This is a genomic window from Pseudoxanthomonas suwonensis J47 (genome assembly GCF_000513955.1).
Classification (GTDB): domain Bacteria; phylum Pseudomonadota; class Gammaproteobacteria; order Xanthomonadales; family Xanthomonadaceae; genus Pseudoxanthomonas; species Pseudoxanthomonas suwonensis_C.
Genome location: NZ_AZUZ01000010.1, coordinates 56,036 through 112,907, shown reverse-complemented (window position 1 = coordinate 112,907; position 56,872 = coordinate 56,036). Strand labels below are relative to the sequence as shown.

Below are 56,872 nucleotides of genomic sequence, written 5' to 3'. Positions count from 1 at the left end.
GGCCACGCCGGTGGTGGGTGCGACCAGCAGGTCCAGGCGGTCGGCCTTCAGCGCCGCGTCGATGCCTTCGGCACCGGCGAGGCGGCGGGCGCGGGTGCGCGCGGAGATGTAGGCCGGCGCCGCCAGCCCGGGCCGCGTGGCGGCCTGCTCGAACAGTTCCTGGCCGAACAGCGGCATCACCTCGCTGGCGTGCTCGCGGTTGTATTCGATCAGCTGCTCGAGCGTGCGCAGCGGCGCCTCGCGTTGCCGGAGGTAGCGCTCCAGCGCCGGGCGGAACTCGCTGAGCAGGACCTCGCGCTCGTCGTCCCGCCACTGGCCCTCGGTCGGGATCCGCGTCGGCACCACGGTCGCGCCGGCCTCGCGCAGCGAAGCCACGGCCTTCATGGTCGCGGCATGCACTTCCGGGGAAATGGCCAGGTGGTCCTGCAGCAGGCCGATGCGCACGCCGCGCAGGTCGCCGTGCAGGCGCGCGGCATAGTCGAAGGTGGCCAGCACGCGGTTGTCCGCGGTGGCCGGGTCGTTCGGGTCGCGGCCGGCGATGGCCGCCAGCAGCAGGGCCGCGTCCTCGACGCTACGCGCCATCGGCCCGGCGGTGTCCTGGCTGGGCGCGATCGGGACGATGCCGTCGCGGCTGACCAGGCCGACGGTGGGCTTGAGCCCGACCAGGCCGTTCACCGCCGCCGGACAGAGGATGCTGCCGTCGGTCTCGGTGCCGATGCCGGCCACCGCCAGGTTGGCCGCCACCGCCACCGCGGTGCCGGAGCTGGAGCCGCAGGGCGAGCGGTCCAGCGCGTAGGGATTGCGGGTCTGGCCGCCGGCCGAGCTCCAGCCGGAGGTCGAGCGGGTGGAGCGGAAGTTGGCCCACTCGCTGAGGTTGGCCTTGCCGAGGATCACCGCGCCGGCCTCGCGCAGCCGCTTCACCAGGAAGGCGTCGGCCGGCGGGCGGAAGCCGGCCAGCGCCTGCGAGCCGGCGGTGGTCGCCATCGGCGTGGCGTCGATGTTGTCCTTCAGCAGCAGCGGGATGCCGTGCAGCGGCCCACGCACGCGCCCGGCGGCGCGCTCGGCGTCGAGCCGGGCCGCCTCGTTGCGGGCCAGCGGATTGAGTTCGATGACGGAGTTGAGCTTCGGACCGTTGCGGTCCAGGGCGATGATCCGCGCCAGGTAGGCCTGCACCAGCGCGTGGCTGCTGGTCTCGCCGCGCTCCATCGCTGCCTGCAGGTCGGCGATGCCGGCTTCGGCGTAGGGGAAGTCCGCGGGATCGGCGGAAGAGGAGGTGGTCGCGGCCACTGGGGCCGGTGGTGGAGGCGATGGTTCGTCGCGGCGGCAGCCCGCAGTGCCCATGCACGCGAGTGCCACCGAGAGCAACGCGACTACGCGCATCTGGCATTCCCCGCGGCAGACCCTTGCAGGCTAACCCCGGGGACGGGGCTTGGCAAACCCGCCGCCGCGTTGCGCGGCGGCGGGCAGGGTGCCGGTCAGGCGGCGCGCGAGGCGCGCTTGCGGTCGCTCTCGGTCAGCAGCTTCTTGCGCAGGCGGATTTCCTTCGGGGTGACTTCGACCAGCTCGTCGTCCTCGATGAAATCCAGCGCCTGCTCCAGCGAGAACTTCAGCGCCGGGGTCAGCTTGATCGCGTCGTCCTTGCCCGAAGCGCGCATGTTGGTCAGCGGCTTGGTCTTGATCGCGTTGACCGTCAGGTCGTTGTCCTTGGAGTGGATGCCGACCAGCTGGCCTTCGTACACCTGGTCGCCTTCGGCGGCGAACAGGCGGCCGCGCTCTTCCAGCGGGCCCAGCGCGTAGGCCGGGGTCGGGCCGGCGGCATTGGCGATCATCACGCCGTTCGGGCGCTTGGCGATGGCGCCCTGTTCCTTCGGGCCGTAGTGGTCGAATACGTGGAACAGCAGGCCCGAGCCCTGGGTCAGGGTCTTGAACTCGTTCTGGAAGCCGATCAGGCCACGCGCCGGGATTTCATAGTCCAGGCGCACGCGGCCCTTGCCGTCCGGCTCCATGTTCTTCAGCTGGGCCTTGCGGATGCCCAGCTTCTCCATCACGCCGCCCTGGTGCTGCTCCTCGATGTCCACCACCAGCTGCTCGATCGGCTCCATCAGCTGGCCGTCGATCTCCTTGATGATGACCTCGGGGCGCGAGACGGCCAGCTCGTAGCCTTCGCGGCGCATGTTCTCGATCAGCACCGACAGGTGCAGCTCGCCGCGGCCGGAGACCAGGAACTTGTCGGCGTCGGGCAACTGCTCCACGCGCAGGGCGACGTTGTGCACGCACTCGCGCTCCAGGCGCTCCTTCAGCTGGCGGCTGGTGAGGAACTTGCCGCCGGACAGGTCCTTGTTGCCGGCGAACGGCGAGTTGTTGACCTGGAAGGTCATCGAGATGGTCGGCTCGTCGACGGTCAGCGGCGGCAGCGCCTCGGGGGCTTCCAGCGCGCAGACGGTATCGGAGATGGTCAGCTCCTGGATGCCGGAGATGGCGACGATGTCGCCGGCCTGGGCCTCCTCGACCTCGATGCGCTCCAGGCCCATGAAGCCCAGCACCTGCAGGACCTTGCCCTGGCGCTTGTTGCCATTGCGGTCGATGACGAAGACCGGCTGGTTCTTCTTGACCTTGCCGCGCTGGATGCGGCCGATGCCGATCACGCCGACGAAGTTGTTGTAGTCCAGCTGGCTGATGCGCATCTGGAACGGGCCTTCGGCCTCCACCTGCGGCGCCGGCACGTACTTCATGATCGCTTCGTACAGCGGGGTCATGTCGCCGGAGCGGACGTCGTCGGTCAGGCCCGCGTAGCCGTTCAGGCCCGAGGCGTAGACGATCGGGAAGTCCAGCTGCTCGTTGGTCGCGCCGAGCTTGTCGAACAGGTCGAACACCTGGTCGATGACCCAGTCGGGGCGGGCGCCGGGACGGTCGATCTTGTTGACCACCACGATCGGCTTGAAGCCCATCGCGAAGGCCTTCTGGGTGACGAAGCGCGTCTGCGGCATCGGCCCGTCCATCGCATCGACCAGCAGCAGCACCGAATCGACCATCGACAGGACGCGCTCGACCTCGCCGCCGAAGTCGGCGTGCCCGGGCGTGTCGACGATGTTGATGCGGTTGCCGTTCCAGTTGATGGCGGTGTTCTTGGCCAGGATGGTGATGCCGCGTTCCTTTTCCTGGTCGTTGCTGTCCATCACGCGCTCGGCCAGCACGGTGCGTTCGGACAGGGTGCCGGACTGCTTCAGGAGCTGGTCGACGAGGGTGGTCTTGCCATGGTCGACGTGGGCGACGATGGCGATGTTGCGCAGGTTATCGATGGACATGGATTCTGGGATCGGGAAAACGCACCCGGGTACCCCCTTCGAAGGGGCAGGGCGCGAGGGAGGGTCGAAAAGGAAGCGCGTTATTATAACCGGTCTACCGGCCCATCCGGGCACCTGGAGCTGAATACATGAGCCTGACCGCCATCCTTGACACCGCCAAGGGCGTGATCAAGATCGACCTGCTGGCCGACAAGGCCCCCCTGACCGTGGCCAATTTCGTGAACCTGGCCCGCCGCGGCTTCTATGACGGCCTGAATTTCCACCGGGTGATCGCCGATTTCATGATCCAGGGCGGCTGCCCGGAGGGTTCCGGCCGTGGCGGCCCGGGCTACCGTTTCGAGGACGAGACCGCTAACGGGGTCGCCCACGAGCGCGGCGTCCTGTCCATGGCCAATGCCGGCCCGAACACCAACGGCAGCCAGTTCTTCATCACCCACGTGGCCACCCCCTGGCTGGACGGGCGCCATACGGTGTTCGGCAAGGTCCTGGAAGGCCAGGACGTGGTCGACGCCATCGCCCAGGGCGACAAGATCAACTCCGTGAAGATCGAGGGCGACGCCGAGGCGGTGCTGGCGGCCAAGGCCGACCGCGTCGCCGAGTGGAACCGCTACCTGAGCGCCTGAATCGGGCCTTCCGGGCCGGCCCGGCCCGGTCCCGTCCGGGCCGGCCGCCGCGGGACCGCATGGTAAAATCGCGGTCCCTCCTGGCCTGCCGGATCCCGTCCTCCGCATGCGCATCCTCGGCTTACTGCTGATCCTGGGGCTGGCCGGCGGCCTCTACTCCTGGTGGTCACAGCGCCCGGCCGAGCTGCACCCGGACGACCCCCGGCTGGCTACCGGCGAGGCCGGCATCGTCATGCTCGCCGCCGACTGGTGCGGCTACTGCCAGCGGCAGCAGCGCGACTTCGAGCGCGCCGGCGTGCGCTACCGCGTCCTGGACGTGGATACCCCCGACGGCGACCGCGCCATGCGCGCGCTGGGCGCCCGCGGCATCCCGGTGACCGTCATCGGCCAGGCCGTGGTCCGCGGCTACGACACGGCCGCATTGGACCAAAGGCTGAGCCCGCTGGGCTACGACGTCTATTAACCTGCGCGGCGCCGCAGGCTCCGGCCCGCCCCGCCAAGCTCCCTTTCTGCAACAGCCACGAAGGACCCCACAGATGAAGACCCCCGTTCGAGTTGCCGTCACCGGTGCCGCCGGCCAGATCGGCTACGCCCTGCTGTTCCGCATCGCCTCCGGCGAAATGCTGGGCAAGGACCAGCCGGTGATCCTGCAGCTGCTTGAGCTGCCGATGGAGAAGGCGCAGGCCGCGCTGAAGGGCGTGATGATGGAGCTGGAGGACTGCGCGTTCCCGCTGCTGGCCGGCATGATCGGCACCGACGATCCGGAAGTGGCGTTCAAGGACGCCGACGTGGCCCTGCTGGTCGGCGCGCGTCCGCGCGGCCCGGGCATGGAGCGCAAGGACCTGCTGCTGGAGAACGCCAAGATCTTCACCGCCCAGGGCGCTGCGCTGAACAAGGTCGCCTCGCGCGACGTGAAGGTGCTGGTCGTCGGCAACCCGGCCAACACCAACGCCTACATCGCCATGAAGTCGGCCCCGGACCTGAAGCCGGAGAACTTCACCGCGATGCTGCGCCTGGACCACAACCGCGCGCTGAGCCAGCTGGCCAACAAGGCCAACGTCGCCGTCGGCGACATCGAGAAGCTGGTCGTGTGGGGCAACCACAGCCCGACCATGTACCCGGACTACCGCTTCGCCACGGTCAAGGGCGAGTCGCTGAAGGACAAGATCAACGACGCCGACTGGAACGCCAACGAGTTCATCCCGAAGGTCGCCAAGCGCGGCGCCGCGATCATCGAGGCCCGCGGCCTGTCCTCGGCCGCCTCGGCCGCCAACGCCGCCATCGACCACATCCGCGACTGGGTGCTGGGCAGCAACGGCAAGTGGGTCACCATGGGCATCCCGTCCGACGGCTCCTACGGCATCCCGGAGGGCGTGATCTTCGGCTTCCCGGTGATCACCGAGAACGGCAAGTACACCCTGGTCAAGGACCTGCCGATCGACGAGTTCAGCCAGAAGGCCATCGACAAGACCCTGGCCGAGCTGGAAGAGGAGCGCGCCGGCGTGGCGCACCTGCTCTGATCCAGGCAGCAGCGTGGGACAGGAAGGGGCGGCTTCGGCCGCCCCTTCCTTTTTGCGCCGCCGCCACACGTGACCGATGGCACATGCAGCCGCCCGCGGCGGAAAACGCGGCGCATGCGCGTGTTACGGTGCGGGCACTTTTGTGTCCAAGGGGAAACGTATGCGCGTGTCGATGCGATGGATGGGAGTGCCGGTGCTGGCGGGCAGCATGTTCATGCTGCCGGCGCTGGCCGCCGAAAGCGGCTACCTGACGCCGCCGGAACCGCTGCTGGGCGTGATGCGCGCGCCGCTGAACCCGTCGCCGGCGATCGATCCCACCGGCAGCACCGCGCTGCTGCTGCGGCAGTCGCCGTATCCGCCGATCGACCGCGTCGCCGAGCCGTACCTGAAGCTGGCCGGCGTGCGCGTCGAGCCGCGCAACCACAGCCGCCACGACCGCTCCAACGGCTACGGCATCCGCACCTGCCTGGAAGGCTTCGATCTGCTCGACCTGGCCAGCGGCCGCGAGACGCCGGTGCAGCTGCCGGAAGGCGCCTGCCCGGGCGTGCCGTCGTGGTCGCCGGACGGCCGGAGCTTCGCCTTCGACAACACCACCGACCGCGGCGTGGAGCTGTGGGTCGGCGACGCCACCGACGGCCGCGTGCGCCGCGTCGAAGGTGTGCTGCTCAACACCATCCTCGGCAACGCAGTGCAGTGGCTCGGCAACCGCCAGGAACTGCTGGTCAAGCTGGTGCCCGCCGAGCTCGGTCCGGCGCCGCAGAAGGCGGCGGTGCCGCCGGGCCCGGAGATCAAGGAAGCGATCGAGGGCAAGGGCGAGAGCAGCACCTACGAGGCGCGCGACCTGCTGACCGGTCCCGAGGACGAGGCGCTGTTCGACCACTACGCCACCGCGCAGCTGGCCACGGTCGACGTGGTGTCCGGCGCGGTCAGGAAGATCGGCGCGCCGGCGGTGTACGCCAGCGTCGACGCCGCGCCCGACGGCCGCCACGTGCGCCTGCAGCAGCTCAAGCGCCCGTATTCCTACGTCACCACCTACGCCCGCTTCGCGCATGACGTGCAGGTGCTGGACCTGGCCAGCGGCAGCGTCCGCACCATCGCCAGCCTGCCGGTCGCCGATCGCGTCCCGGTGCGCGGCGTGCCGACCGGCCCGCGCAGCTTCAGCTGGCGCGCCAACCAGCCGGCCACCCTGGTCTGGGCCGAGGCGCTGGACAACGGCGACTGGAAGGTCGAGATGCCGGCGCGCGACCGGCTGCTGACCCTGGCCGCGCCGTTCTCTGGCAAGCCGAAGGAGTTCGCCCGGGTGAAGCAGCGCTACGCCGGCCTGTCGTGGTTCGAGGACGGCGGCCGCGCGCTGCTGGCCGAGTACGATGCCAACCGCAACTGGGTCACCACCACGCTGCTCGATGCCGACAGGCCCGGCGCGCCGGGTCGCGTGCTGTGGGACCTGTCCACCGACGAGCTGTACGCCGATCCGGGCTCGCCGCTGTACCGCGTGCTGGCCAACGGCGCGGCCGTGCTGCGCGAGGAGAACGGCGCGCTGTTCCTGCGCGGGCAGGGCGCTTCGCCGCAGGGCGACCGCCCGTTCCTGGACCGCTACGACGTGGCGACCGGCGCGACCACGCGCCTGTTCCGCAGCAGTGCCGATGCGCTCGAGCACTTCGTCGGCTTCGCCGGTGGCGACACCGGCAGGCTGCTGACTTGGCACCAGTCGCCGCTGGATCCGCCGAACCTGTACCTGCGCACCCTCGGTGAGCGCCTCGAGGGCGCGGCCGAAGGCGAGGCCGTGCATGCCTCCGGACGTGCGGCCATCACCCGCTTCCCCGATCCGGCGCCGCTGGCGCGCGGGGTGAAGAAGCGCCTGGTGAGCTACAAGCGCAAGGACGGCGTGGACCTGTCGTTCACCCTGTACACGCCGCCGGGCTACGTCGAAGGCACGCGCCTGCCGGCGATCCTGTACGCGTACCCGAACGACTACGCTGATCCGTCCAAGGCGGGCCAGGTGAGCGGTTCGGAGCAGACCTTCACCCGCCTGGCCAACTACCGCCTGCTGCTGCTGGCCGGCTACGCGATCATCGACAACGCCTCGTTCCCGATCGTCGGCGACCCCAGGACCGCGTACGACACCTACCTGGAACAGCTGGTCGCCAACGCCGAGGCGGCGGTGGACAAGGCGGTGGAGCTGGGCGTGGTCGACCGCGACCGCATCGGCGTCACCGGCCACAGCCACGGCGCGCTGATGACCGCCAACCTGCTGGCGCACACCGACCTGTTCCGCGCCGGCGTCGCCTCCAGCGGCGGCTACAACAAGACGCTGACCCCGTTCGGCTTCCAGAACGAGCGCCGTTCGTTCTGGGCGGCGCCGCAGGTGTACGACCAGGCCTCGGCGTTCTTCCATGCCGGGAAGATCGGCGAGCCGCTGCTGATCGTGCACGGCGCCGACGATGCCAATCCGGGCACCGAACCGACCCAGTCGCCGCGACTGTTCCAGGCCATCCGCGGCAACGGCGGCACCACCCGCCTGGTGATGCTGCCGTTCGAACCGCACTGGTACACGGCGCAGGAGTCGAACGAGCACTTCGTCGCCGAAATGCTGGCCTGGTTCGATCGCTACGTGAAGCCGGCGAAGCCCGCGAAGAAGACCGCCGCGCGCTGAGGCGCAGCCCGGGATAACCCCTCTCCCGATGGAGAGGGGAGCGCCCCTGTAGAGTCGGGCTTGCCCGACTCCCACGCCGGATGTCCCGGCGCGCGNGAANAGCAGCGGGTCAAGCCCCGCTCTACAGAAGCCAGCCCAGCGGCAGCGCGCCCCTGTAGAGTCGGGCCCGCCCGACTCCCACGCCAGATGTCCCGACGCGCCCGAAGAGCAGCGGGTCAGGCCCCGCTCTACAGGGAGGCGCGGCGCCCGCCGGTGGTTGGTGCGCGCCCCTCGGCCCGTTTCCGCGCTGCACAACGCCCCCCGTTCACCGGATTGATCGCCACGATCAACCTGTCCGACCGGCACCCGCGCGAACCCCCCCCTTTTCCCGCGGTTTTCATACCAAGGTCTTAACGCATCCCGCCGGGGTACGGGTCTAGCCTGCGGACAGATCCCCCGAGGCAGGCCAGATGCAATACGAAGATTTCTACCGGCGTTCGATCGAATCTCCGGAAGAGTTCTGGGCCGAGCAGGCGCAGGCCATCCACTGGCACGTGCCGCCGCAGAAGATCCTCGACTATTCCAACCCGCCGTTCCGCAAGTGGTTCGTCGGCGGACAGACCAACCTCTGCTACAACGCGGTCGACCGCCACCTCGAGGAGCGCGGCGACCAGCTCGCCCTGGTCGGCTGGTCCACCGAGACCGACAGCGTCCGCGAACTGACCTTCCGCGAGCTGCACCGCGAAGTGAACACCTTCGCCGCCGCGCTGTGCTCGCTGGGCGTGGGCAAGGGCGACCGCGTGGTGATCTACATGCCGCACACCGTCGATGCGGCCATCGCCATGCTGGCCTGCGCGCGCATCGGCGCGGTGCACTCGGTGGTGTTCGGTGGCTTCGCCGCGCACAACCTGGCGCTGCGCATCGACGACGCGCAGCCGAAGGTGCTGGTCTGCGCCGACGCCGGCAGCCGCGGCGGCAAGGTCATCCCGTTCAAGCCGCTGGTCGACGAGGCGCTGGCGCGTGCGCAGCATCCGCCGGTGCACGTGCTGGTGGTCAGCCGCGACCTGGCCGAAGTGAGCCTGCAGCCTGGCCGCGACCTGGTCTACGCACCGCTGCGCGAGATCCACGCCGATGCCGAAGTGCCGGTGGAATGGCTGGAATCCAACGAGCCCAGCTACATCCTCTACACCTCCGGAACCACCGGCAAGCCGAAGGGCGTGCAGCGCGACGTCGGCGGCTACGCGGTCGCGCTGGCGCTGTCGATGTGGTCGATCTACGACGTGCGCGCCGGCCAGGTGATGTTCTCCACCTCCGACATCGGCTGGGTGGTGGGGCATTCGTACAACGTGTACGGCCCGCTGATCGCCGGCGCCACCTCGATCCTCTACGAAGGCCTGCCGACCTGCCCGGACCCGGGCATCTGGTGGAAGATCTGCGAACGCTACGGCGTGCGCACGATGTTCTCCTCGCCCACCGCGGTGCGCGTGCTGAAGAAGCAGGACCCGGAGTGGCTGCGGCGCCATGACCTGTCGAAGCTGCAGTACCTGTTCCTGGCCGGCGAGCCGCTGGACGAACCGACCGCCGACTGGATCACCAGCGCGCTGGGCAAGCCGGTGATCGACAACTACTGGCAGACCGAGACCGGCTGGCCGGTGCTGACGTTGATGCCGGGCGTGGAGCTCAAGCAGGTGAAGCTGGGCTCGCCGGGCCTGCCGTCGCCGGGCTACAGGCTGCGCGTGATCGACGAGACCACCGGCGAAGACGTCGGGCCCGGACAGAAGGGCGTGCTGGCGATCCAGCCGCCGCTGCCGCCGGGTTGCCTGACCACGGTGTGGGGCAACGACGACCGCTTCATCGCCAGCTACTTCAGCCACTTCAGGGAACAGCTGTACAGCTCGCTGGACTGGGCGATCCGCGACGAGGACGGCTACACCTTCATCCTCGGCCGCACCGACGACGTGATCAACGTCGCCGGCCACCGCCTGGGCACGCGCGAGATCGAGGAATCGGTGTCCAGCCATCCGGCCGTGGCCGAGGCGGCGGTGATCGGCGTGCACGACGAGCTCAAGGGCCAGGTGCCGGTGGTGTTCGCCACGCTGCGCCAGGCCGATGGCGATGCGGCCGAGACCGCCTGCCAGATGATGCGCACGGTGACCGAACAGCTGGGCGCGGTGGCGCGTCCCTCGCGCGTCTACGTGGTCTGTGCGCTGCCGAAGACCCGCTCGGGCAAGCTGCTGCGCCGCTCGCTGCAGGCGCTGGCCGAGCATCGCGATCCGGGCGACCTGTCCACGCTGGACGATCCGAACGCGCTGGAAGAAGTGAAGCGGGCACTGGAGCGGGGCGCGGACGCCGGGAACTGAGGCGAGGGATCGCGCCGGGTCCGCGCCCCGGTCCAGCTCGCCGGACTGCAGCACCCTGCCCGTTGCCGCGGGCAGGGCACTAACCTGAACGGTGGCGGCCGCCATTCGCGGCCGCCACCGCCATGTCGCGTAACATGGCCGCAGGCCATCGGCCTTCCCTGCGTCCCGCTCGGCCCCCGCGGCCCTTCGATTCGCTCCCATCCACCGCACGACCCGGCACGCCCACGCGTCCGGTGCACGACGGGAGCTCCCATGCCCGGTTACCTCACCCGCAACGAACACGTCTCCATCGGCGGACGCGACTGGCGCCTGCGCGTCCTGCAGGACCGCCAGCAGTTCTCCGATCCCGACGGCCATGCCGGGCGGATGGGCATTTCCTCGGCGCAGTGGAGCCTGTTCGGGCAGCTGTGGCCCGCGGGACGGCTGCTGGCGCAGGCGATGCAGCGCTTCGACATCGAGGGCAAGCGGGTACTGGAACTGGGCTGCGGCATCGGCCTGGCCAGCCTGGTGCTGCAGCAGCGCGGCGCCGACGTGGTCGCCTCGGACATGCATCCGCTGGCCGAGCCGTTCCTCGCGTACAACGCCGCGCTCAACGCGCTGCCGGCGCTGCACTACCGCCAGCTGCGCTGGGACGTGCCGTTGCCGACGCTGGGCCACTTCGACCTGATCATCGCCAGCGACGTGCTGTACGAGGCCGAGCATGCCGCGCTGCTGGCCGGCGTCATCGACCGCCACGCCTGGCCGGAGGCCGAAGTCCTGCTGACCGACCCCGGACGCGGCAACAGCGCCCGCTTCAGCCGGATGATGGCCGAACGCGGCTTCACCCTGGCCGAGGCGCGCTGCCCGATGGACGATGGCGAGGCGCCGCCGTACCGCGGGCGGCTGCTGCACTACACGCGTACGGTCGCCGGCGAGGCGTAAGCCCCCGGCCGCCGGTCCGTTTGACGGCCACGCGGGGCCCCTCCCAGAATCGCCCTGCGCCCCTCGAGGGCTCCGCCGTTGTCCTTCGACGGAGTGCCGGCCATGGAATCGACCCAGCTCCAGCTGGACCAGCTGGTCAGCATCCGGAATTCGCGCTGGTCTGCGCGGCCGTGTGCGTGATTGCCGCTGCCTTCATCTATCCCTTCGCGAACACCGTCGCGGTGATGCGCGGGAACCGGCAGTTGAACCGCAGCGACCGCATGCAGGCGAGCTGGTCGAACTGCTGGCCTCGGCAGGGCGCCGCAGCGAAGTTCCACCTCACCACTGAAGCGAGGTTCCCATGGGTTTGAAGGTATTCCTGCTTGCCGCCCAGCTGGCTGCCGCCACGCCGATGGCCTTCGACGACGCGCTGGCCCTGGCCGAGGCCAACGAGAGCGAACTCCCTGCGGCCGTGACCGAACAGCTGCTCAAGGTGCAGGGCGATGCGCTCAAGAGCGCCATGACCGCGTGCCGCGGCACGGACCGGGACTTCTCCACGTTCACGGTGGTGTTCGAACTGCGCAGTGACGGCTCCGTGGTGCAGAGCTGGCGCCAGGGCGAGACGCCGCTGGCGCAGTGCGTGCACCGCGAGCTGGAGGCCTCCGGGCTGCCAGGCGAATGGACGGAGCCGTTCTACACCTTCATCAAGGTGTCGATCGAAGAGCCGTGACATTGCTGCGCAATGGCCGGTCTCCTGGTCGCCAGCCTGCCTTATCCTGTTTCCGGTCGTTGGATGCATGGGGAAGCGAATGAGGCCGGCAACTCTCAAGCAACCCGTCCTGTGCCTGGCCCTGGGGGCTGTCCTGGCAGTAGCGGTCACCTGGCTGCTGGCGGCCACGATGGCGATTGCTGCGCCGGCCGGGTTCTTCGCGTGGTTCAAGTCGCACGGTGCACTGGACCTCGGCCTGGCCATCTGGACCCTGCTGGTGGCCTATCTGCCCGCGATGGGCATCCCGGCGTTCATGGTGCTGTCGGCAGTGTTCCGGTTCGGCAGGGCGACCGTGGCCTCTGCAGTGTCCTTCGTCGCCGGCGTACTTCTGGTGATGTACCTGGCATACCCGCTTGCGGAGGGCTGGTCCTTCTCGCTTGCATTCCAGCGACCGTGGTGGGGTTACGGGTTGGAGCTTTTGCTGTTCGCGGGTGCGGCGGCGGCACTGCTCCTGGCGCGTGGACGGGCCGGCGGCTCGCCCAGTCCTGGCCCGGTGCCTGGCCTGGCCTGATTCCCGGAATCGGCCGTTCTTCCTGCTGTACGTGGTGCATACGCCGCGCGGCGCGGCATCCCGGTCGGCCCAGGCGACGATTGGTACTCGCCACGGCACTGAGAGCCGGCTCCTCCCTGGGGATGGCGCGTGGCGTACCATCGGCTGCATGGCGTCCATCGATCCCCGTGTCTTCGCGGAGAAAGGCTGCATCGGCCTGGAGGGTTTCCACCCGAAGGCGAGGATGGCATCGATCAGGCAGTCGCTGCTCGACGGGCTCAAGCGCGCGCATGTGGGGAAGGGCATTCCGCCGGCGATCCGCTCTTTGCCGATGTTCCAGCAGATCGCGCGGCTGTCGGCGCTGGTACAGGTGCCGGGGTTGCATGCCTCGCTGGTTACGCCGGAGTTGAAGGAGGCCATCACCGCACTGGGTGGGCAAGCGCCGGTGTCGATCCAGGAGACGCAACTGTTGCTTTCGCCCCGGGCTCAGGGCAATTGGAGCCTGCAGGGTCTTAACTGGCACGTGGACGTCACGGCCGCCGCCCGTGGGCCGATCCCCGGCATCCAGGCGTTCTTCCTCATCGACGACGTCGCGCCGCGTGGTGGCGCGACCCTCGCGCTGGCCGGTTCGCACCGGCCGGGGGTGGACATTCCCGCGTTGCGGCGTCTGCTCAAGGCGTCGACGCACCTGGAGCGCGACTTGCAGTCGCTGGGCATCGAGCTCATCGAGATGTGCGGCCGCGCGGGTGACGTGTTCCTGATGGACATGCGCGTCCTGCACACGCCGTCGATCAACGCCACCCGCGAGCTGCGGATGATGGCGACCGCCCGCTGCTTCCTCCAGACCTAGACGGCGCCGGTCCTGCCGCCAGCGGCGGAATCCGGCGCGCCGCCTGCGGAAGCGGCCCCCGACCCGGCCGCGTTCCACGGCGGCGCGTCGCCGCCTACTGCGGCGGCGGGACCGACACGCCCTCGTCGGTCTGCACCACCGGCTTCAGCGTGCCGTCGTCGTTGTACTGCAGGTACTCGACGGTGACGGCGCGGCGGCCGATGGAGCCGTTCTGGTCGCCGACGGTCAGGGACGCGTTGTGCAGGAAGATGTACCACTGCCCCTTGAACTCGGCGATGCCCGGGTGGATGGTGAAGCTGTACTTGCCCGAGCCGGTGAGTTCGCCGCGATACGTCCACGGCCCGCGGATCGACGGCGCGGTGGCGTAGGAGATCTTCTCGTCGCGGTGGCTGGCGCGGTCCAGCGAGGCGTAGGTGAGGTAGTAGGTGTCGCCGCGCTTGTGCAGCCACGGGCCTTCCTCGAAGTGCGGCGGCGTGATCTCGGTGATCTCCCCGTCGATCTCGATCATATTGGGCTTGAGCCTGGCGATGTAGCAGTGGCGGTTGCCCCAGGCGATCCAGGTGGTGCCGTCGTCGTCGGTGAACGCGGTCGGGTCGATGTCTTCCCAGCTGTGCTCGCCCTTGGGCGTCATCTGGTTGGTCACCAGCGCCGAGCCCTTCGCGTCGACGAACGGACCGGTGGGCGAGTCGGACACGGCCACACCGATCGCCTTGCCCGGGTGCGTGTCGTCGTGCTCCACGGCGGTGTAGAACCAGAACCTGCCGTCCTTCTCGATCGCCTGCGACGCCCAGGCGTCGGCCTTGGCCCACTTGAAGTCGGTGGCCTTCATGATCGGGCCGTGCTCGACCCAGTGCTTCATGTCCTTCGTCGAGTAGACCAGCCATTCGCGCATGTTGAACATCTCGTCGCGCTGGGCTTCGTCGTGGCCGACGTAGAGGTAGAGCGTGTCGCCGACCACCAGGGGGGCGGGGTCGGCGGTGAACTTGTCGCGGAACAGCGGGTTGGAACCGGGGACGGGGTTCTCCACCGGCCTGGCCGCCATCGCCGGCACCGCCAGCAGCGGCAGCAGCGCCGCGAACAGCAGGCTGGCGGCGCGCGCTGCCTTCGGGCGGCGGGCCACGTGTCGCGCGCGGAGCATCAGTTGCCCTCCTGCGCGGTCGCGTTCCGCGGTTCCAGCCAGCCGTGCATCTTCATCCACGCGGCGAAGTTGTGGAACCACTGGGTGCTGGTGGTCGGCTTCGGATACATGCCGAAGCCATGGCCGCCCTGCTCGTAGAAGTGGAACTCGACCGGGTGGCCGGCGGCGCGCCAGCTTTCGATCAGGCCGAAACCGCTGTTGGCGAACAGGCCGTCGTCGGCAGCGAGGGCGACGAACAGCGGCGGCGCATCGGCGGGGACATCGAACGGCGCCAGCGGGCCGTAGATGTCGCCGATGAAGGCGGGCTTCGCGTCCTCGCCGGCGATGGCGGTGGCGATGGTGAGCATGGCGCCGGCGGAGAAGCCGACCATGCCGATGCGGTCCGGGTCGATGTTCCATTCGTCGGCGCGGCTGCGCACCAGCGCGAACGCGGCCCGCGCATCGGCGATCTGCGGGCCGAGGTTGGCGATCGACGACATCGGGTCGACGCGGTGCTTCGGCGGCGGGCCGGACAGCATCTCGCGGATCGACTTGCCGAAGCCTTCCAGGTCCGCCGGGGTCTGGTTGAGCCGGTACTTGAGCACGAACGCGGCCACGCCGCGGTCGGCCAGCGCCTGCGCGACCTGCCAGCCTTCGTTCTCCATCGACAGCGAACGGAAGCCGCCACCCGGGGCGACGATCACCGCGGTGCCGGTGGCCTTGGCCGGATCGGGCAGGAACGGGGTGAGCGTGGCGACGGTGACGTTGCGCGCGAACTTGCTGCCGTACTGGCTGTGCCAGGCCTCCGGGTTCTTAGCGTCCGGCAGCGGGCCGGTGCCCAGTTCGATTGCGTCCGGCTGCGCCGGGATCGGGATCGGGGTCATCTTGTCGTCCAGCGCCGCGGCCGGCAGCGCGCAGGCGAGCAGGGCGGCGAAGGCGAGGCGGGGCAGGGCGGGCAGAACGCGGGACTTCGGCATCATCGGCGGTGCTCCGTCGGTTCGGAATGGGTCGCAGGTCGCGAGCCAGCCGAGTGTAGGCAACGTGCGATCGCACACTGATTCGAAGTGTGCCGCGATCGATATGCGTTCCTGTATGGCACGGCATCCGGCGCAAAGCCGTGGCCTGGACCCATCCGCTGGCCGGAGGAGTGGAGGGCCGCCGCAGGAAGCGGGGCGGGCTTCATATCCTCGACCGGGGCCGTGTACTACAGGGAAGGGCGTATGTTTCACGCCATTTTCACGCCCGGTTGGGGCTAATCGCCCGTTCATCACACACAAACGTGGCCAGGGGGATCCACGCTTGCCGGGGGTCGTTCCGGCTGCGCCCAATACAGGACTCCCTGCATGGCCGCCCTCGACCCGCGCACGCGCTCGCTCATCGAATCCCGCCAGAACGACATCATCGACGCCTGGGCGGCGAGCTTCGCCCAGACGACCGCCGACGGCCGCACCTCGCAACGCGAGCTCGAGGAGCAGGTCCGCCGGTTCTGGCAGCTGCTCCTGGGCGCGATCGCCACCGCCGACGTGGCCAGCCTGCAGGGCCCGGCCTGGGAGGAGACCCGCCACTTCCTCGAGGACCTCACCCGCGAGCGCGTGCTCAAGGGCTTCAGCGCCGCGGAGACCGCGGACTTCGTGTTCTCGCTGAAGAAGCCGCTGTTCGACGCGATCGAGCAGGGCCACGCCGGCGAGCCGCAGCTGATGGCGGCCCAGCTCCGCGTGGCGAGCGAACTGGTCGACCAGCTGGGCATGCACACGGTCAAGGTGTTCCAGAAGAACCGCGAGGACGTGATCAAGCGCCAGCAGGAGGAGATGCTCGAGCTGTCCACCCCGGTGGTGAAGCTGTGGGAAGGCGTGCTGGCGCTGCCGATGATCGGCACCCTGGATTCGCAGCGCACCCAGGTGGTGATGGAGTCGCTGCTGCAGCGGATCGTCGAGACCGGCTCGGAGATCGCGATCATCGACATCACCGGCGTACCGACCGTGGACACCCTGGTCGCCCAGCACCTGCTCAAGACCGTCACCGCCATCCGCCTGATGGGCGCCGATGCCATCATCAGCGGCGTGCGTCCGCAGATCGCCCAGACCATCGTCCACCTGGGCCTGGACCTGCAGGGCATCGTCACCAAGGCCAACCTCGCCGACGCGCTGGCGCTGGCGCTCAAGCGCACGGGCGTCACCGTGACCAGGGCGGGCTGATGGAGCGCATCCCGATCCTGCAGATGGGCGACGTCCTCCTGGTGACCATCCAGGTGGACATGCACGACCAGCTGGCGCTGACCCTCCAGGACGACCTGGCCGAACGCATCCGCGCGACCTCGGCGCGCGGCGTGCTGATCGAGATCTCGGCGCTGGACATCGTCGACTCCTTCATCGGCCGCATGATCGCCACCATCTCCGCGCTGGCCGCGGTGATGGACGCCCGCACCGTGGTGGTAGGCATGCAGCCGGCGGTGGCCATCACCCTGGTCGAGCTCGGCCTGAACCTCACCGGCGTGTCCACCGCCCTGGACGTGGAGCGCGGCATGCGCCTCCTGCGCCAGGCCAGTGCGGAGTCCGAATGAGCGCCGATGGCCAACTGCCGATCCGCACCGAGCAGGACGTGGTCATCGCCCGCCAGGCCGCGCGCCAGGCGGCGGTGGCCTGCGGCCTGCGCCTGGTCGACCAGACCAAGCTGATCACCGCCGCATCCGAGCTGGCGCGCAATGCCGTGGTCTACGGCGGTGGCGGCACCATGAGCTGGACCGCGGTCAAGGACGGCATGCGCAAGGGCGTGCGCCTGGAGTTCGTCGACCAGGGCCCCGGCATCCCGGACATCGACCAGGCCCTCACCGACGGCTGGACCTCCGGCACCGGCATGGGCCTGGGCCTGTCCGGCTCGCGCCGGCTGGTGGATGCCTTCGAACTGGAAAGCTCGCCCGGCAAGGGCACGCGGGTTGCGATCACCAAATGGGCATAGGGTTCGTCGGCCAGGTCACCCGCGCCATCACGGTCGACGAAGCCACCCGGGTCGGCCAGGTCAGGCGCGAGGCGCAGTTTCTCGCGCAGCTCGCGGGTTTCGCCGAGCTGGATGCCGGGCGCGTCACCCTGGTGGCGGTGGAGATCGCCACCAACGTGCTGCGCCATGGCGGCGGCGGACGCGTGCTGCTGTCGCTGGTGCAGGGCCGCACCGGCAAGGGCGTGGAGGTCTGCGGCATCGACCACGGCCCCGGCTTCTCGCTGTCCAGCTGTCTGCCCGATGGCTATTCCACGGGCGGCACCCCCGGCCAGGGCCTAGGGGCGATCAAGCGCCAGGCGCAGGTGTTCGACGTGTGGTCCGACACGCGTGGCGCGGTCGTGCTGGCCCGCGTCTACGGCGAGCGCACCCGCAACGAGGACCTGGGCTACGGCGCGCTGCGCCTGGCGATGCGCCAGGAGACCGTATGCGGCGATGCCTGGTTCCTGTCGCGCGACGGCGAGCGCACCTCGGGCGTGCTGGTGGATGGCCTCGGCCACGGCCTGCTTGCGGCCGAGTCGGCAGACGCCGGCATCGCGGCCGCTGCAGAGATTCCGGAGTTGGCCGCGGACGAGGTCCTGGCGCGCATGCACGCGCGCATGTCATCCACCCGCGGTGGCGCCGCCGCCGCCTTCGTCCACGAGCCGGAGTCCGGCGTGGTCCGCTTCGCCGGCGTCGGCAACATCGCTGCGGCCATCCACGAGCCGGGGCAAGCCACGCGCGGCCTGGCCTCGCATCCGGGCATCGTCGGCAGCCAGTACCGCCGCGCGCCCGCCTTCGTCGTGCCCGCGACGCCCGGTGCGCTGCTGCTGATGCACAGTGACGGCCTGCAGACCCGCTGGAGCCTGTCGCAGTACGAAGGCCTGGTGTACCGCCACCCCGCCCTGGTGCTCGCCGTGCTGCTGCGCGATTTCGATCGCGGCCGCGACGACACCGGCGCCCTTGCCGTCCGCCTTGGAGGCGCAGCGTGAGCAGTGCTGCCGACATCACCGAAGAGATCGAGCGCCTGCGTGCGCAGAACGTCGCGCTGCGCACCGAACTGGAAGAAACCAACCAGGGCGTGCTGGCGCTGTATGCCGAGCTCGACCAGCAGGCCGAGCAGCTCAAGGAGGTCTCCGACCTCAAGAGCCGGTTCCTGTCCTACATGAGCCACGAGTTCCGCACCCCGCTGGGCTCGATCCTGAGCATCACCCGGCTGCTGGAGGAGGGCATGGACGGGCCGCTCAACGACGAGCAGCTCAAGCAGGTGCGGTTCGTCAGCAGCGCGGCGGTGGAGCTGCGCGACATGGTCGACGACCTGCTGGACCTGGCCAAGATCGAGGCCGGGCGGATCTCGATCTCGCCTGCCTGGTTCGACCTGATGGACCTGTTCTCGGCCCTGCGCGGCATGTTCCGGCCGCTGGTCGATGGCGCCCACGACGTCGAGCTGGTGTTCGAGGAGCCGCCGCCGCTGCCGATGCTCTACACCGACGACAAGAAGCTGGCGCAGATCCTGCGCAACTTCATCTCCAACGCGCTCAAGTTCACCCCGAAGGGCCGCGTCTCGGTCTCGGCGCGGCCCGAAGGCGAAGGCTACGTGCGCTTCAGCGTGCGCGATACCGGGATCGGCATTCCCGAACACATGTTGGGCGCGCTGTTCGAGGATTTCATCCAGGTCGATACCCCGATCCAGAAGCGCCTGCGCGGCACCGGCCTGGGCTTGGCCCTGTGCCGGCGCTTCGCCGAGCTGCTCGGCGGCAGCGTCGGCGTCCACAGCGTGGTGGGCGAGGGTTCGGAATTCCACGTGATCGTGCCGATCGCACTGCCGGAGGAGAGCAATGACGGGGGCTAACCGGATCCTGGTGGTCGACGACAATGCCGCCACCCGCTACTCGGTGCGGCGCGTGCTCGAAAGACATGGCTTCAGCGTGGACGAGGCCGGCACCGGCACCGAGGGCCAGCAGTGGCTGGCCGACGCGCAGTACGACGCGCTGGTGCTGGACGTGAACCTGCCGGACATGAGCGGTTTCGACCTGGTGCGTACGCTGCGCGCGGACCCGGCCACCAGCCTGCTGCCGGTGATCCATGTCTCCGCGGCCTCGATCGCCAGCGGCGACGTGATCGCCGGCCTGGACGCCGGCGCCGATGCCTACCTGGTGCATCCGGTGGACCACGACGTGCTGCTGGCCACGCTGCGCACCCTGCTGCGCGTGCGCCGCGCCGAGGACGCGCTGCATGCCAGCGAGGCGCGCTTCCGCGAGATCTTCGAGAACATCGGCGCGCCGATCGCCGTAGTGACCGGCGCCCTGGACGTGCGCGAGGCCAACCACGCCTTCAACCGCCTGCTCGGCGAGGCGGGTGCGACCGACCTGTCCAGCCTGTTCGCCGACCAGCCGGTCGCCGGGCTGCGCGAGGCCCTGCGCAACGGCACCAGCTGGAAGGGACGGTTCTGGCTGCACACCCTGCGCGGTATCCGGGTCACCGAGTGGCGGGTGACGCCGCACAGGGAAGCCGGCGCCGGCCTGCTGTACGTGGAGGACCAGACCGAACAGCACGCGCGCGAGCAGGAGCACCGGAAGCGGCTGGACTCGGCCAACAGCGAGCTGGCGGTGCAGATAGCCGAGCGCGAGCGCACCGAGCTGGAGCTGCAGCAGGCGATGAAGATGGATGCGCTCGGCAAGCTCACCGGCGGCATCGCCCACGACTTCAACAACATGCTGACCGGCATCATCGGCGCGCTGGACATGATCAACGCCGCGGTGGAAAGCGGGCGGCTGGAGCGGATCCCGCGCTTCGCCGACGTCGCCAGCACCTCCGCCTTCCGCGCGGCGGCGCTGACCCAGCGCATGCTAGCGTTCGCGCGCAAGCAGTCGCTGGACACCACCGCGTTCGACCTCGGTGCGCGGGTGGCCAGCCTGGGCGAGCTGCTGACCCGCACCATCGGCGAGAACATCGCCCTGCAGTTCGACCTGCCGCAGCAGCCACTGGTCGTGGTCGCCGATGGCAACCAGCTGGAGGCCGTGGTCCTGAACCTGGTGATCAACGCCCGCGACGCGCTGGAGGGCGTGGGCCGGATCACGATCTCGGTGCGTCCGGCCGAGGCCCTGCCCGCCGACCTGGCGCCGGGCGAATACGTAAGCCTGCGGGTCAGCGACGATGGCCCTGGCATCCCGGCGGACATCGTCGACAAGGTGTTCGAGCCGTTCTTCACCACCAAGCCGATCGGGCAGGGCACCGGCCTGGGCCTGTCGATGACCTACGGCTTCGCCCGCCAGAGCGGGGGCACCGCACGCGTGCACAGCGTGGTCGGCCAGGGCACGACCATCGAGCTGCTGTTGCCGCGCGGCGTCGAGGCCACGCCGCATGCGCCGGTCGAGGCGGTGGCCATGCGCGGCGGCGGCGAGAGCATCCTGCTGGTGGACGACAACGAGATGGTGCGCGGCATGTCCCATGAGGTGCTGGTGGATGCCGGCTACGAAGTGGTCGCCTGCGCCGATGCCGGCGAAGCGCAGCAGGCGGCGGCGGCGCGCCGCTTCGACCTGCTGCTGACCGACGTCGGCCTGCCGGGGATCAGTGGCCGCGAACTGGCCGATCGCGTGCGCGAGCGCCATCCCGGGATCGCGGTGCTGTTCATCACCGGCTACGCGGAGAACGCGCAGAACCGTCCGGCCTTCCTCGGCGAGGGCATGGACATGCTGCTCAAGCCGTTCAACCTCAACGAACTGCTGCGCGCGGTGCGGCGGCAGCTGGGCTGAGCCCGGAGGGTCAGTCGTGCGGCACGTCGGCGTCGGCGTCCGGCTGCAGGCCGGTGTAGCGGGCGCGCGGACGGATCAGGCGGCCCAGGCTCTGCTGTTCGAGCGCGTGCGCGAGCCAGCCGGCAAGCCGTCCGGCGGCGAACATCGACAGCGCCGGCGCCGGGCCGAGGCCGTGGGTCCAGCAGATCGCGGCGAGCAGGAAGTCGACGTTCGGCTTGCGTCCGCTGGCCTTGGCCGCCGCTTCGATCACCGCTTCGAGCAGGCGCATCTTCGCCGCGTCCACCGGCGCCTCGCGCAGCATCGCCAGCAGCGCGCCGGCGCGTGGATCGCCATGCGGATAGAGCGCGTGGCCGAAGCCGGGCAGGTCCTCGCCGCGCTGCCAGCGGCTGGCGATGAAACGCTCCAGGTCGTGGCTGGCGCTGGCGTCCTCGATCAGGGCGAAGGCGCGCGCGGTGGCGCCGCCATGGCGCGGGCCGGACAGCGCGGCCAGGCCGGCGCAGACGGTGGCATGCAGGTGCGCGCCGGTGGAGGCGACCACGCGCGCGGCGAAGGCGGAGACGTTGAGTTCGTGGTCGGCGCACAGCACCAGCGCGGCGCGCACCAGGTTGGCGAAGGCCTCGTCGCCGGGACGCCAGGCCTCGCCGAGCAGGTGGTGCACCGGGCCGGCCGGACGCTGCGCGACCAGCAGCGCGGCGTTCTGCCGCAGCAGGGTGGCGGCCACCGCGCGGCGGGTGGGCTGGTCGGCCTGGAACGAGTGGGGCACGTGCAGAGCCAGCAGCGGGATCGCCGCCATGGCCCGGCTCAGCGGCGGCAGCGAGGTGTCGCCGGCCAGCGGGGCGACCCGCGCCGGCCAGTCGCCCGGCGGGCTGGCGAACGGGTCCTGGCTGCCGCAGTCCCACAGCAGGCGGGCGGTGTCCTCCAGGGTGGCGCCGGCATGGGCGGCGGTCACCGCCGAGCGGCCGCGGTAGTAGGGGCCGTCCGGGCGGATCAGCGAGATCCGGGTCTCCAGCACCGGCAGGCCGCGGTCCAGGCTCTGCGCGGCGCCGCGGGCCGGGCCGCGGCCCAGGCGCTTGCGCTGGGCCAGCCGTTCGACGTCCTGGCGCCGGTAGACCCGGCTGCGGTGGTCGTGTCCCGGGCGCGACTCGAGCAGGCCGCGGCTGACGTAGGCGTAGAGCGTGGCCGGGCTGATGCCGAGGATCCGGCAGGCTTCGGGGGCCGGGATCAGGTCGCTGTCCATACCGGAATCATTGATTGGAACGATCAAGATTGATCAACCGGTGACAGGGTGCCACATTGCCGGCGTCGCGTGCACTCCCCGCGCGCGCTGGAAACCTTCCGATGGCCATCTCTTCCCCGGGCGCGAAGTTCCGCGCCGCCCTTGCCGCCGAATCCCCGCTGCAGGTGATCGGCGCGATCAACGCCAACCACGCCCTGCTGGCCAGGCGCGCCGGCTACAAGGCGATCTACCTGTCCGGTGGCGGCGTCGCCGCCGGTTCGCTCGGCCTGCCGGACCTGGGCATCAACACGCTCGAGGACGTGCTGGTCGACACGCGCCGCATCACCGACGTGTGCGACCTGCCGCTGATGGTCGACATCGACACCGGCTTCGGCCCGAGTGCGTTCAACATCGAGCGCACGATCAAGTCGCTGATCAAGGCCGGCGCCGCGGCGTGCCACATCGAGGACCAGGTCGGCGCCAAGCGCTGCGGCCACCGCCCCGGCAAGGAGATCGTGACCCAGGGCGAGATGGTCGACCGGGTCAAGGCCGCGGCCGATGCCAAGACCGATCCGGACTTCTTCCTGATCGCGCGCACCGACGCGATCCAGGTCGACGGCGTGGATGCGGCGATCGAGCGTGCCATCGCCTGCGTGGAAGCCGGCGCCGACGGCATCTTCGCCGAGGCCGCCTACGACCTGGATACCTACCGCCGCTTCGTCGACGCGGTGAAGGTGCCGGTGCTGGCCAACATCACCGAGTTCGGCAAGACCCCGCTGTTCTCGCGCGAGGAGCTGGCCTCGGCCGGCGTCGCCATCCAGCTGTTCCCGCTGTCGGCGTTCCGCGCCGCCAACAAGGCCGCCGAGAACGTCTACCAGTCGATCCGCCGCGACGGCCACCAGAAGAACGTGGTCGGGACGATGCAGACCCGCGAGGAGCTGTACGACCGCATCGGCTACCACGCCTTCGAGCAGAAGCTCGACGCGCTGTTCGCCGCGAAGAAGTGACGCATCCAGCCCGGCGCCGAGGCGGCCGGGCCCCCGAACCAGGAGCATGAAGATGAGCGAGACCACCGCCCCCGCCACGCCGTTCAAGCCGAAGAAGTCCGTCGCCCTGTCCGGCACCGCCGCCGGCAACACCGCCCTGTGCACCGTCGGCCGCAGCGGCAACGACCTGCACTACCGCGGCTACGACATCCTCGACCTGGCCCGCGCCTGCGAATTCGAGGAAGTCGCCTACCTGCTGGTCCACGGCAAGCTGCCCAACCGCGCCGAACTGGCCGGCTACAAGGCCAAGCTGAAGGCCCTGCGCGGCGTTCCGGCCGGCGTGCGCGCCGCGCTGGAACAGCTGCCGCCGTCGGCGCACCCGATGGACGTGATGCGCACCGGCGTGTCGGTGCTCGGCTGCCTGGCGCCGGAAAAGGACGACCACAACCATCCGGGCGCGCGCGACATCGCCGACAAGCTGATGGCCTCGCTCGGCCCGATGCTGCTGTACTGGTACCACTACAGCCACAACGGCGTGCGCATCGACCTGGACAGCGACGAGGATTCGATCGGCGGCCACTTCCTGCACCTGCTGCACGGCGAGAAGCCGCGCGAGTCGTGGGTCAAGGCGATGCACACCTCGCTGGTCCTCTACGCCGAGCACGAGTTCAACGCCTCGACCTTCACCGCGCGCGTGATCGCCGGCACCGGCTCGGACATGTACAGCTGCATCGCCGGCGCCATCGGCGCGCTGCGCGGTCCCAAGCACGGCGGCGCCAACGAGGTCGCGTTCGAGGTGCAGAAGCGCTACGAGACGCCGGACCAGGCGGAAGCCGACATACGCGCCCGTGTGGAGCGCAAGGAGGTGGTGATCGGTTTCGGCCACCCGGTGTACACCGTTTCCGACCCGCGCAACGAGGTCATCAAGCAGGTCGCCCAGGAGCTGTCCGCCGAGCAGTCGAACATGAAGATGTACGACATTGCCGAGCGGTTGGAGGCAGTTATGTGGGAGATCAAGAAAATGTTCCCGAACCTCGACTGGTTCAGCGCCGTCAGCTACCACATGATGGGCGTACCCACGAGCATGTTTACCCCTCTTTTCGTGATCGCCCGTACCGCCGGCTGGAGTGCCCATGTAATCGAGCAGCGGATCGATGGCAAGATCATCCGGCCCAGCGCCAACTACACGGGGCCTGAGGACCAGGAGTTCGTTCCGATGGATCGGCGGGGATGAAGAGGATCACGGCAATGCGCAGACGCCTTAGGGGGGACCATGCGCGAGGTGATGTATCGAAAGACAGAGGCCGGTAGGGAAGAAATCAGCCAGAGAACGCGCAAGCTGCCGACGCAGCTGCGCACGATCCTGTTGATGGTCGATGGCCAGCGCACGCCAGCCCAGCTGCGTGCGCTGATCAACGACATGAAGGCTCCACCGGACACGCTGGAGCAGCTGGCACTCGAGGGGCTGATCGAACTGGTGCCGGCCGGCTTCAACGCCGCCGGCGTGGTCGACGTGGTGACGCCGCGCGGGGGCGCGGCGCCGGCAACGGATACCGCGGAAGCGGCGGCGGTCGCCGCCCTCGAGGCGCAGGCGGTGGCGGAAGCGCAGGAAGCCGACGACGCCTCGGCGGCGCAGTCGGGCAAGTACATCCTGCTGTACGAGAAGATGAGCGAGGCCGTGCGCGCCCACCTGGGCCTGCGCGGCTATTTCATGCAGCTGAAGATCGAACGCTGCACGACCGCCGACGAACTGGAAGAGCTGCTGCCGGAGTTCCGCGAGGCCCTGGCCAAGGCCAAGGGCGAAACCTTCGCGTCGGACTGGCTGCGGGCGTTGTCGCCGGTCGCCGCCTCGTAAACGGCCGCGGCCGGCGCGTGCCGGCCGCGGGTCTTCGCCGGGGCTGGCCCGATCAGGCCAGGCCTTCGGCCTTCAGCGCCTGCTGCACGCCGGCGTCGGCATCCATGCGCGCGCGGAACGCGGCCAGGTGCTCCAGGCCGGACAGGTCGACGCCGACGCGGTCGGCCCAGCGCGTAGTGACGTACAGGTACGGATCGGCGTAGCTGCGGAAGCCGGCCAGCCACTCGCGGCCGGCCAGCTGGCGGTCGGCGACCTCGAACAGGCTGCGCACGCGCTTGCGCGCGGCGGCCTTGAGTGCGTCGTGCTGGGCCGGGTCCTCGATGTAGTTGCCGGGGCCGAAGATCGGCTTGAACGCCGGGTGCAGGTCGGAATTGACGAAGGCCAGCCAGCGGGCCGCCTCGGCGCGCTGGCGCGCGCTGCCGTCGCCGGCCAGGCCCGCCTGCGGGAAGCTGTCGGCCACGTAGCCGACGATGGCGGCGTTCTGGGTCAGGACGAAGTCGCCGTCCACCAGCACCGGCACCGCGCCGGACGGGTTGAGCGCGCGGAATTGCGGCGACTTCATGTAGTCGGCGTCGACCACCTGGAGCTCGAACGGCTGGCCGGTCCAGCACAGGTCGATGTGGACGGCGGTCGAGCAGGCACCGGGCTTGGTGTAGAGCTTCATGTATTCCCCTGCACTTGGGATCGGGATGGAAAGACCCGCGATTATCGCGGGTCGGCCATCCAGCGTGCAGGGGGCGACAGGACGGCCCGCGAGCGCGCCGGCCTGCGCGGGCTCAGGTGCGCGGCTTGAGGCGCTGCACCCGGTAGAAGGTGTGGTCGCCGATCGTCGCCACCTGGTAGGCGTTGCTCCACGCCGGGCTGGCGATGGCGTGCGCGGCGAAGTGGCTGGCGCCAGGCACGATCTCGCGGCGCTGGCCCACCGGCAGGGCCCAGTTGCGCTCGGCGCGCAGGGCCACGTCCACGGAGCGGTCCCAGGCCTTGAGGTTGGCAAGGCGGGTGTTGGGCGAGACGATGGTCGGCGCGAACTGCTTGCGCGCGGTGACCACGTCGCACATCGAATTGCCCCACAGGCCGCTGTCGCGGCGGCGCAGGGCGACCTCGGCGACCGCTTCCTGGCCGCGGACGCTCTGGTCGCGCGCTTCCAGGTAGACGGTGGTGCTGAGGCACAGCGAGTCGGCGGCCGGCTGCGGCAGGAGCTGCGACAGCCAGAGGATCCACGCCAGTTTCATGTTGTCTCCTTGCTCCGTCTGCGCGGCGTCCTGGCGGTGGACACGAGGGTCCGTTGCCGGGGCGACGCGGGGCGTCATGGGGAGGCGGCCATTGGTTCCGGGGCCGCCCGGGTTGCCGGCGAATTTGGTGGGCCGGCGGTGGCCTGCCAGGGGAGGGGGGCAGGCCCGAATTGGCGCGCACGATAGGTGCCGGTTTCCCAACCGAAACTGAATGAGCCAGCTTGACATGCGCTGCTGGCATAGGGTCTGGAAGTGAGGCGCGCGGAAAAATCCCTCGCGTATTCAGCAAGTTGTGCGAAACGGATTCCGGCTCCTCGGCCGGCCATCACACCTGAACGACCGCGCCTTCACCCCTCCCACCGGGAGAGGGGCAGGGGGAGAGGGCCGGCAGCCGACGCGCTCCGGGCCTCCCGCGGGCGCCCGACCCCTCAAAGCCTCGCCGCCAGCCTGGATCCCTGGTCGATCGCCCGCTTGGCATCCAGCTCCGCCGCCACGTCCGCGCCGCCGATCAGGTGCACCGGGGCGGTGGTCCCGGCCGCCTGCAATGCGGCCTGCAGGTCGCGGCGTGGTTCCTGGCCGGCGCATACGACTACCGTGTCGACCGGCAGCCACTGCTCGGCGCCGTCCACCCGCAGGTGCAGGCCCTGGTCGTCCACGCCCAGGTACTCGACCCCGCCCAGCATCTTCACGCCCTTGGCCTTGAGCGTGGCCCGATGGATCCAGCCGGTGGTCTTGCCCAGCTTGCGGCCGGGCCGGCCGGGGCTGCGCTGCAGCAGCCAGACCTCGCGCGCCGGCGGTTCCGGGCGCGGCGGGACCAGGCCGCCGCGGCTGCCGCCTTCGAAATCCACGCCCCATTCGGCGCGCCAGCGCTGGCCGTCCAGGCTGGGCGACTCGCCCTCGTGGACCAGGAACTCGGCCACGTCGAAGCCGATGCCACCAGCGCCGATGATCGCCACCCGGCGACCGGGCACGGCGCGGCCGGAGAGCACGTCGATGTAGCCGGTGACCTTGGGGTGGTCGGCGCCGGGGAAGTCGACCCGGCGCGGCAGGATGCCGGTGGCCAGGACGATCTCGTCGAAGCCGGCCAGTCCGGCTGGCGTCGCGACCGTACCCAGGCGCAGCTCCACCCCGGTCTCGGCGATCCGCTCGCCGAAGTAGCGCAGGGTCTCGTTGAACTCTTCCTTGCCCGGGATGCGCCGGGCCAGGTTGAACTGGCCGCCGATCGCGTCGGCCGCGTCGAACAGGGTCACCGCATGGCCACGCTGCGCGGCGACGGTGGCGCAGGCCAGGCCGGCCGGACCGGCGCCGACCACGGCGATGCGCTTCTTATATGTAGTGGGCAGGTAGTTGAGTTCGGTCTCGGCGCCGGCGCGCGGGTTGACCAGGCAGCTGGCGACCTTGCCGACGAAGATGTGGTCCAGGCACGCCTGGTTGCAGGCGATGCAGGTGTTGATCGCGTGGGCGCGGCCGGCACGGGCCTTGTTCGGCCACTCCGGGTCGGCCAGCAGCGGGCGCGCCAGCGAGACCATGTCGGCCTGGCCGGCGGCCAGAATGGATTCCGCCACGTCGGGCATGTTGATGCGGTTGACCGCGACCAGCGGCAGCGAGACGTGCGGCTTGAGCCTGGCGGTGATCCCGGCGAACGCCGCGCGCGGCACCGAGGTGGCGATGGTCGGTACCCGCGCCTCGTGCCAGCCGATCCCGGAATTGATGATGGTCGCGCCGGCGGCCTCGACCGCCCTGGCCTGCGCCACCACCTCGTCCCAGGCGTTGCCGTCCTCGACCAGGTCCAGCAGCGACAGCCGGTAGATCAGGATGAAATCCGGGCCGCAGGCCTCGCGCACCCGGCGCACGGTCTCCACCGCGAAGCGCATGCGCTTCTCCGCGTTGCCACCCCAGGCGTCATCGCGGCGGTTGGTGCGCGGCGCGGTGAACTGGTTGATGAGGTAGCCCTCCGAGCCCATCACCTCGACGCCGTCGTAGCCGGCCTCGCGGGCGCGGGCGGCGGCGCTGGCGAAGGCGCGGATCTGCCGCTCGACGCCGCGGGCGGTGAGGGCGCGCGGGGTGAACGGGCTGATCGGCGCCTTCAACTTCGACGGCGCCACCACCAGCGGGTGGAAGCCGTAGCGGCCCGAATGCAGGAGTTGCATGCAGATCTTCGCGCCGTGCTGGTGGACGGCGGCGGTGACCTGGCGGTGCCGGGCGGTTTCCCAAGGCCACGACAGCTTGCCGCCGAACGGCGACAGCCAGCCCTCCAGGTTCGGCGCGAAGCCGCCGGTGACGATCAGGCCGGCGCCGCCGGCGGCACGCTCGGCGAAGTAGGCGGCCAGCTTCGGGAAGTCGCGGGCGCGGTCCTCCAGGCCGGTGTGCATGGAGCCCATCAGCACGCGGTTGCGCAGTGTGGTGAACCCCAGGTCCAGCGGCTCGAACAGGTGCGGGTACGGCGTGGCGGAAGCGACGTTTGCAGCTGGCGTCATGACGGATACGCATGCGTACGGATCGCGCATCCTCCCGCCAAACGGTCCCGGCGGCAAGTGGGGCGGTGGGGCGGGGCCCTGCCGCCAGCGACGCGCCGCATTCTGTAGAGCGGGGCTTGCCCCGCTGCCCCTCGCGCGCAGGGACATCCGGCGCGGGAGCCGACCGGCAATCCTCGTAGAGCGGGGCTTGCCCCGCTGCCCCTCGCACGCAGGGACATCCGGCGCGGAAGCCGGGCGGCATCCCCGTAGAGCGGGGCTTGCCCCGCTGCCCTTCGCGCGCTGGGACATCAGGCGCGGGAGCCGGGCAGGCATCCCTGTAGAGCGGGGCTTGCCCGCTGTCCCTCGAGCGCCGGGACACCAGGCGTGGGAGTCGGGCAGGCCCGACTCTACAGGGGGGTGAGGCGCTTCTGCGGGGGTCAGTCCCAGCCGGCCAGGGCCAGCTTGCCGATCGCGGTGCCTGCTTCCATCCGCCGGTGCGCCTCGCGCAGGTTGGCCGCGTTGATCGGCCCCAGCACTTCGGTGAGCGTGGTGCGCAGTTCGCCGGCCTCGACGAGGCTGCCGGCGCGGGACAGGATGCGGTGGTGGCAGATCATGTCGGCGGTGCGGAACTTCGGCCGGGCGAACATGAACTCCCAGTGGATGCCGATGCATTTGGCCTTGTAGGGATCGCCGATGCGCAGCGCGCCGGCGGGTTCCACGACCAGGCCGACATGGCCCTGCGGCGCCAGCAGTTCGCCGAGCGGTTCCCAGTAGCGGTCGGTGTCGGCGAGGTTGATCGCCGCGTCGACGCTGTCGAAACCCAGCGCCTGCAGCTGCGGCGCCAGCGGCTGGCGGTGGTCGACCACGTGGTGGGCGCCCATCCGTTCGCACCACTGCCGCGTCTGCGGGCGCGAGGCGGTGGCGATCACCTTGAAACCGGCGTGCCGCGCCAGCTGGATCGCGATCGAACCGACGCCGCCAGCCCCGGCGATGACCAGCAGGCTGCGCCCGTTTTCCTCGGCGTCGAAGTCGAACGGCATGCGTTCGAACAGCAGTTCCCAGGCGGTGATGGTGGTCAGCGGCAGCGCCGCGGCTTCGGCGAAATCCAGGGTGGTGGGCTTCGGCCCGGCCAGGCGCTCGTCGACCAGCTGGTACTGCGCATTGCAGCCGGGGCGGGTGACGTCGCCGGCGTAGTAGACCTCGTCGCCGGGCTGGAACAGCTCCACTTCCTCGCCCACCGCCTCGACCACGCCGGCGGCGTCGAAGCCGAGGATCCGCGGCGGATCCAGGGTCGCCGGCGCGCCGGGTTTCGGCGCCCGCAGCTTGGCGTCGACCGGATTGACCGAGACCGCCTCGACGCGGACGAGGAGGTCGCGCGGGCCGGGCTGGGGCCGCGGCAGGCGCAGGTCCTGCAGCGCGTCCGGATCGTCGATCGGCAGGTGGCGGGTAAGGGCGACGGCTTTCATTTCCTCGGCCATGGCGGTGTCCGGTCTGGGGGGGAAAACGAGCAAGTATGCGCCGGCCGGGCATAAAGGTGGCCGCTGGAATCCGCGGGGTGCGTTCCACGCTTCCGGCCCCCGGGGAAACCCCGGGAACGCTTGCGGATTCGGAGCGCAATAATCAGAGTGGGAACGGATCGACGGTTTTCACATGTTATGTTACTGTTAACACCGTCTTCACCTGGTCCCGAATAGGCTTCCGCGGGACGACGTGCAGCACGGCCGTCTGGATGTCTGCCGCAAAGATTCGTTGCGTATTGACGCGTTAATCGGCAATCCGGTTTTTCAAACCCCCGAATCAGCAAGGAGCTACACGATGAACAAGAAACTTCTGACCGCTGCGCTGCTCGGCGGCCTCGCCGTTGCGCAGGCTGCTTCCGCGCAGGAGTTCGACGACCGCTGGTACCTGACCGGTTCGGCGGGTTTCAACTTCCAGGACAGCGACCGTGGTACCGAGGACGTCCCGTACCTGGCCCTGGGCATGGGCAAGTTCATCAGCCCGAACTGGTCGCTCGATGCCGAGCTGAACCACCAGAACCCGGGTCTGAACAGCAACCGCCACCTCAACTGGAGCCAGTACGGCGTCTCGCTGGACTTCCGCCGCCACCTGATCCAGGAAGGCCGCGCGTATAACCCGTACTTCCTGTTCGGCGTCGGCTACCAGCGCGCCGAGGAAGAGTGGGACGCGTTCCCGAGCCCGGATTCGCCGCAGCAGCGCGAGGAAGGCAACCTGGCCGCCAAGGTCGGCGTCGGCCTGCAGACCACCTTCGACAGCCGCGTCGCCGTGCGCGCTGAAGTCGCCTACCGCGCCGACTTCGACGACCGCAGCGTCAACGCCCCGAACGAGGACTGGTTCGGCGACGTCCTGGCCTCGATCGGCCTGGTGATCCCGCTGGGCCCGGCCCCGGTCGCCGCCCCGCCGCCGGCCCCGACCCCGGTCGCCCCGAGCTGCGCCGACCTGGATGACGACGGCGACGGCGTCAACAACTGCGACGACCGCTGCCCGGGCACCCCGGCTGGCACCATCGTCGGTCCGGACGGCTGCCCGGTCCCGGTGTCGATCGACCTGAAGGGCGTGAACTTCGACTTCGACAAGGCCACCCTGCGTCCGGACGCCCTGGCGATCCTGGGCGAGGCGACCGAGATCCTGCGCCGCTATCCGGAGCTGCGCGTTGAAGTCGCCGGCCACACCGACCTGTGCGGTCCGGACGACTACAACCAGAAGCTGTCGGAGCGTCGCGCCAAGACCGTGTACGACTACCTGACCAGCAATGGCATCGACGCCTCGCGTCTGGCCGGCCCGATCGGTTACGGCGAGAGCCGTCCGCTGGAGCCGACCCCGCAGACCCTGCCGGGCTGCAAGAGCGAGACCAACCGCCGTACCGAGCTGAACGTCCAGAACTGATCGGACGCCAAGCTGCAAGACCACAAGGCCCGGCATCGCCGGGCCTTGTTTTTTTCCGGCCGGCGGCGCGGTGCCGCGCGCGAAAACGTGCGCGCGCTGGCAACTGCGCGCTCCGGCCTGCATTCGTTCTTGAATCGACCGGGGGCGCTGCCTACACTCGGTCGCATTCCTGTCCTGGAGCACTTCCATGCGCGCTCTCGCCGCCGCCTTCTTCGGCATCGCCCTTGTTCCGGCCGCCGCGATCGCCGCGCCGGACTGCTCCGGTTCCTCGCTGCAGCAGCCCCTGCCGCTCGCGTCGACCGCGGTCGCTCCGGTGGCCGTGGAACTGGGTTCGCGCACCTCGCAACTGGGCATGCCCAGCGGCGTGCTGACCCCGGAGTTCGACAGCGCCCAGTCGCTGGATCGCGTGCTGCTGCGCCTGCGCATCGAGAACTGCCGCAACATCGCCAACGCGCTGCCGGCGGCCGCGGCGGTCAATGCCAACGATCCGGCCGCGTACAAGCCGAAGACCGAGTTCGACAACACGCCCTGGCGTTTCAACATGACCCAGGACGGCAAGCGCATGACCGCCGACGAGTTCGACGCCTGGATGAAGGCGCGCGGCGCGCGCGTGGCCACGGGCAAGCCGACCACCGCCACCCCGGCAGCCGCGCCTGCGGCAGGGGCCGCGGCGCGGGCGAACTGAGCCTTCCCGGCCTGCCATGAAGGGCGGGACGCGCTCCCGTCCGCCGGGAACGGACCCTTCGGGTAAACCCGCCGATGCACCGCGCCGGCATGGCCTGGCGCGGGTGCTGTCGAAGGCGGGCGTGTGTTCGCGCAGCGAGGCCGAGCGCTGGGTCCGCGCCGGCCGCGTGCGCGTGGACGGGCGCGTGGTCCTCGACCCGGAGCATCCGCTCCACGACGGCATGCGCCGGGTCCAGGTCGACGGCCTCGAAGCGGCGGCGCCACGGCGCCACTACCTCGTGCTCAACAAGCCGCGCGGCCTGGTCACCACCGCGCGCGACGAGCGCGGCCGCGACACGGTCTACCGCTGCCTCGACGGCGGCGGCCTGCCATGGCTGGCGCCGGTCGGGCGCCTGGACAAGGCCAGCGAAGGCCTGCTGCTCTTCAGTAACGATCCGGAATGGGCGGCGCGGGTACTGGATCCGCAGCACGGCCCGGACAAGACCTACCACGTGCAGGTCGACCGCGTGCCCGACGCGGCGCTGCTGGCCGCGCTGTGCGACGGCGTGGTCGAGGAGGGCGAGCGCCTGCGCGCGAAGTCGGTGGCCCTGCTGCGCAGCGGCACGCGCAATGCATGGCTGGAGATCGTGCTCGACGAAGGACGGAACCGGCAGATCCGCCGCCTGCTGGCGGCCTTCGACGTCGGCGTGCTGCGGCTGGTGCGGGTGGCCATCGGCCAGCTGCAGCTGGGCACGCTGGGCAAGGGCCAGTGGCGCGAACTGGAAGCCGCCGAACGTGACGCGCTGGCACCAGCCTCCGCCGATTCCACTCGCGGCAACGCGAAGCCGCCATCCCCCCTCTCCCCCCGGGAGAGGGGCCGGGGGTGAGGGTAGGCCGCCCGCCAAGCACGCATTTCTCCCTTGGGAGAGGGCCGGCCACCCCACCACGCCCGCATGCCGACCCTCTCCCAACCGCCATCGCCGCCGACGCTCCCATCGCGCGCACGTCCCTAGACTGAGGTATCGCGCCGTCCAGGACCGCCATGCCCTCGAATACCACTCCCATACGAATGCCCGCCGCGCTGGCCCTGGCTTCGCTGCTGGCCGGCTGCGCTGGCGAACGCGCAAGGGAACCCGTGGCTGCCGAGGTCGTGGAGGAAGATCCGGAAGCGGTCATCCTGCTCGATCCGGACGACCCGTATGCCTACCGCTTCGACATGGAGCAGGAGGGCGTCCGGATGACCGCCGACGACTTCGATGCCTGGATGAAGCGCCACGGCATGAAGATCAGCAAGGGCGCCCCCGCCCCGGCGCTGCCCGATCCGCCGCCGGCCCTGCCGGAACCGCCGGCGGACTGAGCGCGGGCGCACGCTTCGCGCGGGACGCCGGTGGCAGCCTGCGAATCCGCCGGGACGTGGGGCGCGCAGGCATGTTTTTCCGCTCCCGGACGGGGCTAGACTCGCCTCGCATCTCCGGGGGAAATACGCATGTCCAGCACCGAACGCGTTGTCCGCGCCTGCCTGATCCTGTCCGCCACCGCCGTGCTTGCCGCCTGCGCCAGTACCCGCGAACAGCCCACCGCGCAGGCCACGCCTGCGCCGGCCGCCAAGGTGGCCGATGCGAAGGACCCTTACGCCTACCGCTTCAACATGACCCAGAACGGCAAGGCGATGAGCGCCGACGACTTCGACGCCTGGATGAAGGCGCGTGGCCTGCGCGTGTCCAAGGGCGCGGAGCCGGTGCAGAAGGATCCGAAGCTGGTCGCGCAAGGCGCGGCCAAGGCCAGGCCGAAGAGCCAGGACAAGGGCTCGGACTGAGTCGTCCGGCCTGAGCGGGGCGGGGCGCGCCGTCGGCCGGCGCGCCCGCGTCGTCAGCCCTTGATGACGCCCAGTTCGCGGCCGATGCGGGTGAACGCGTCGATCGCACGGTCCAGGTGCTCGCGCGTGTGCGCGGCGCTCATCTGCGTGCGGATGCGCGCCTGGCCCTGCGGCACCACCGGGAAGAAGAAGCCGATCGCGTAGATGCCTTCCTCGAGCAGGCGCCCGGCGAAGCGCTGCGCCAGCGGCGCGTCGTACAGCATCACCGGGCAGATCGGGTGCACGCCCGGCTTGATGTCGAAGCCGGCGGCGGTCATGCGCTCGCGGAAGTAGGCAGTGTTCTCCCGCAGGCGGGTGCGCAGCTCGCCGGCCGAGGACAGCATGTCGAAGGCCTTGATGCCCGCGGCCACCACGTGCGGCGGCAGCGAGTTGGAGAACAGGTACGGACGCGAGCGCTGGCGCAGCATCTCGATCACTTCCTTCCGCGCGGTGGTGAAGCCGCCCAGCGCGCCACCCATGGCCTTGCCGAGGGTGCCGGTGAAGATGTCGATCTTCTCCAGCACGCCCTTGACCTCGGCCGAGCCGCGGCCGGTGGCGCCGAGGAAGCCGGTGGCGTGGCATTCGTCGATGTGCACCAGGGCGTCGTACTTCCTGGCCAGCGCGGTGATCTCGTCCAGCGGGGCGATGAAGCCGTCCATCGAGAACACGCCGTCGGTGGTGACCATGATCGTGCGCGCGCCGTCGGCCCGGGCCTGCTGCAGCTGCTTCTCCAGGTCGGCCATGTCGCAGTTGGCGTAGCGGTAACGCTTCGCCTTGCACAGGCGCACGCCGTCGATGATGGACGCGTGGTTGAGCGCGTCGGAGATGATCGCGTCGTTCTCGTCCAGCAGCGGCTCGAACAGGCCGCCGTTGGCGTCGAAGCAGGCGGCGTAGAGGATCGTGTCCTCGGTGCCGAAGAATTCCGCGATCTTCGCCTCCAGCTGCTTGTGCAGGTCCTGGGTGCCGCAGATGAAGCGCACCGAGGCCATGCCGAAGCCGTGGCTGTCCAGGGCCTTCTTGGCCTCGGCGATGATGTCCGGATGGTCGGCCAGGCCCAGGTAGTTGTTGGCGCAGAAGTTGAGCACCTTGCGGCCGTCGGCCAGCCCGATCTCGGCCGACTGCGGGCTGGTGATGACCCGTTCGGCCTTGAACAGGCCCTGCTGGCGCAGGCCTTCGAGCTGGGTGGCGTAGCGGGCGAGGGCGGCCTCGGACATCACAGATCCTTGTTCGGAAAGGGAAAGCGCCAATTCTAAGCCGGCCGCCCGGACCACGCCGGCTTAATGGCTATCGGCTATAAGAGGCCGCCCCTTATTCATTTCCCGTGGCCAAGCTGAATAGGGACTATCCTGTTACCGGCCACGGGCCATGACGCAGGGTCAAGGGCAATGCAGCGACACAATCGAGTGCAGGGTGCCGGCGGGAGGTCGCCGCTGTGGCTGACCGGGGCGCTGGCCTGCGCCCTGGCGGTGCCGGCGGCGGCCCAGCAGCAGGCACCGACCCTGGAGGAACTGGCCCGCCGGCTTGCCCAGCTGGAGCAGCGCTACGGCGCCGGCACTGCCGGGGAAGGCGAGGAAGGCCTCGACCTGGCCGCGCTGGACCAGCGCCTCCGCGCCCTGGAGCGCAACCTCGAGCTGCAGGAGGAGGCGCGCCAGGCGAAGGAGAAGGAGGCGGCCGTGGTGACGGTCAACAATCGCGGCGCCTCGCTGAAGTCGTCCAACGGCGATTACGAAGTTCGCATCCGCGGCCTGCTCCAGGGCGACGGCCGCTTCTTCAGCAGCGGCACGCCGGGCGCCAACGACACCTTCCTGCTGCGCACCGCGCGCCCGACCATCGAGGGCACGCTGGGCAAGTGGATCGGCTACCGCTTCACCCCGGAATTCGCCGGCGACAGCGCCAGCATCGTCGACGCCTACGCCGACCTGAAGTTCTCGCCGGCCGCCAGCGTCCGCGTGGGCAAGTTCACCTCGCCGGTGGGCCTGGAGCGGCTGCAGTCGTCGGCCTCGCTTTCGGCGGTGGAACGCGGCATCGCCAGCGAGCTGGCGCCCAACCGCGACATCGGCGTGCAGCTGCAGGGCGAGCTGGCCAAGGGCACCGTGTCCTACGCGCTGGGCGTGTTCAACGGCTCGGTCGACGGCCGCGACGCGACCACCACCAACCCCGACGACGAGTTCGAGTACGCCGGCCGCCTGTTCGTCGAGCCGTTCCGCAACGACCCCGGCTTCTGGTCCGGGCTGGGCTTCGGCATCGGCGGCAGCGTCGGCGACGTCAGCGGCAGCGGCAACAACTTCCTGCCGCGCTACCGCACGCCGGGCCAGCAGCAGTTCTTCGGCTACCGCGGCACGGTCGCCGCCGACGGCCGCCGCACCCGCTGGTCGCCGCAGGGGTACTTCTACCGCAACCGCTTCGGCCTGCTGGCCGAGTACATCCGGTCGTCGCAGGAAGTGGCCGTCGCCGGGACCCGCACCGAGCTGGACCACGACGCCTGGCAGGCCACGCTCAGCTGGGTGCTGACCGGCGAGGACGCCTCCTACCGCGGCGTGGCCAAGCCTTCCAGCCCGTTCAACCCGGGCAAGGGCGGCTGGGGCGCCTGGGAACTCATCGGCCGCTACGGCGAGCTGGACGTGGACGACGGCGCCTTCCCGCTGTTCGCCGATCCGGCGGTCTCGGCGCGCAGCGCGCAGACCTGGACGGTGGGCGTGAACTGGTACCTCAACAGCAACCTCAAACTGGTCGCCAACTACCTGCAGACGAGCTTCGACGGCGGTGCCGCCGGCGGCGCCGACCGCAGGGACGAGAAGGCGGTGTTTACCCGGCTGCAGGTCGCGTTCTGACCTGGCGCCATTACCGGAGCATGCACATGAAGAAGTCCAACCTCAGCCGGTCCGCGATCCGCGTCGGTGCCGCCGTGTTCGGCCTGGTGCTGGCCGTCGGCGCGATGGCCAAGGACCTGCAGCTGCTGAACGTGTCCTACGACCCGACCCGCGAGCTGTACCGCGAGTTCAACGCCGCCTTCGCCAGACACTGGCAGGAGACCAAGGGCCAGAAGGTGGTGATCGAGGCCTCGCACGGCGGCTCCGGCAAACAGGCGCGCGCGGTGATCGATGGCCTGGAGGCCGACGTGGTCACCCTGGCCCTGGCCTACGACATCGACTCGATCGTCGAGCGCGCGAAGCTGCTGCCGCCGAACTGGCAGCAGCGCCTGCCGGAGAACAGCGCGCCGTACACCTCGACCATCGTGTTCCTGGTGCGCAAGGGCAACCCGAAGAACATCAAGGACTGGCCGGACCTGCTGCGCTCCAACGTCAAGGTCATCACGCCCAACCCGAAGACCTCCGGCGGCGCGCGCTGGAACTACCTGGCGGCGTGGGCCTTCGGCCTGAAGATATTCAAGGGCGACGAGGACAAGACCCGCAACTTCGTCGCCGCGCTGTTCCGCAACGTGCCGGTGCTGGATACCGGCGCGCGCGGCTCGACCACCACCTTCGTCCAGCGCGGCATCGGCGACGTGCTGCTGGCCTGGGAAAACGAGGCGTTCCTGTCGATCGAGGAGCTGGGTCCGGACAAGTTCGACATCGTCGTGCCCTCGCTGTCGATCCTGGCCGAGCCGCCGGTGGCGCTGGTCGACCGCAACGTCGACAAGCACGGCACCCGCGAGGTCGCGCAGGCCTACCTGCAGTACCTGTACTCGCCGGAAGGCCAGAAGATCGCGGCGAAGAACTACTACCGCCCGCGTTACCCGCAGCACGCCGACCCCGCCGACGTGGCGCGCTTCCCCAAGGTGGAGCTGGTGACCATCGACCAGGTGTTCGGTTCCTGGGCCGCGGCGCAGAAGAAGCACTTCGCCGACGGCGGCGTGTTCGACCAGATCCAGGCGAAGAAGTAAAAGGCGACCGTCACCCGATGCAGCGCAAACGCCCATGAGTTCGAATCCGGCCATTCCGCGCCGCGACGCCACGCCGCCTCCGGGCGGCGTGGCCGCGCGTGCGCGCCGCCGCCGCGTCGTCCCCGGCTTCGGCCTGAGCCTGGGCTACACGCTCGCCTGGCTCGGCCTGATCGTGCTGATCCCGCTGGCCGGCGTGTTCGTGTACTCCTCGCAGCTGGGCTGGGACGGGCTATGGCGCGCCTGGTCCGAGCCGCGGGTACTGGCGGCACTGAAGATCAGCTTCGGCACCGCGCTGGTGGCGGCGGCATTCAACGCGGTGATGGGCACGCTGGTGGCGTGGGTGTTCGTGCGCTACCGCTTCCCGGGCCGGCGCCTGTTCGACGCGATGATCGACCTGCCGTTCGCGCTGCCGACCGCGGTGGCGGGCATCGCGCTCACCGCGCTGTACGGCCCCAGTGGCTGGATCGGCCGCTGGCTGGAGGCGGCCGGGGTCAAGGTCGCGTACACGCCGCTCGGCATCACCGTGGCGCTGGTGTTCATCGGCCTGCCGTTCGTGGTGCGGGTGGTGCAGCCGGTGCTGGCCGAGGTCGAGCGCGAACTCGAAGAGGCCGCGGCCACGCTCGGCGCCAGCCGCTGGCAGATCGTGCGCAAGGTGGTGCTGCCGGCGGCCTGGCCGGCGGTGCTGGCCGGCTTCGCCCTGGCCTTCGCCCGCGGCGTGGGCGAATACGGCTCGGTGATCTTCATCGCCGGCAACATCCCGCAGGTGTCGGAGATCGCGCCGCTGCTGATCACGATCAAGCTCGAGGAATTCGACTACGCCGGCGCGACCGCCATCGCGGTGGCGATGCTGCTGCTGTCCTTCGCGCTGCTGCTGGTGATCAACACACTGCAGTCGCGCCTGGCCCGCCGCGAGCGCGGCAGGGGGAACTGACGTGGGTGGTACATTGCAAGGCGTCCTTGCCGTCGACGCGGGTGAGCAGGTGCTGGAGCGCAGACACGGTCGCAGTTCCGCCAGGCCGGCCTCGCCGACCACCGAGCCGCGCTGGGTGCAGGTGCTGCTGATCCTGGCCGCGCTGGGCTTCCTGCTGGCCTTCCTGCTGCTGCCGCTGGTGCTGGTGTTCGCCGAGGCGCTGCGCGGCGGCCTGGAGGCGTTCGCCCGTGCCGTCACCGACCCGGACGCGCTGGCCGCGATCCGCCTGACCCTGCTGGTGACCGCGATCGTGGTGCCGTTGAACCTGGTGTTCGGCGTGGCCGCGGCCTGGGCGGTGACCAAGCACGAGTTCCCCGGCAAGCGCTGGTTGGTCACCCTGATCGACCTGCCGTTCGCGGTATCGCCGGTGGTGGCCGGCCTGATCTTCGTGCTGATCTTCGGCGCGCAGGGCTGGGCCTACCCGCTGATCGAGGAAGGCTGGCACGCCAGCCTGCCGCTGCTGGGCGAGGTCCACCTCCAGCTGCCGAAGATCATCTTCGCCCTGCCCGGCATCGTCCTTGCCACGGTGTTCGTGACCTTCCCCTTCATCGCCCGCGAGCTGATGCCGCTGATGGAGCAGCAGGGCGCGGACGAGGAGCTGGCGGCGCTGAGCCTGGGCGCCAGCGGCTGGCAGGCGTTCTGGCGGGTGACCCTGCCCAACATCCGCTGGGCGCTGCTGTATGGCGTGCTGCTGTGCGGGGCGCGGGCGATGGGCGAGTTCGGCGCGGTGTCGGTGGTCTCCGGCCACATCCGCGGCCGCACCAACACGCTGCCGCTGCACGTGGAGATCCTCTACAACGAATACGCGTACAGCGCCGCCTTCGCCGCCGCCTCGCTGCTGGCCCTGAGCGCGCTGGTGACGCTGGTGCTGAAGACCTGGCTGGAATGGCGCCACGGCGAATCGCTGGCCGCCAACCACCGCCATTGAGGACGAGCCGATGACGATCAAGATCGAGAACCTGCGCAAGCGCTTCGACACCTTCCCGGCGCTGGACGGGATCGACCTGGAGATCCGCCAGGGCGAACTGCTGGCGCTGCTGGGGCCGTCCGGTTCGGGCAAGACCACCCTGCTGCGGGTGATCGCCGGCCTCGAGCATCCGGATGCCGGCCGCGTGCTGTTCGGGGGCGAGGACGCCACCGGGCTGGGCGTGCAGGAACGCCGGGTCGGCTTCGTGTTCCAGCACTACGCGCTGTTCCGGCACATGACCGTCGCCGAGAACATCGGCTTCGGCCTGAAGGTGCGGCGCGGCAAGGAGCGCTGGCCGAAGGCGAAGATCGCCGCGCGGGTGGAGGAGCTGCTGTCGCTGGTGCAGCTGCAGGGCCTGGGCGGGCGCTATCCGGCGCAGCTGTCCGGCGGCCAGCGCCAGCGCGTGGCGCTGGCGCGCGCGCTGGCGATCGAGCCGCGGGTGCTGCTGCTGGACGAACCGTTCGGCGCGCTGGACGCGCAGGTCCGCCGCGACCTGCGCGGCTGGCTGCGCGAGCTGCACGAGCGCACCGGCCTGACCACGGTGTTCGTCACCCACGACCAGGAAGAGGCGCTGGAACTGGCCGACCGCGTCGCCATCCTCAACCACGGCCGCATCGAGCAGCTGGGCACGCCGGCCGATGCCTACGACCGCCCGGCCTCGCCGTTCGTGTACTCGTTCGTCGGCGCGGTGAACCGCCTGCGCGGGCGTCGCGACGGCGAGCGCATCGAGGTGGCGGGCCTGGCCCTGCCGGCGCCGGCCGACACGCCGGCCGCGGGCGAGCTGGAACTGTTCGTGCGCCCCGAGGACCTGCGCGTGGGCGAGGGTGGCTGGTCGGCGACGGTGGTGGCGGCGCAGCGCAGCGGTCCGCGCATGCGGGTGCGCGCGCGCCTGGACGAAGGCGAGGGCCAGGAGCTGGAGATCGAGCTGCCGGTGGATGCCGGTCGCGTGCATACGCCGGGCAGCCGCGTCGGCCTGCTGCCGGTGCGCTTCGGCGCGTTCCCCGCGGGCTGAACGCCGGACGTCGTGGCGCGCGTGTTGCCGCGGCGACGCGCGCGCTTCGCAGGGATGCGCTGGCCGCGACGCGGTCATGACGTATGGCGATGTGCTCGTGCCGAATCGTTCTCGCCGGCATGGCCGCAAATAACCCCGCCTTTACCTGCCGCGACGCGCACGGCGCTTAACTGCCCTCCGGACTGGCGGAGGGCGAGGCGATGCGGATAGCAATCATCGGTGCGGGCTTCAGCGGCAGCGTGCTGGCCACGGAACTGGCGCGCAGCGCCCCGGCCAGCGTCGACCTGTGCCTGGTGGGCATGCCGGAGAGCTTCGGCCGCGGCGTGGCCTACGGCGAGGCGCGCCCGGAACACCTGCTCAACGTGCGCGCCCGCGACATGGGCGCCACCCAGGACAAGCCGGTGGAGTTCGCGCGCTGGCTCAACCTCACCCGCAGCGCGGAGGAAGGCTTCCTGCCGCGCCTGGTCTACGGCGAATACCTGTACTCGCGGCTGCAGTCGGCGGCGCAGACCTCGCTGGCCAGCTTCAACCAGGTGCAGCAGGAAGCGGTAGCGATCGACCGCGAGGGCACGGCCTTCCGCGTGCTGCTGGCCGACGGCTCGGATTTCGTCGCCGAGAAGGTGGTGCTGGCGGTGGGCGCGCTGCCGCCGCAGCGGCTGCAGGGCGTCGGCCCGCGGCTGCTGGTGGATCCGGGCTACATCGCCTGGCCGTGGCAGCGCGACCTGCGCGGCCGCGACGCGCTGGCGCAGGTGCCGGCCGACGCGCGTGTGCTGGTCATCGGTACCGGCCTGACCATGGCCGACACCGTGGTCACCCTGCTACGCCGCGGCCACCGCGGGCCGATCACCGCGCTTTCGCGACATGGCCTGCTGCCGCGGCCGCACCTGGAAGAGCCGGGCCCGCCGGTGGCGCTGCCGCCGAACGTGCTGCACGCGCTCAACAGCGCCGACGTGCGCCTGCTGCTGCGCACCCTGCGCGCGCTGGCGCCGATCGTGCCGGACTGGCGCGGCCTGGTCGACGCGCTGCGTCCCTACCTGCAGGGCTACTGGAAGACCCTGCCGGACGAGGAGCGCAGCCGCTTCCTGCGCCACCTGCGCTCGTACTGGGAGGTGTTCCGCCACCGCCTGGCGCCGAGCGTGCACCGCGAGCTGGAGGAGCTGCAGCGGCAGGGCCAGCTGAGGATCCGCGCCGGCCGCCTGCTGCGCGCGCGCCGCGGCGAGACCGCGATCGAGGTGGTGCTGCGCGAGCGCGGCCGGTCGCACGCGGAGTTCGAACAGTACGACGTGCTGGTCCGCGCCACCGGCCTGGACACCGACATCGAGCGGACCAGCCATCCGCTGGTCGGCCAGCTGCGCGACGCCGGCACGATCAGCGCCGACCCGTTCGGCCTGGGGGTGCGTGCCAATGCCCGCTACGAGGTGCTGGACCGGCATGGCGCGCCGGTGCGGGGGTTGTACTGCCTGGGGCCGTTGCTGCGCGGACAGCTGTGGGAGACCACGGCGGTCCCGGAACTGCGGGTGGCTGCCTGCGAGCTGGCCGCGCAACTGCTGCGGGCGCTGGATGCGGCCGGCATCGCGGCGGGTGCGGGGCCGAGACTGGCCGCATCCGCCGGCTAGCGGGAGGCGGCGACGGGAGCGCCTGCGGGTCCGGCAAGCCCAGCGGGCGAAGGGTGAAGGGGAGGGCAGGCGGAGCCTCGAGGCCCGGCTTGCGCTCGTGCGCGCCGGCACTTGACGCGGGAAATGTTGCATCGCAGTATCGGGCTGGGTTAATTATTCGTGAAACCGTGATCGCGACCGAGGTCGCGGCCCCGGCCCCGCCCCCGCCGCCCGCAACATCCCCACCGCCAGGAGATCCAGGATGAAGCCGTTCAAGCTTGCCGCCTCGCTTGCCCTCGCGCTGTCCGCACTGCCGTTCGTCGCCTTCGCCCAGGACGCGGAGGAAGAGTCCTCGCCGCTGACGTGGTCGGTCGCCGCGACCTCGGACTACGTCTGGCGCGGTGTCTCGCAGAGCAACGAAACCTCGACGGGCCAGGTCGGCCTGACCTACAACTCGCCGGTGGGCCTGTACGTGGGTACCTGGGCCTCGGGCGTGGACTTCGGTCCCGGCGATCCGGATTTCGAAGTCGATTACTTCGTCGGCTACAACGTCGACTTCAGCGACTCGGTCAACTTCGACATCATGCTCAACCGCTACACCTACCCGGATGCGAGCGAGCTGAACTTCAACGAGCTGATCACCACCACCACCTTCGCCGAGAACTACAGCCTGACCGTCGCCTACAGCGACGACTTCGGCGGCTCGGACACCGACGCGTGGTACGTGGCCGGCGGCGCCAGCATCGGCCTGCCCAACGACTTCAGCCTGGACCTGGGCGTCGGCCGCAGCATGTTCGAGAAGGACTTCGGCGAGGACTACACCGACTGGACCGTCGGCGTGAGCCGCAGCTGGGGCCTGTTCTCCGCCTCGCTGGCCTACGTCGGCACCGACGGCAACGGCCGCGATGCCTTCGGCGAGATCGCCGACAACCGCGTCGTCCTGACCCTCAGCGTGGGCAACTGATCCACGCCGGCGGCAACGCCATCCAAGAAAGAGGCGCCGCGAGGCGCCTTTTTCCTTTCCCGGTTTCGGCCCCGGGGCCGAATGGCGAGCGGGTTCGTCAGATCCGCGTGGTGGCGAGGAAGCGCTCGCGGTTCTGCGCAGTGCGGCGGCGCACTTCCTCCAGCGCTTCGGTCTCGCTGGCCTCGAGCATGGATTCGAACAGGCGGTGGAAGTGGTCGCGCATCGCGGTGCGCGCGGCGGCCGGGTCGCGCGCCTTGAGCGCGGCCAGGATCGCGCTGTGCTCCTGCGCGCGCGAGTTCCAGTCGTTGTGGCAGATGCGCGCGTAGGCCTGGCGCACGCCGGGCAGGTCGTTGCGCATGCGCCAGATCAGCTGCACGCAGTACTCGATCACCGGGTTGCCGGTGATCCGGGCGATGGTCAGGTGGAAGCGGCGGTCCGACTCGTTGGATTCCTGGTCGGTGGCGCCCGGGTCGGACATCGCCCGCACCAGCTCCTCCAGTTCCTCGACCTCGGCATCGGTGATGCGCATCGCGGCCAGGGCCGCGGCCTCGGCCTCGATCACCGCGCGGGCGGCGGTCAGGTCGAAGGCGCTGACGTCGGGCAGGGCGCCCAGCGAACTGGCCGGGCGCGGGCGCACGTACACGCCCGAGCCGGTCTTGATGGCGATCCGCCCCTGCGCTTCCAGGGCGATCTCCGCCTCGCGGATGGTCACCCGGCTGACGCCCAGCCGCTCGGCCAGGTCACGTTCGCCGGGCAGGCGCGAACCCGGCGGGAACTCCCCCGACTCGATCAGGGCAAGGATTTCCGCGGCGACGGACTGGTAGAGGCGGTTTTCTGACATCGGCTGGACTATCCATCCATGTTTACCGTTCCGGTCCAGGACAGGGAGCTGTCCCGGACCTGCGGAAGGCACGGCCGGGTGGCCGCGCCTCCGTATTCAGAATCGGTATCGTACACCCAGATAATAGCGGGGCCCGTACGTGTTGTACTCGCGCAGGCTGCCGCGCACCGGCATGTCGTGGTACCGCGGTTCGTCGTTGAGGTTGGAGCCCTCGAACGAGAACGACAGGTTCCGGTTGACCCGGTAGGTCGCGCGGAAATCCAGTACGCCGGTGTCGCGGATGTAGCGGTTCTGGCTCGGGCCGCCGACGAATTTCTGGTAGTACTCGGTGCGGTACTTGTAGATGGCCTGCAGCTCCAGCGGGCCGATCTCGTAGTACAGCGAACCGGACGCCACCTGCTGCGACAGGCCGAAGATGCCGGCCGGCGGGATGATGCCCGGGGTGACCTCGCCGGTCTCCGGATCCAGCTGGTCGCCCAGGCGCAGGTCGTGGGTCCTGAAGTTCGAATCGGCGTAGTTGTAGCTGAGCTTGAAGCCGAGCCCGTCGAGCGGCTTGGGCAGCCACGAGAAACGGTGCGCGGCGGTCAGCTCGAAGCCGGTCAGGTCGCTCTTCTCGTTGGTGGTCGCGTCCTGCACGACCGGCACGACCACGTCCTGCCCGTCGATCACGAACGACTCGTCCAGCACCACAGGGATGAAGCCGCCGTTGAACTGCTTGTAGTACACCGCCGCGCCCAGCATCGAGTCCTCGTTGGCATACCACTCCAGCGACAGGTCCGCGTTCCACGACAGCAGCGGCTTCGTGCGCGGGTTGCCGTTGGCGGTGATGCTGCGGATCGCCTCAGCGACCGAATCGAACGCGGTACCGGACTCGAGCACGAAGGTGCGGCCGGCGCCCAGCGCGCTCGGGTCGGGTCGGGACATGGCGCGGTAAAGGCCGACGCGGAACACCAGGTCGTCGCGCAGCTCGAAGGCGGCGTTGACGCTGGGCAGGAACACCTTGGAGTCGGACTCGATCACCAGAGTGTCGAATTCCCCGGTCTGCTCCAGGCGGATGGTGCCGTCCGGATTGTCGACCACCTCCAGCGCCCCGGTCAGGCCGACCGACCGCACCGCGGTGTCGACGTAGCGCACGCCGAAGTTGCCGCTCACCGGCAGGCCGAACATCTCGGTGGAGAATTCGCCCATCAGGTACGCGGCGTGGGTCTTCTCGGTCACGTCGCGGTTGCCGATCGAGCGGGTGTCGGCGTTCAGTCCGGTGTCCTCGACGCCGGTGATGGCCTCGAACAGGCACAGCGGATCGAACTGGGCCCAGCTGGTGATGCTGTTGCCGCTGGCGTTGCTGAGGAAGTCGCGCTGCGGGAACTCGCGGCGGCAGGCGAGGTTGGCCTCGCGGATCGCGGCCGTGTCGGTCACGTTGATCTCGACGCGGTCGTCGATGTCCTTGTAGGTCAGCTCCGACAGGCGGACGCCGGATTTCACCGCGGTCAGGAAGCCGCTTTCCGGGAAGTAGCTGCCGTCGAAGCGGAACGCGCGGATCTCGTTCTCGCGGATCGTCTCGTCGCGGCGCGCGCGCGCCGCGGCGCTGAAGTTCTCGTGGCGGTCCAGGTCGAACGCCGGGTCGACGATGATCGCCGGGATGTCGCCGCGGGTATAGTCGAAGGTGTAGCCCACGCGCTGGCCGTCTGTGCCGGGCACGGCGACGCCGTAGATGTCCTTGCCGTTGGAGCGCATGCGCACCTGGCGGTCCATCTCGCTGCGCCGGGTCTTCGAGTAGGAGAGGTCGGTGGACAGCAGCCACGCCTCGTTCGGACGCCACTCCACCTTCAGGCCGCCGCCGTCGTACTTCTCGTCGCGGATACGGTAGGTCGGGGTGGACTCGATGGTGCTGAAGCCGGTGTAGTAGCGCAGCACGCCGTTCTCGTCGACGACGCGGTTGTTCACGCCGCGCATCGTCTCCGAGAAGTTCAGGTCCGAGCGCTGCTCGGTGTAGGTGCGCCGGGAGCCCTGGTAGTCCAGCGAGATGTCCAGGGTCTCGTTGGGCTTCCACTGCAGCACGGCGAACTGCGCGTCGCGCTCGTCGCGCTCGATGAACTGGCGGTAGGTGCGGCTCCCCGGGATCAGGTAGAACGGGGTACCCTCATGCACTTCGGCGCTGGTCACCTGGCGGCAGTTGGCGTTGTTCGGTACGACCTGGGTGCCGTCGCACGCGTTCCAGGTGCTGGAGCTGCTGAAGAGTTCTTCCGGGTTGGTGGATTCAAGGCTCTGCAGGCCCAGCGAGATGCCAAGCTTGCCGGCGCCGCCCAGGTCGAACTGGTCCAGGTAGCTGGCCGTCCCGCGCCAGCCCACGCCGGCCGAATCGTCCAGGCGATCGTCGTAGTCGGCCCAGATCGCGCGGCCTTCCAGTTGGATGCGGCGCTTGCCGAAGTCCAGCGGCTTGACCGTCTCCATGTTGATGATCCCGGACACGCCGCCTTCGATGAAATCGGCGCGCTGGGTCTTGTAGATGGCGACGGTGTTGATCAGCTCCGAGGGGAACTGGTTGAAGTTCACCGAGCGGTCGCCGCTGCCGTTGCTCGCCTCGCGGCCGTTGAAGGTCGCCGAGCCCAGGAACGGACCCAGGCCGCGGATCGAGATCTCCGAAGCGCCACCCTTCTCGCGATGGGTCGATGCGCCGGTGATGGTCTCGATGGCTTCGCCGATCGACAGGGCCGGCAGGTCGCCGATGTCCTCCGACGAGATGGCGTCGGAGATCACCGAGGCCTCGCGCTTGTGGTCGATGGACGACTGGATCGAGCCGCGGATGCCGGACACGACCACGCTGTCGAGTTCGGTGACGTTGCCGTCCGCCGGCTCCTGGCCGCGGTCCGCCTCCTGGGCGAAGGCGGGAGTCAGGCCCAGCGGCGCCCAGATGGCGCACAGCAGGGCGGTTCGAAGTGCCGAAGGACGGACCCGCGCGTGAGGCGTGTCCCGGTGATGGCGCCGCATGTGTTTTCTCCTCCCAGAGTGGTTTCCCCATCGCGGGGCGGTGGCAAGGGTTTACCGGGAGGTGGGAACTTGTCAACCAATTGGTAAGGGCGCTTTTCTATACCGGAAGGTATTGATGGTTGGTCTGCGTATTCATGTAATTGGTCTACAAAACTGGTTGACGGGTTGGCTTGCTTTGCTACCATCCGGGCCTCCGCAGGTGGAGGAGGGATGCGATGCGACAGTGGATCTGCCGGGCCCTGGTCCTGGTGGTGGCCTGGCCCCTGGCGTCGTGGGGCGCATCCCCTGCGGGCAAAACCGTCATGGTCCGGACCCAGGACGAGTACGCGTCTGCGGTCCGTGCCCTCAAGCCGGGCGATCGGCTGGTCCTCGCCGACGGCGAGTGGCGCGATTTCCAGGTGCTGCTCCTCGGCGAGGGGACGCCTGACCGCCCGATCACCCTGACCGCGCAGACCCCCGGCAAGGTCGTGCTGACCGGCCAGTCCAACCTGCGCCTGGGCGGCCGGCACCTGGTCGTGTCCAACCTGGTGTTCCGCGACGGTTGGTCGCCCACGGGCGAAGTCGTCTCCTTCCGCCGCAGCCGCGCCGAGCGCGCCACCCACAGCCGGGTGACCGGGGTGGTGATCGACCGCTTCAACAAGCCGGACCGCTCGCAGATGGACAACTGGGTGGCGATGTACGGCCACCATAACCGCTTCGACCACAACCACCTGGTGGGCAAGACCAACCAGGGCGCGACCATGGTGGTGGTGCGCGACGCCGAGCAGGGCCTGGACAACCGCCACCGCATCGACCACAACTACTTCGGCCCGCGCCCGAACCTCGGCTCCAATGGTGGCGAGACCCTGCGCGTCGGCACCAGCCACGACTCGCTGTCCGACTCGAACACGCTGGTGGAGAACAACTGGTTCGAAGGCTGCGACGGCGAGGTGGAGATCGTCTCCAACAAGTCCGGCGGCAACACCTACCGCGGCAACGTCTTCTTCCACTCGCGCGGTGCGCTGGTCCTGCGCCATGGCGACGGCAACCTGGTCGACGGCAACTTCTTCTTCGGCGGCAACAAGCCGCACACCGGCGGCATACGCGTGATCAACCGCCGGCAGGTGGTCCGTAACAACTACCTCGAAGGCCTGGCCGGCGAGGGCTTCGCCTCGGCGCTGAGCGTGATGTACGGGGTTCCGGACTCGCCGTTGAACCGATACGTGCAGGTCGACGAGGCGGTGATCGAGCACAACACCATCGTCGATGCGCGCAGCATCGTCATCGGTGCCGGCAAGGATGAGGAGCGCTCCGCGCCGCCGGTGCGCAGCCGCTTCGCCCGCAACCTGCTGGTCAACGGCGATGGCCGCGACCCGGTGCGCGTGCCGGGCGAGCTGTCCGGCATCGCCTTCGAAGGCAACGTGCAGTCCCCGGCCGCGTCCCCGGCGCTGGGCCAGCGCGTCCGTGGCACCCGGGTTGAAATGCAGCGCGAGCATGGCGATGTGCTGGTGCCGGTAGGCCTGGATGGCGTCGGCCTGCCGGCGGACCTGCGCCCGATCGCGCGCGGCGCCACCGGCGTTGACTGGTATCCCAAGCACGGCCAGGCGGCGAAGCTCGACGGCGGACGCGAGCACGCCGTGGCGCCGGGCGACGACACCCTGACCGATGCCGTGGCCCGCGCCGGCGCGGGCGACCGCCTGGTGCTGCAGGCGGGCCGCTACCTGGTCAACCAGGTGCTGCAGGTGCATCGCCCGCTCACCGTGCAGGGCCCGGCGCAGGGCGAGGCCGTGATCGCCTTCAGCCGTCCGCAGCTGTTCCAGATCGAGGCCGGCGGCAAACTGCGGCTTTCGCGCCTGAGCATCAGCGGCGAGCTGGCGCCGGACGAGGTCGGCAATGCGGTGATAGCCGTGCGCCCCGGTTCCAGCGCCGCCAACTACGAACTGCTGGTCGAGGACACCACGATCCGCGACCTCACCGTCAACCGCGGATTCGACGTCGTCGCCACCGGCAAGGGCTCGATGGCCGACCTGGTCGCCTTCCGCCGCGTCACCGTCGAGGATGCCACCGGGGCAGTGCTGTCCGCCGCCGCCGAGACCGACGACCGCGGTACCTACAACGCCGAGCAGGTGGAGATCGCGGACTCGCAGTTCCGGCGCGTCCGTGGCCCCGCGGTCGACCTGTACCGCGGCGGCACCGACGAAAGCACGTTCGGTCCGCGCATCCGCGTCCGCGGCTCCACCTTCGAGCAGGTCGGCCAGGGCGCGGCGGCGCTGCGCCTGCATGGCGTGCAGCACGCCGAGCTGGAGGACAACCGTTTCGTCGACAGCGGTACGGTGCGCTTCACCCACAGCGTCGGCAAGCCGGTGCTGGTGGCCAGCGGCAATGCGTTCAGCGGTACGCCGCCGATCGAGTCGGACATCGCCATCACCGGGGTGGCGCCGTGAGGCCGGTGGCGGCGCTGGCCGCCTGCCTGGTCGCGATGGCGATGCCCGTCCCGGCCCCCGTGCACGCGGCCGGACCGGCGCAGGTTGCGCCGGCGGCGGATACCGCGCCGGTGCTGGTGCGCGCGGACGAGTGGCAGGCGATGGCCGCGGCGGCGGCGGACTACCCGCTGTTCGCCGGCGAACGTGCACGTGCCGAGGCCTCGGTCCGCGCGGCGATGGCGCAGGGCGTGACCGTGCCGGTGCCGAAGGATCCGGGTGGTGGCTACACGCACGAACAGCACAAGCGCAATTACCTGGCGATCCAGAATGCCGGCGCGCTGTACCGGCTGACCGGCCAGCGCGAGTACGCCGACTTCGTCCGCGACATGCTGCTGGAGTACGCGCGCCTGTATCCGACCCTCGGCCAGCACCCGGCCGGGCGCGGCCAGATCCCCGGCCGCCTGTTCTGGCAGACGCTCAACGATTCGGTGTGGCTCGTCCACGCGATCCAGGGCTACGACGCCGTGCGCGCCGACCTGTCGGCCGACGAGCGCCGCCTGATCGAGGGCGACGTGTTCCGGCGCATGGCCAGCTTCCTCTCCGCGGAGACCCCGGCCAACTTCGAACGCATCCACAACCACGCCACCTGGGCCGTGGCCGCGGTCGGCATGACCGGCTACGTGCTTCGCGACCGCGACATGGTCGAGAAGGCACTGCTGGGCCTGTCGAAGGACGGCAATGCGGGCTTCCTCCGCCAGGTCGACCAGCTGTTCTCGCCGGACGGCTATTACGAGGAAGGCCCGTACTACCAGCGCTATGCGCTGCAGCCGTTCGTGGTCTTCGCCAGCGCGATCGAGCGCAACGAGCCGGGGCGGAAGATCTTCGAGCGCAAGCAAGGCGTGCTGCTGAAGGCGGTGGAAACCCTGGTCCAGGCCAGCTATGCCGGCTACTTCATCCCGGTCAATGACGCGCTGCTGGACAAGGGCCTCGACACCGCGGAGCTGGTCGCGGGCATCGGCATCGCATACGCGCATACTGGAGACGGTCGACTGCTGCCGATCGCCGGGCGCCAGGGCCGGGTGCTGCTGACGCCGGAGGGGCTGAAGGTCGCCGAGGGCCTGGCCCACGGGCGTGCCAGGCCATTCGATTTCCGTTCGCTGCTCCTGCGTGACGGCCCCGACGGTGACCACGGTGGCCTGGCGCTGCTGCGCGACGGCGGCGAGGACGGCCAGCTGCTGGTGCTGAAGGCTACCGCCCAGGGCATGGGCCATGGCCACTTCGACAGGCTCAACTGGCTGTTCTGCGACAACGGCCAGCGCGTGGTGACCGACTACGGCGCCGCGCGTTTCCTCAACATCGAGGCCAAGGCCGGCGGCATCTACCTGCCGGAGAACACCAGCTGGGCCAAGCAGACCATCGCCCACAACACCCTGGTGGTGGATGGCCGCAGCCACTTCGATGGCGACTGGCGTCGCGGCCAGGAGCACGCGCCGGTAGTGACGCAGTTCGCGCCCGGCGAGGACCTGCAGCTGGTCTCGGCGCGGATGGAAGGTGCTTACGAGGGCGTGGCCTTCGACCGCACCCAGGCGCTGCTGCGGCATCCGGATCTGGGCTTGCCGGTGGTGATCGACCTGCTGCGCGTGCATGGCGAACGTCCTGCGCGCTACGACCTGCCGCTGCATTTCAGCGGCCACGTGATGCGCGTGGGTTTCGAGGCGAAGCGCGAGGTCGCCGCGCGCCCGGTGCTGGGGGAAGCCAATGGCTACCAGCACCTGTGGGTGGACGCGACCTCGCCGGCCTCGGATGGGGTGCGGCGGCTGACCTGGCTCAATGCGGGCCGTTTCTACACCCACCACTTCGGAGCCAGCGCGCCGACGAGCGCGATCCTCGCCGAGAGCGGCGCCAACGATCCGGACTTCAACCTGCGCCGCGAGCCGGTGCTGGTCCAGCGCATGGAAGGGCAGGGCGAGGCCACGTTCTTCGCCGTGCTCGAGCCGCACGGCGAATACAACGGCACGGTCGAGTACGTCACCGGCGCCGACAGCCGCATCCGCGACGTGCGCCACTTCGCCGGCGCCAGCGCCGACGTGGTGGTGTTGACCCTGGCTTCCGGTGCCGAACTGGCGCTGGGTGTGGCCCGCGATCCGGCGGACGCGACGCGGCGCCACCGCGTGGCCGGCGGCGGCCGCACCTACACGTGGACGGGTTCCCACGCCCGCTTCGACCATCCCGCGGGCGGACGCCATGCCGCCGCGTCCCGCACCGCCAAGCAAGGACATACCCGGCCATGAAGCAAGGTTCCGCCGTCCGCTGGACGATCATCGGCCTGATCGCGATCGCCACGGTCATCAACTACATCGACCGCAACGCGCTGGCGGTGATGTGGCCGCAGATCTCCGCCGACATCGGCGCCACCAAGGAGGACTACGCGCTCCTGGTGACGGTGTTCATGCTGCTCTACGCCGCCGGCCAGTTCGCCTTTGGCAGGCTGTTCGACATCATCGGCGTGCGCCTGGGCTTCGCGGTCTCGATCATCGGCTGGTCGATCTCGATCGCCCTGCATGCGATCAGCCATTCGGTGACCTCGTTCGCCGTGTTCCGGGCGATGCTCGGCATCAGCGAGGCCGGCGCCTGGCCGGGCGCGGTCAAGGCCAACGCGGAGTGGTTCCCGCCGAAGGAGCGCGCCTTCGCGCAGGGCATCTTCAACGCCGGTGCCTCGATCGGCGCGATCATCTCGGCGCCGCTGATCGCGATGCTGTTCCTGTGGATCGGCTGGAAGGGGACCTTCCTGCTGATCGGCTCGCTGGGCCTGGTCTGGGTCCTGCCGTGGCTGGTGGTCTACCGCGCCGGCCCGGACCGCCACCCCTGGGTGAGCGCGGCCGAACGCGCGCTGATCCTCGACGCGCCGGCCGGCGAGGCGGTCGCGCCCGCGGCGCCGGCCTACGTGCCGGGGCTGCGCCAGATCATGTCGCACCGGCAGAGCTGGGGCATCGTACTGTCGCGCTTCTTCATCGACCCGATCTGGTGGCTGTTCGTCTCCTGGCTGCCGATCTACCTGGCCGAGACCTTCCATTTCGACATCAAGCAGATCGGCCTGTTCGCCTGGGTGCCGTTCGTCGGCGCAATGCTCGGCAGCCTGTCCGGCGGCTGGCTGTCCGGGCGCCTGATCGCGGCCGGCTGGAGCGTCAACAACGCGCGCAAGTGGACCATCACCCTCGGTGGCGTGGTCATGGCGCCGGCGCTGGTCGGGGCGGTGTTTGCCGCCGACCCGGTGGTGGCGGTGCTGGCCATCGCCGCGGTGCTGTTCGGCTTCCAGGTCGCGATCGGCAACATCCAGACCCTGCCCGGCGACGTCTTCCATGGCGGCGCGGTCGGCTCGCTGGCCGGCATCGGCGGCATGGCGGCCGTCGCCGGCACGCTGGTCACCACCTGGCTGGTGCCGGTGATGACCGGCGAGTCCTACGCGCCGATCTTCATCCTCGTCGCGGCGCTGGTGCCGCTCTCCCTGCTCGCCATCTGGCTGGCCGGTCCCATCGAGAAGGTCGATGGCCCGGCGGGCCGCTGATCGCCTGCTTCACCCTCCACCCAAGAAGGACCCCTCATGCAATTCAGGAACAAGGTAGCCATCGTCACCGGCGGCGGCCGCGACATCGGACGCGCCGTATCGCTGCAGCTCGCCGCGCAGGGCGCGAGCGTCTGCATCAACTACGCCAACGACGAGGCCAGCGCGAAGGAAACGCTGCGGCTCATCGAGGAGGCCGGCGGCCGCGCCATCCTCCACCGTGCCGACATGACCAGCGCCGCTGCGGTCGAGGGCCTGGTGGCCGCGACCCGCGAGGCGTTCGGCGAGCGCATCGACGTGCTTGTGAACCTGGCCGGCGGCATGGTCGCGCGCAAGCCGCTGGCCGAGATCGACGAGGAGTTCTTCCACCGGGTCATGGACCTCAACCTCAAGTCGGTCTACCTGGCCACCCGAGCGGTGGTGCCGCACATGGGCGAGGGCAGCGCGATCGTGAACTTCGCCTCGCTGGCCGGTCGCGACGGCGGCGGCCCCGGCGCGGCGATCTACGCCACCTCCAAGGGCGCGGTAATGACCTTCACCCGGGCCATGGCCAAGGAGCTGGGGCCGCGCGGCATCCGCGTCAACGCGCTGTGCTGCGGGATGATCGCGACCCGCTTCCACGACGACTTCACCAGGCCGGAAGTGCGCCAGGCCGTCGCCAACGCCACCCCGTTGCGCCGTGAGGGGCGCGCCGAGGAGGCCGCCGCGGCCGCAGTGTTCCTGGCGTCGGATGCGGCGGCGTTCATCACCGGCGCCAACGTCGACGTCAACGGCGGCACCTTCTTCTCCTGATCCGGCCCGGAGGGCAACGCCATGCTGCGAACGCTGTCTTCGATCCTGCTTGCCGCCGCCCTGGCCTTGCCGGCCGGCGCGGCCCGGGCCCAGGTCTGGGTGCCGGTATGGACGGCGTCGGCGATGCCCGACCGCGGCGATACCGACAGGCAGGGCCAGCCGCACCAGTTCGCCGACCAGACGGTGCGGCAGGACCTGCAGCTGGCCAGTGCGGTGAAGGCGGTGCGGATCCGTTTCAGCAACGAGCTGGGCAAGGAGCCGCTGGTGCTGGGCGCCACCCGCGCCGGGCTGCGCGGCGGGCCGCTGCAGCCGGTGCTGTTCGACGGCAAGCCGGGCGCGACCATCGCGCCCGGTGCTTCGCTGCTCAGCGACGTGCTGGAGCTCGAAGTCCCGGCCCAGGCCGAGCTCACCGTCTCGGTGCATCTGCCGGAGCCGACGCGGCCGGCGGTGCGGCTGAGTGCGGTGCGCTTCGCCGCTGGCGACAGCGAGGTGCCGGACACGATGCGCCTGCAGCGCCGGCAGAGCGTGGTCTCGGCAGTGCTGGGCGAGCGCACGCAGGCGCCGGAGGCGGTGGTGGTCGCGCTGGGCGACTCGATCACCGAGGGCGGCAGCACCACCATCGGCGCCAACCGTTCCTGGCCGGCGCGGCTGGGACGGCGGTTGGAAGAGCGCTGCCCGGGCGCGTACGTGGTGGTCAACGCCGGCATCGGTGGCAACATGGTGGTCGGCAACGGTCGCTCGCCCTCGGCGATCTCGCGGCTGGACCGCGACGTGCTGTCGCTGCCGGGCGTGACCCACGTGATCCTGCTCGAAGGCCTCAACGACATCCGCCAGAAGGGGCCGCAGCGCGACAGGCCGGGTGCTTCGGCGGAAGACGTGATCGCCGGCTACCGCCAGGTCGTGGATCGCCTGCGCATGCACGGGATCAAGGTGATCGGTGGCACGCTGACCCCGATCCTGGCCGCGCCGGTGCGCGAACCGGTGATCGAAGGCCCGAGCACCGAGGACAAGCGCCGCGCGCTGAACGATTTCATCCGCGGCAGCGGACTGTTCGACGCGGTGGTCGATTTCGAGGCGGCGATCGCCGATCCGCGCGATCCGGGGCGGATCCGCGCCGGCGCGCACCGCGAGGACGGTTACCACCCCAACGACGAAGGCCATCGGCTGATGGCCGGGGCTGTCGATCCGGCCCTGTTCGGGCCGGACCGCTGCGGCCGCTGAGCGCGGCCGCTCAATTCCAGCTGAGCACGACCTTGCCGGCCTTGCCCTGTTCCATCAGGTCGAAGCCGTGCTGGAACTCGTCCACGTGCAGCTGGTGGGTGAGCACCTTGCCCAGCGGGAAGCCGGACAGCACCAGCTGGGTCATCTTGTACCAGGTCTCGTACATCTTGCGGCCGTAGATGCCCTGGACGGTCAGGCCCTTGAAGATGATCTTGTCCCAGTCGCAGCCGGCGCCCTTGGGCATGATCCCGAGCATGGCGATCCTGCCGCCGTGGTACATGCATTCGAGCATGTCGTTGAAGGCGCGCGGGTTGCCGCTCATCTCCAGGCCGACGTCGAAGCCTTCCATGTGCAGGTCGGCCATCACGTCGCGCAGCGAGGTGTTGGCGACGTTGACCACGCGGGTGGCGCCCATGTCGGCGGCCAGCTTGAGGCGGAAGTCGTTGACGTCGGTGACCACGACATTGCGCGCGCCGATGTGCTTGCAGATGCCGGCGGCGATGATGCCGATCGGGCCGGCGCCGGTGATCAGCACGTCCTCGCCGACCACGTCGAACTCCAGCGCGCAGTGCGCGGCGTTGCCGCAGGGGTCGAAGAACGCGGCCAGCTCCGACGGGATCGGGTCCGGGATCGGCCACAGGTTGGTCGCCGGCATGACGATGTACTCGGCGAAGGCGCCGTCGCGGTTCACGCCGATACCCACCGTGTGCGGGCACAGGTGCGGGCGGCCGCCGCGGCAGTTGCGGCAATGGCCGCAGACGATGTGGCCTTCGGCGGAGACGCGCTGGCCGACCTTGTAGCCGGTCACGCCCGGGCCCAGCGCGGCGATGCGGCCGACGAACTCGTGGCCGATGACCAGGCCCGGCCTGATCGTGCGCTGGCTCCACTCGTCCCACAGGTAGATGTGCAGGTCGGTGCCGCAGATGGCGGTCTTCTCGACCTTGATCAGGACCTCGTTGGGGCCGGCCTCCGGTACGGGCACCTCTTCCATCCAGATGCCCTTGGTGGCTTCGCGCTTGACCAGCGCCTTCATGGTTGCGGACATCGATCGGCCTTGCGAGGGAAACAGGGGCGGACATTATAGGTTGCGGGGGTAACCATCGCCTGCCGGCCTAGCGGGCCGGGTCGGGCCTGGCGGGCCGGGACCGGGGTAGCCCCGGCCCCTGCCGAAAGTCATGGGCCGTCGGGGTCGGGCCGGCCGCTAGAATCGGGAATCC

48 protein-coding genes (1 of these 48 only partly in view) are annotated in these 56,872 nt (G+C 70.0%); 35 read left to right on the top strand and 13 right to left on the bottom strand.

The genetic code is table 11. The features are described from left to right. Positions 1–1,380 carry the 5' portion of an amidase gene (locus M503_RS15610; protein ID WP_051414206.1) on the bottom strand. Its footprint begins 252 nt before the window's first position, so only the first 1,380 of its 1,632 coding nucleotides appear in the window; it begins with the start codon at positions 1,378–1,380; the stop codon falls past the left edge of the window. A gap of 95 nt (positions 1,381–1,475) precedes the next feature. Beyond that, a complete protein-coding gene (gene typA / locus M503_RS0103700) occupies positions 1,476–3,305 on the bottom strand; it encodes a translational GTPase TypA (protein WP_024870221.1) in 1,830 nt (609 codons plus the stop codon). 128 nt (positions 3,306–3,433) lie between these two features. Here typA and M503_RS0103695 point away from each other — a divergent pair, with 128 nt between their 5' ends. From M503_RS0103695 to M503_RS0103650, 9 genes are all read left to right on the top strand, one after another. Then, complete coding sequence (locus M503_RS0103695; protein ID WP_028920525.1) at positions 3,434–3,928, top strand: peptidylprolyl isomerase; 495 nt, start codon at positions 3,434–3,436, stop codon at positions 3,926–3,928. A 106-nt stretch (positions 3,929–4,034) separates the two neighbouring features. Continuing rightward, the gene (locus tag M503_RS0103690) at positions 4,035–4,391 is read left to right on the top strand and encodes a glutaredoxin family protein (protein WP_028920524.1); all 357 of its coding nucleotides are present in this window, start codon (positions 4,035–4,037) and stop codon (positions 4,389–4,391) included. 73 nt (positions 4,392–4,464) lie between these two features. Continuing rightward, positions 4,465–5,448, top strand: a complete 984-nt coding sequence (locus tag M503_RS0103685; RefSeq protein WP_028920523.1) for a malate dehydrogenase — start codon at positions 4,465–4,467, stop codon at positions 5,446–5,448. 160 nt (positions 5,449–5,608) lie between these two features. Continuing rightward, positions 5,609–8,101, top strand: a complete 2,493-nt coding sequence (locus tag M503_RS0103680; RefSeq protein WP_028920522.1) for a prolyl oligopeptidase family serine peptidase — start codon at positions 5,609–5,611, stop codon at positions 8,099–8,101. Between the two features lie 449 nt (positions 8,102–8,550). Continuing rightward, positions 8,551–10,440, top strand: a complete 1,890-nt coding sequence (prpE, locus tag M503_RS0103675; protein WP_028920744.1) for a propionate--CoA ligase — start codon at positions 8,551–8,553, stop codon at positions 10,438–10,440. A 252-nt stretch (positions 10,441–10,692) separates the two neighbouring features. Next, positions 10,693–11,361, top strand: coding sequence for a class I SAM-dependent methyltransferase (locus M503_RS0103670; protein WP_028920745.1), 669 nt, complete (start codon positions 10,693–10,695; stop codon positions 11,359–11,361). Positions 11,362–11,701: 340 nt separating this feature from the next. Then, positions 11,702–12,070, top strand: coding sequence for a hypothetical protein (locus M503_RS15605; RefSeq protein WP_051440389.1), 369 nt, complete (start codon positions 11,702–11,704; stop codon positions 12,068–12,070). A gap of 79 nt (positions 12,071–12,149) precedes the next feature. Then, positions 12,150–12,620, top strand: coding sequence for a hypothetical protein (locus M503_RS0103655; RefSeq protein WP_028920746.1), 471 nt, complete (start codon positions 12,150–12,152; stop codon positions 12,618–12,620). A 148-nt stretch (positions 12,621–12,768) separates the two neighbouring features. Beyond that, complete coding sequence (locus tag M503_RS0103650; protein WP_028920747.1) at positions 12,769–13,449, top strand: phytanoyl-CoA dioxygenase family protein; 681 nt, start codon at positions 12,769–12,771, stop codon at positions 13,447–13,449. Positions 13,450–13,543: 94 nt separating this feature from the next. Here the strand turns inward: M503_RS0103650 and M503_RS0103645 are convergent, their stop codons facing one another. Further along, a complete protein-coding gene (locus tag M503_RS0103645; RefSeq protein ID WP_051414202.1) occupies positions 13,544–14,587 on the bottom strand; it encodes a glycoside hydrolase family 43 protein in 1,044 nt (347 codons plus the stop codon). Further along, the gene (locus M503_RS0103640) at positions 14,587–15,546 is read right to left on the bottom strand and encodes an alpha/beta hydrolase (protein WP_197017178.1); all 960 of its coding nucleotides are present in this window, start codon (positions 15,544–15,546) and stop codon (positions 14,587–14,589) included. The genes M503_RS0103645 and M503_RS0103640 overlap by 1 nt, the downstream gene beginning before the upstream one ends. A 363-nt stretch (positions 15,547–15,909) precedes the next feature. Here M503_RS0103640 and M503_RS0103635 point away from each other — a divergent pair, with 363 nt between their 5' ends. From M503_RS0103635 to M503_RS0103610, 6 genes are read left to right on the top strand one after another with little or no spacing between them, the layout of a single operon-like run. After that, positions 15,910–16,761 carry an STAS domain-containing protein gene (locus M503_RS0103635; RefSeq protein WP_028920749.1) on the top strand — a complete coding sequence of 284 codons (852 nt, stop codon included), beginning with the start codon at positions 15,910–15,912 and terminating at the stop codon, positions 16,759–16,761. Next, positions 16,761–17,126, top strand: coding sequence for an STAS domain-containing protein (locus M503_RS0103630; RefSeq protein WP_028920750.1), 366 nt, complete (start codon positions 16,761–16,763; stop codon positions 17,124–17,126). The genes M503_RS0103635 and M503_RS0103630 overlap by 1 nt, the downstream gene beginning before the upstream one ends. Continuing rightward, positions 17,123–17,521, top strand: a complete 399-nt coding sequence (locus tag M503_RS0103625; protein ID WP_028920751.1) for an anti-sigma regulatory factor — start codon at positions 17,123–17,125, stop codon at positions 17,519–17,521. Before M503_RS0103630 ends, M503_RS0103625 begins: the two co-directional genes overlap by 4 nt. Continuing rightward, positions 17,512–18,528: an ATP-binding protein gene (locus M503_RS0103620; RefSeq protein WP_028920752.1), complete on the top strand. Its 1,017-nt coding sequence runs from the start codon at positions 17,512–17,514 to the stop codon at positions 18,526–18,528. The genes M503_RS0103625 and M503_RS0103620 overlap by 10 nt, the downstream gene beginning before the upstream one ends. Then, the gene (locus M503_RS0103615; RefSeq protein WP_028920753.1) at positions 18,525–19,388 is read left to right on the top strand and encodes a sensor histidine kinase; all 864 of its coding nucleotides are present in this window, start codon (positions 18,525–18,527) and stop codon (positions 19,386–19,388) included. The genes M503_RS0103620 and M503_RS0103615 overlap by 4 nt, the downstream gene beginning before the upstream one ends. Next, the gene (locus M503_RS0103610; protein WP_028920754.1) at positions 19,375–21,291 is read left to right on the top strand and encodes a response regulator; all 1,917 of its coding nucleotides are present in this window, start codon (positions 19,375–19,377) and stop codon (positions 21,289–21,291) included. Before M503_RS0103615 ends, M503_RS0103610 begins: the two co-directional genes overlap by 14 nt. Before the next feature lie 10 nt (positions 21,292–21,301). Here M503_RS0103610 and M503_RS0103605 read toward each other — a convergent pair whose 3' ends face one another. Next, positions 21,302–22,528, bottom strand: coding sequence for a citrate synthase family protein (locus M503_RS0103605; protein ID WP_037060378.1), 1,227 nt, complete (start codon positions 22,526–22,528; stop codon positions 21,302–21,304). 101 nt (positions 22,529–22,629) lie between these two features. Here M503_RS0103605 and prpB point away from each other — a divergent pair, with 101 nt between their 5' ends. Genes prpB through M503_RS0103590 form a run of 3 tightly spaced genes read left to right on the top strand, consistent with a single transcriptional unit; the run spans position 22,630 to position 25,348 of the window. Continuing rightward, positions 22,630–23,514: a methylisocitrate lyase gene (gene prpB / locus M503_RS0103600; protein ID WP_024869422.1), complete on the top strand. Its 885-nt coding sequence runs from the start codon at positions 22,630–22,632 to the stop codon at positions 23,512–23,514. Positions 23,515–23,566: 52 nt separating this feature from the next. Then, complete coding sequence (gene prpC / locus M503_RS0103595) at positions 23,567–24,727, top strand: bifunctional 2-methylcitrate synthase/citrate synthase (protein WP_197017177.1); 1,161 nt, start codon at positions 23,567–23,569, stop codon at positions 24,725–24,727. Between the two features lie 39 nt (positions 24,728–24,766). After that, on the top strand, positions 24,767–25,348 hold the full coding sequence (locus M503_RS0103590) for a hypothetical protein (RefSeq protein WP_028928097.1): 582 nt from the start codon (positions 24,767–24,769) through the stop codon (positions 25,346–25,348). 52 nt (positions 25,349–25,400) lie between these two features. On the opposite strand, the gene M503_RS0103585 is transcribed toward M503_RS0103590, so the two are convergent. The 4 genes from M503_RS0103585 to M503_RS0103570 all read right to left on the bottom strand — a co-directional run bounded on the left by M503_RS0103585 (position 25,401) and on the right by M503_RS0103570 (position 30,502). Next, positions 25,401–26,012 (bottom strand): glutathione S-transferase family protein, encoded by a 612-nt coding sequence (locus M503_RS0103585; protein WP_028920757.1) that lies wholly within the window; start codon positions 26,010–26,012, stop codon positions 25,401–25,403. A 112-nt stretch (positions 26,013–26,124) separates the two neighbouring features. After that, positions 26,125–26,580: a cell wall hydrolase gene (locus tag M503_RS0103580; RefSeq protein WP_024869418.1), complete on the bottom strand. Its 456-nt coding sequence runs from the start codon at positions 26,578–26,580 to the stop codon at positions 26,125–26,127. Positions 26,581–27,008: 428 nt separating this feature from the next. Then, complete coding sequence (locus M503_RS0103575) at positions 27,009–29,057, bottom strand: NADPH-dependent 2,4-dienoyl-CoA reductase (RefSeq protein ID WP_028928096.1); 2,049 nt, start codon at positions 29,055–29,057, stop codon at positions 27,009–27,011. 416 nt (positions 29,058–29,473) lie between these two features. After that, the gene (locus M503_RS0103570; protein ID WP_028928095.1) at positions 29,474–30,502 is read right to left on the bottom strand and encodes a zinc-binding alcohol dehydrogenase family protein; all 1,029 of its coding nucleotides are present in this window, start codon (positions 30,500–30,502) and stop codon (positions 29,474–29,476) included. Between the two features lie 349 nt (positions 30,503–30,851). On the opposite strand from M503_RS0103570, the gene M503_RS0103565 reads away from it, so the two are divergent. The 5 genes from M503_RS0103565 (at position 30,852) to M503_RS17955 (ending at position 34,419) form a co-directional block, all read left to right on the top strand. After that, positions 30,852–31,940 (top strand): OmpA family protein, encoded by a 1,089-nt coding sequence (locus M503_RS0103565; protein WP_024869415.1) that lies wholly within the window; start codon positions 30,852–30,854, stop codon positions 31,938–31,940. 187 nt (positions 31,941–32,127) lie between these two features. Continuing rightward, on the top strand, positions 32,128–32,625 hold the full coding sequence (locus M503_RS0103560; RefSeq protein WP_028920760.1) for a hypothetical protein: 498 nt from the start codon (positions 32,128–32,130) through the stop codon (positions 32,623–32,625). Positions 32,626–32,641: 16 nt separating this feature from the next. Further along, positions 32,642–33,490: a pseudouridine synthase gene (locus M503_RS15600; protein WP_051414200.1), complete on the top strand. Its 849-nt coding sequence runs from the start codon at positions 32,642–32,644 to the stop codon at positions 33,488–33,490. Positions 33,491–33,672: 182 nt separating this feature from the next. Then, a complete protein-coding gene (locus M503_RS15595; RefSeq protein WP_051414199.1) occupies positions 33,673–33,960 on the top strand; it encodes a hypothetical protein in 288 nt (95 codons plus the stop codon). Between the two features lie 129 nt (positions 33,961–34,089). Then, entirely contained in the window at positions 34,090–34,419 is a 330-nt protein-coding gene (locus M503_RS17955) for a hypothetical protein (protein ID WP_051414197.1), read from the top strand. Between the two features lie 53 nt (positions 34,420–34,472). Here the strand turns inward: M503_RS17955 and kbl are convergent, their stop codons facing one another. Then, positions 34,473–35,672: a glycine C-acetyltransferase gene (gene kbl, locus M503_RS0103540; RefSeq protein ID WP_028920762.1), complete on the bottom strand. Its 1,200-nt coding sequence runs from the start codon at positions 35,670–35,672 to the stop codon at positions 34,473–34,475. A 171-nt stretch (positions 35,673–35,843) separates the two neighbouring features. Between kbl and M503_RS0103535 the strand changes: the two genes are divergently transcribed. The 7 genes from M503_RS0103535 (at position 35,844) to M503_RS0103505 (ending at position 43,849) form a co-directional block, all read left to right on the top strand. Continuing rightward, complete coding sequence (locus tag M503_RS0103535; protein WP_028920763.1) at positions 35,844–37,289, top strand: OprO/OprP family phosphate-selective porin; 1,446 nt, start codon at positions 35,844–35,846, stop codon at positions 37,287–37,289. A 26-nt stretch (positions 37,290–37,315) separates the two neighbouring features. Continuing rightward, on the top strand, positions 37,316–38,341 hold the full coding sequence (locus tag M503_RS0103530) for a sulfate ABC transporter substrate-binding protein (protein ID WP_037060372.1): 1,026 nt from the start codon (positions 37,316–37,318) through the stop codon (positions 38,339–38,341). Positions 38,342–38,375: 34 nt separating this feature from the next. After that, positions 38,376–39,272: a sulfate ABC transporter permease subunit CysT gene (gene cysT, locus M503_RS0103525; protein WP_051414195.1), complete on the top strand. Its 897-nt coding sequence runs from the start codon at positions 38,376–38,378 to the stop codon at positions 39,270–39,272. Positions 39,273–39,321: 49 nt separating this feature from the next. Further along, the gene (gene cysW, locus M503_RS0103520; protein WP_051414193.1) at positions 39,322–40,239 is read left to right on the top strand and encodes a sulfate ABC transporter permease subunit CysW; all 918 of its coding nucleotides are present in this window, start codon (positions 39,322–39,324) and stop codon (positions 40,237–40,239) included. Positions 40,240–40,249: 10 nt separating this feature from the next. Further along, positions 40,250–41,290 carry a sulfate/molybdate ABC transporter ATP-binding protein gene (locus M503_RS0103515; protein WP_028920767.1) on the top strand — a complete coding sequence of 347 codons (1,041 nt, stop codon included), beginning with the start codon at positions 40,250–40,252 and terminating at the stop codon, positions 41,288–41,290. A gap of 200 nt (positions 41,291–41,490) precedes the next feature. Further along, a complete protein-coding gene (locus tag M503_RS0103510; protein ID WP_028920768.1) occupies positions 41,491–42,906 on the top strand; it encodes an FAD/NAD(P)-binding protein in 1,416 nt (471 codons plus the stop codon). Positions 42,907–43,147: 241 nt separating this feature from the next. Further along, positions 43,148–43,849 carry a TorF family putative porin gene (locus M503_RS0103505; protein ID WP_024869403.1) on the top strand — a complete coding sequence of 234 codons (702 nt, stop codon included), beginning with the start codon at positions 43,148–43,150 and terminating at the stop codon, positions 43,847–43,849. 97 nt (positions 43,850–43,946) lie between these two features. On the opposite strand, the gene M503_RS0103500 is transcribed toward M503_RS0103505, so the two are convergent. After that, positions 43,947–44,690 carry a FadR/GntR family transcriptional regulator gene (locus M503_RS0103500; protein ID WP_024869402.1) on the bottom strand — a complete coding sequence of 248 codons (744 nt, stop codon included), beginning with the start codon at positions 44,688–44,690 and terminating at the stop codon, positions 43,947–43,949. Positions 44,691–44,786: 96 nt separating this feature from the next. Continuing rightward, entirely contained in the window at positions 44,787–47,678 is a 2,892-nt protein-coding gene (locus M503_RS0103495) for a TonB-dependent receptor (protein WP_028920769.1), read from the bottom strand. Positions 47,679–47,980: 302 nt separating this feature from the next. Here M503_RS0103495 and M503_RS0103490 point away from each other — a divergent pair, with 302 nt between their 5' ends. The 5 genes from M503_RS0103490 to M503_RS0103470 are packed head-to-tail and all read left to right on the top strand — an operon-like array spanning position 47,981 to position 55,655. Continuing rightward, positions 47,981–50,101 (top strand): polysaccharide lyase 6 family protein, encoded by a 2,121-nt coding sequence (locus M503_RS0103490; protein WP_231472307.1) that lies wholly within the window; start codon positions 47,981–47,983, stop codon positions 50,099–50,101. Further along, positions 50,098–52,371, top strand: a complete 2,274-nt coding sequence (locus tag M503_RS15585; RefSeq protein ID WP_231472306.1) for an alginate lyase family protein — start codon at positions 50,098–50,100, stop codon at positions 52,369–52,371. Before M503_RS0103490 ends, M503_RS15585 begins: the two co-directional genes overlap by 4 nt. Further along, on the top strand, positions 52,368–53,645 hold the full coding sequence (locus M503_RS0103480) for an MFS transporter (RefSeq protein WP_024869398.1): 1,278 nt from the start codon (positions 52,368–52,370) through the stop codon (positions 53,643–53,645). Before M503_RS15585 ends, M503_RS0103480 begins: the two co-directional genes overlap by 4 nt. Positions 53,646–53,681: 36 nt before the next feature. Then, a complete protein-coding gene (locus M503_RS0103475; protein ID WP_024869397.1) occupies positions 53,682–54,434 on the top strand; it encodes an SDR family NAD(P)-dependent oxidoreductase in 753 nt (250 codons plus the stop codon). Positions 54,435–54,455: 21 nt separating this feature from the next. After that, a complete protein-coding gene (locus M503_RS0103470; protein WP_028920771.1) occupies positions 54,456–55,655 on the top strand; it encodes a GDSL-type esterase/lipase family protein in 1,200 nt (399 codons plus the stop codon). Positions 55,656–55,665: 10 nt separating this feature from the next. On the opposite strand, the gene tdh is transcribed toward M503_RS0103470, so the two are convergent. After that, on the bottom strand, positions 55,666–56,700 hold the full coding sequence (gene tdh / locus M503_RS0103465; protein WP_028920772.1) for an L-threonine 3-dehydrogenase: 1,035 nt from the start codon (positions 56,698–56,700) through the stop codon (positions 55,666–55,668). Positions 56,701–56,872 lie beyond the last annotated feature (172 nt).

Bases quoted from the DNA above. Each gene is read 5' to 3' on its own strand.
- M503_RS15605 (WP_051440389.1), top strand. From the start codon at position 11,702: ATGGGTTTGAAGGTATTCCTGCTTGCCGCCCAGCTGGCTGCCGCCACG.
- M503_RS0103470 (WP_028920771.1), top strand. From the start codon at position 54,456: ATGCTGCGAACGCTGTCTTCGATCCTGCTTGCCGCCGCCCTGGCCTTG.
- M503_RS0103510 (WP_028920768.1), top strand. From the start codon at position 41,491: ATGCGGATAGCAATCATCGGTGCGGGCTTCAGCGGCAGCGTGCTGGCC.
- M503_RS0103535 (WP_028920763.1), top strand. From the start codon at position 35,844: ATGCAGCGACACAATCGAGTGCAGGGTGCCGGCGGGAGGTCGCCGCTG.
- M503_RS0103575 (WP_028928096.1), bottom strand. From the start codon at position 29,057: ATGACGCCAGCTGCAAACGTCGCTTCCGCCACGCCGTACCCGCACCTG.
- M503_RS0103645 (WP_051414202.1), bottom strand. From the start codon at position 14,587: ATGCTCCGCGCGCGACACGTGGCCCGCCGCCCGAAGGCAGCGCGCGCC.
- kbl (WP_028920762.1), bottom strand. From the start codon at position 35,672: ATGTCCGAGGCCGCCCTCGCCCGCTACGCCACCCAGCTCGAAGGCCTG.
- prpC (WP_197017177.1), top strand. From the start codon at position 23,567: ATGAGCGAGACCACCGCCCCCGCCACGCCGTTCAAGCCGAAGAAGTCC.
- M503_RS0103495 (WP_028920769.1), bottom strand. From the start codon at position 47,678: ATGCGGCGCCATCACCGGGACACGCCTCACGCGCGGGTCCGTCCTTCG.
- M503_RS0103490 (WP_231472307.1), top strand. From the start codon at position 47,981: ATGGTCCGGACCCAGGACGAGTACGCGTCTGCGGTCCGTGCCCTCAAG.
- cysT (WP_051414195.1), top strand. From the start codon at position 38,376: ATGAGTTCGAATCCGGCCATTCCGCGCCGCGACGCCACGCCGCCTCCG.
- M503_RS0103680 (WP_028920522.1), top strand. From the start codon at position 5,609: ATGCGCGTGTCGATGCGATGGATGGGAGTGCCGGTGCTGGCGGGCAGC.
- M503_RS0103500 (WP_024869402.1), bottom strand. From the start codon at position 44,690: ATGTCAGAAAACCGCCTCTACCAGTCCGTCGCCGCGGAAATCCTTGCC.
- M503_RS0103565 (WP_024869415.1), top strand. From the start codon at position 30,852: ATGAACAAGAAACTTCTGACCGCTGCGCTGCTCGGCGGCCTCGCCGTT.
- M503_RS0103670 (WP_028920745.1), top strand. From the start codon at position 10,693: ATGCCCGGTTACCTCACCCGCAACGAACACGTCTCCATCGGCGGACGC.
- M503_RS0103685 (WP_028920523.1), top strand. From the start codon at position 4,465: ATGAAGACCCCCGTTCGAGTTGCCGTCACCGGTGCCGCCGGCCAGATC.
- prpE (WP_028920744.1), top strand. From the start codon at position 8,551: ATGCAATACGAAGATTTCTACCGGCGTTCGATCGAATCTCCGGAAGAG.
- M503_RS0103505 (WP_024869403.1), top strand. From the start codon at position 43,148: ATGAAGCCGTTCAAGCTTGCCGCCTCGCTTGCCCTCGCGCTGTCCGCA.
- M503_RS0103655 (WP_028920746.1), top strand. From the start codon at position 12,150: ATGAGGCCGGCAACTCTCAAGCAACCCGTCCTGTGCCTGGCCCTGGGG.
- M503_RS0103480 (WP_024869398.1), top strand. From the start codon at position 52,368: ATGAAGCAAGGTTCCGCCGTCCGCTGGACGATCATCGGCCTGATCGCG.
- M503_RS0103585 (WP_028920757.1), bottom strand. From the start codon at position 26,012: ATGAAGCTCTACACCAAGCCCGGTGCCTGCTCGACCGCCGTCCACATC.
- M503_RS0103580 (WP_024869418.1), bottom strand. From the start codon at position 26,580: ATGAAACTGGCGTGGATCCTCTGGCTGTCGCAGCTCCTGCCGCAGCCG.
- M503_RS0103605 (WP_037060378.1), bottom strand. From the start codon at position 22,528: ATGGACAGCGACCTGATCCCGGCCCCCGAAGCCTGCCGGATCCTCGGC.
- M503_RS0103560 (WP_028920760.1), top strand. From the start codon at position 32,128: ATGCGCGCTCTCGCCGCCGCCTTCTTCGGCATCGCCCTTGTTCCGGCC.
- M503_RS0103570 (WP_028928095.1), bottom strand. From the start codon at position 30,502: ATGAAAGCCGTCGCCCTTACCCGCCACCTGCCGATCGACGATCCGGAC.
- M503_RS0103635 (WP_028920749.1), top strand. From the start codon at position 15,910: ATGGCCGCCCTCGACCCGCGCACGCGCTCGCTCATCGAATCCCGCCAG.
- M503_RS0103515 (WP_028920767.1), top strand. From the start codon at position 40,250: ATGACGATCAAGATCGAGAACCTGCGCAAGCGCTTCGACACCTTCCCG.
- M503_RS15595 (WP_051414199.1), top strand. From the start codon at position 33,673: ATGCCCGCCGCGCTGGCCCTGGCTTCGCTGCTGGCCGGCTGCGCTGGC.
- prpB (WP_024869422.1), top strand. From the start codon at position 22,630: ATGGCCATCTCTTCCCCGGGCGCGAAGTTCCGCGCCGCCCTTGCCGCC.
- tdh (WP_028920772.1), bottom strand. From the start codon at position 56,700: ATGTCCGCAACCATGAAGGCGCTGGTCAAGCGCGAAGCCACCAAGGGC.
- typA (WP_024870221.1), bottom strand. From the start codon at position 3,305: ATGTCCATCGATAACCTGCGCAACATCGCCATCGTCGCCCACGTCGAC.
- M503_RS0103695 (WP_028920525.1), top strand. From the start codon at position 3,434: ATGAGCCTGACCGCCATCCTTGACACCGCCAAGGGCGTGATCAAGATC.
- M503_RS0103690 (WP_028920524.1), top strand. From the start codon at position 4,035: ATGCGCATCCTCGGCTTACTGCTGATCCTGGGGCTGGCCGGCGGCCTC.
- M503_RS0103640 (WP_197017178.1), bottom strand. From the start codon at position 15,546: ATGATGCCGAAGTCCCGCGTTCTGCCCGCCCTGCCCCGCCTCGCCTTC.
- M503_RS0103625 (WP_028920751.1), top strand. From the start codon at position 17,123: ATGAGCGCCGATGGCCAACTGCCGATCCGCACCGAGCAGGACGTGGTC.
- M503_RS0103630 (WP_028920750.1), top strand. From the start codon at position 16,761: ATGGAGCGCATCCCGATCCTGCAGATGGGCGACGTCCTCCTGGTGACC.
- M503_RS0103475 (WP_024869397.1), top strand. From the start codon at position 53,682: ATGCAATTCAGGAACAAGGTAGCCATCGTCACCGGCGGCGGCCGCGAC.
- M503_RS0103620 (WP_028920752.1), top strand. From the start codon at position 17,512: ATGGGCATAGGGTTCGTCGGCCAGGTCACCCGCGCCATCACGGTCGAC.
- M503_RS0103650 (WP_028920747.1), top strand. From the start codon at position 12,769: ATGGCGTCCATCGATCCCCGTGTCTTCGCGGAGAAAGGCTGCATCGGC.
- M503_RS17955 (WP_051414197.1), top strand. From the start codon at position 34,090: ATGTCCAGCACCGAACGCGTTGTCCGCGCCTGCCTGATCCTGTCCGCC.
- M503_RS15600 (WP_051414200.1), top strand. From the start codon at position 32,642: ATGAAGGGCGGGACGCGCTCCCGTCCGCCGGGAACGGACCCTTCGGGT.
- M503_RS0103530 (WP_037060372.1), top strand. From the start codon at position 37,316: ATGAAGAAGTCCAACCTCAGCCGGTCCGCGATCCGCGTCGGTGCCGCC.
- M503_RS0103610 (WP_028920754.1), top strand. From the start codon at position 19,375: ATGACGGGGGCTAACCGGATCCTGGTGGTCGACGACAATGCCGCCACC.
- M503_RS0103590 (WP_028928097.1), top strand. From the start codon at position 24,767: ATGCGCGAGGTGATGTATCGAAAGACAGAGGCCGGTAGGGAAGAAATC.